Annotated in this window: 53 protein-coding genes and 1 pseudogene (1 of these 54 running past the window's edge); 10 read left to right on the top strand and 44 right to left on the bottom strand. The window is 51.4% G+C overall.

Features of this window, described 5'->3' with window-relative positions:
- Positions 1-569 precede the first annotated feature (569 nt).
- From AC6ROY_RS21660 to AC6ROY_RS21730, 15 genes are all read right to left on the bottom strand, one after another.
- Entirely contained in the window at positions 570-1,511 is a 942-nt protein-coding gene (locus AC6ROY_RS21660) for an SIR2 family protein (protein ID WP_500102677.1), read from the bottom strand.
- Positions 1,502-2,902 carry a hypothetical protein gene (locus AC6ROY_RS21665; RefSeq protein WP_500102678.1) on the bottom strand — a complete coding sequence of 467 codons (1,401 nt, stop codon included), beginning with the start codon at positions 2,900-2,902 and terminating at the stop codon, positions 1,502-1,504. The genes AC6ROY_RS21660 and AC6ROY_RS21665 overlap by 10 nt, the downstream gene beginning before the upstream one ends.
- Positions 2,903-3,028: 126 nt before the next feature.
- Positions 3,029-4,606, bottom strand: coding sequence for an ATP-binding protein (locus tag AC6ROY_RS21670; RefSeq protein WP_500102679.1), 1,578 nt, complete (start codon positions 4,604-4,606; stop codon positions 3,029-3,031).
- A gap of 2 nt (positions 4,607-4,608) precedes the next feature.
- A complete protein-coding gene (locus AC6ROY_RS21675; RefSeq protein ID WP_500102680.1) occupies positions 4,609-6,249 on the bottom strand; it encodes an ATP-binding protein in 1,641 nt (546 codons plus the stop codon).
- 12 nt (positions 6,250-6,261) lie between these two features.
- The gene (locus AC6ROY_RS21680) at positions 6,262-7,344 is read right to left on the bottom strand and encodes a hypothetical protein (RefSeq protein WP_500102681.1); all 1,083 of its coding nucleotides are present in this window, start codon (positions 7,342-7,344) and stop codon (positions 6,262-6,264) included.
- Between the two features lie 122 nt (positions 7,345-7,466).
- The gene (locus AC6ROY_RS21685) at positions 7,467-9,383 is read right to left on the bottom strand and encodes a radical SAM protein (protein ID WP_500102682.1); all 1,917 of its coding nucleotides are present in this window, start codon (positions 9,381-9,383) and stop codon (positions 7,467-7,469) included.
- The gene (locus tag AC6ROY_RS21690; RefSeq protein ID WP_500102683.1) at positions 9,380-10,702 is read right to left on the bottom strand and encodes a hypothetical protein; all 1,323 of its coding nucleotides are present in this window, start codon (positions 10,700-10,702) and stop codon (positions 9,380-9,382) included. Before AC6ROY_RS21690 ends, AC6ROY_RS21685 begins: the two co-directional genes overlap by 4 nt.
- Positions 10,703-10,715: 13 nt before the next feature.
- A complete protein-coding gene (locus AC6ROY_RS21695) occupies positions 10,716-12,668 on the bottom strand; it encodes an ATP-binding protein (RefSeq protein ID WP_500102684.1) in 1,953 nt (650 codons plus the stop codon).
- A gap of 1 nt (position 12,669) precedes the next feature.
- Positions 12,670-13,614, bottom strand: a complete 945-nt coding sequence (locus AC6ROY_RS21700) for a hypothetical protein (protein WP_500102685.1) — start codon at positions 13,612-13,614, stop codon at positions 12,670-12,672.
- The gene (locus AC6ROY_RS21705) at positions 13,611-14,600 is read right to left on the bottom strand and encodes a DGQHR domain-containing protein (RefSeq protein WP_500102686.1); all 990 of its coding nucleotides are present in this window, start codon (positions 14,598-14,600) and stop codon (positions 13,611-13,613) included. The genes AC6ROY_RS21700 and AC6ROY_RS21705 overlap by 4 nt, the downstream gene beginning before the upstream one ends.
- 456 nt (positions 14,601-15,056) lie before the next feature.
- Positions 15,057-15,230 (bottom strand): NlpC/P60 family protein, encoded by a 174-nt coding sequence (locus tag AC6ROY_RS21710; RefSeq protein ID WP_500102687.1) that lies wholly within the window; start codon positions 15,228-15,230, stop codon positions 15,057-15,059.
- A 287-nt stretch (positions 15,231-15,517) separates the two neighbouring features.
- Complete coding sequence (gene rlmD, locus AC6ROY_RS21715) at positions 15,518-17,134, bottom strand: 23S rRNA (uracil(1939)-C(5))-methyltransferase RlmD (protein WP_500102688.1); 1,617 nt, start codon at positions 17,132-17,134, stop codon at positions 15,518-15,520.
- Positions 17,115-18,104, bottom strand: coding sequence for a diacylglycerol kinase (locus AC6ROY_RS21720; RefSeq protein WP_500102689.1), 990 nt, complete (start codon positions 18,102-18,104; stop codon positions 17,115-17,117). Before AC6ROY_RS21720 ends, rlmD begins: the two co-directional genes overlap by 20 nt.
- Positions 18,105-18,762: 658 nt before the next feature.
- Positions 18,763-19,563, bottom strand: coding sequence for a sirohydrochlorin chelatase (locus AC6ROY_RS21725; RefSeq protein WP_500102690.1), 801 nt, complete (start codon positions 19,561-19,563; stop codon positions 18,763-18,765).
- A gap of 592 nt (positions 19,564-20,155) precedes the next feature.
- Entirely contained in the window at positions 20,156-20,446 is a 291-nt protein-coding gene (locus AC6ROY_RS21730; protein ID WP_010494821.1) for a YerC/YecD family TrpR-related protein, read from the bottom strand.
- A gap of 314 nt (positions 20,447-20,760) precedes the next feature.
- On the opposite strand from AC6ROY_RS21730, the gene AC6ROY_RS21735 reads away from it, so the two are divergent.
- Positions 20,761-21,360, top strand: a complete 600-nt coding sequence (locus AC6ROY_RS21735; RefSeq protein ID WP_500102691.1) for a hypothetical protein — start codon at positions 20,761-20,763, stop codon at positions 21,358-21,360.
- A 753-nt stretch (positions 21,361-22,113) separates the two neighbouring features.
- Here AC6ROY_RS21735 and AC6ROY_RS21740 read toward each other — a convergent pair.
- On the bottom strand, positions 22,114-22,851 hold the full coding sequence (locus AC6ROY_RS21740; RefSeq protein ID WP_500102692.1) for a ThuA domain-containing protein: 738 nt from the start codon (positions 22,849-22,851) through the stop codon (positions 22,114-22,116).
- 177 nt (positions 22,852-23,028) lie between these two features.
- Positions 23,029-23,208: pseudogene (locus AC6ROY_RS21745) on the bottom strand (RNA polymerase sigma factor); the annotation flags it as partial.
- A gap of 245 nt (positions 23,209-23,453) precedes the next feature.
- Here AC6ROY_RS21745 and AC6ROY_RS21750 point away from each other — a divergent pair.
- Entirely contained in the window at positions 23,454-23,915 is a 462-nt protein-coding gene (locus AC6ROY_RS21750) for a YtxH domain-containing protein (RefSeq protein ID WP_500102693.1), read from the top strand.
- A 249-nt stretch (positions 23,916-24,164) separates the two neighbouring features.
- On the opposite strand, the gene AC6ROY_RS21755 is transcribed toward AC6ROY_RS21750, so the two are convergent.
- The 4 genes from AC6ROY_RS21755 to AC6ROY_RS21770 form a co-directional block, all read right to left on the bottom strand.
- Positions 24,165-24,953 carry a sigma-70 family RNA polymerase sigma factor gene (locus AC6ROY_RS21755; protein WP_500102694.1) on the bottom strand — a complete coding sequence of 263 codons (789 nt, stop codon included), beginning with the start codon at positions 24,951-24,953 and terminating at the stop codon, positions 24,165-24,167.
- Positions 24,950-25,399, bottom strand: a complete 450-nt coding sequence (gene rsbW / locus AC6ROY_RS21760; protein ID WP_500102695.1) for an anti-sigma B factor RsbW — start codon at positions 25,397-25,399, stop codon at positions 24,950-24,952. Before rsbW ends, AC6ROY_RS21755 begins: the two co-directional genes overlap by 4 nt.
- A 21-nt stretch (positions 25,400-25,420) precedes the next feature.
- Positions 25,421-25,780 carry an STAS domain-containing protein gene (locus AC6ROY_RS21765; RefSeq protein WP_500102735.1) on the bottom strand — a complete coding sequence of 120 codons (360 nt, stop codon included), beginning with the start codon at positions 25,778-25,780 and terminating at the stop codon, positions 25,421-25,423.
- A 165-nt stretch (positions 25,781-25,945) separates the two neighbouring features.
- Positions 25,946-26,416 carry a DUF948 domain-containing protein gene (locus AC6ROY_RS21770; protein ID WP_500102696.1) on the bottom strand — a complete coding sequence of 157 codons (471 nt, stop codon included), beginning with the start codon at positions 26,414-26,416 and terminating at the stop codon, positions 25,946-25,948.
- Between the two features lie 200 nt (positions 26,417-26,616).
- Between AC6ROY_RS21770 and AC6ROY_RS21775 the strand changes: the two genes are divergently transcribed.
- Complete coding sequence (locus AC6ROY_RS21775; protein ID WP_500102697.1) at positions 26,617-27,102, top strand: Dps family protein; 486 nt, start codon at positions 26,617-26,619, stop codon at positions 27,100-27,102.
- A 131-nt stretch (positions 27,103-27,233) separates the two neighbouring features.
- Here AC6ROY_RS21775 and AC6ROY_RS21780 read toward each other — a convergent pair whose 3' ends face one another.
- The gene (locus tag AC6ROY_RS21780) at positions 27,234-27,737 is read right to left on the bottom strand and encodes an ATP-binding protein (RefSeq protein WP_500102698.1); all 504 of its coding nucleotides are present in this window, start codon (positions 27,735-27,737) and stop codon (positions 27,234-27,236) included.
- Complete coding sequence (locus tag AC6ROY_RS21785) at positions 27,734-28,111, bottom strand: STAS domain-containing protein (protein WP_500102699.1); 378 nt, start codon at positions 28,109-28,111, stop codon at positions 27,734-27,736. Before AC6ROY_RS21785 ends, AC6ROY_RS21780 begins: the two co-directional genes overlap by 4 nt.
- Positions 28,112-28,334: 223 nt before the next feature.
- Here AC6ROY_RS21785 and AC6ROY_RS21790 point away from each other — a divergent pair, with 223 nt between their 5' ends.
- The gene (locus tag AC6ROY_RS21790; protein ID WP_500102700.1) at positions 28,335-28,496 is read left to right on the top strand and encodes a hypothetical protein; all 162 of its coding nucleotides are present in this window, start codon (positions 28,335-28,337) and stop codon (positions 28,494-28,496) included.
- A gap of 97 nt (positions 28,497-28,593) precedes the next feature.
- On the opposite strand, the gene AC6ROY_RS21795 is transcribed toward AC6ROY_RS21790, so the two are convergent.
- On the bottom strand, positions 28,594-29,325 hold the full coding sequence (locus AC6ROY_RS21795; RefSeq protein ID WP_500102701.1) for a hypothetical protein: 732 nt from the start codon (positions 29,323-29,325) through the stop codon (positions 28,594-28,596).
- 335 nt (positions 29,326-29,660) lie between these two features.
- On the opposite strand from AC6ROY_RS21795, the gene AC6ROY_RS21800 reads away from it, so the two are divergent.
- Entirely contained in the window at positions 29,661-30,197 is a 537-nt protein-coding gene (locus AC6ROY_RS21800) for an Rpn family recombination-promoting nuclease/putative transposase (RefSeq protein ID WP_500102702.1), read from the top strand.
- A gap of 148 nt (positions 30,198-30,345) precedes the next feature.
- The gene (locus AC6ROY_RS21805) at positions 30,346-30,549 is read left to right on the top strand and encodes an Rpn/YhgA-type helix-turn-helix domain-containing protein (RefSeq protein WP_500102703.1); all 204 of its coding nucleotides are present in this window, start codon (positions 30,346-30,348) and stop codon (positions 30,547-30,549) included.
- A 165-nt stretch (positions 30,550-30,714) separates the two neighbouring features.
- On the opposite strand, the gene AC6ROY_RS21810 is transcribed toward AC6ROY_RS21805, so the two are convergent.
- The 4 genes from AC6ROY_RS21810 to AC6ROY_RS21825 form a co-directional block, all read right to left on the bottom strand.
- A complete protein-coding gene (locus AC6ROY_RS21810; RefSeq protein WP_500102704.1) occupies positions 30,715-31,911 on the bottom strand; it encodes a response regulator in 1,197 nt (398 codons plus the stop codon).
- A gap of 11 nt (positions 31,912-31,922) precedes the next feature.
- Positions 31,923-32,789, bottom strand: a complete 867-nt coding sequence (locus AC6ROY_RS21815) for a CheR family methyltransferase (RefSeq protein WP_500102705.1) — start codon at positions 32,787-32,789, stop codon at positions 31,923-31,925.
- 53 nt (positions 32,790-32,842) lie between these two features.
- A complete protein-coding gene (locus AC6ROY_RS21820; protein ID WP_500102706.1) occupies positions 32,843-36,514 on the bottom strand; it encodes a response regulator in 3,672 nt (1,223 codons plus the stop codon).
- Positions 36,515-36,580: 66 nt separating this feature from the next.
- Positions 36,581-37,738: a PP2C family protein-serine/threonine phosphatase gene (locus AC6ROY_RS21825; protein ID WP_500102707.1), complete on the bottom strand. Its 1,158-nt coding sequence runs from the start codon at positions 37,736-37,738 to the stop codon at positions 36,581-36,583.
- A 283-nt stretch (positions 37,739-38,021) separates the two neighbouring features.
- Between AC6ROY_RS21825 and AC6ROY_RS21830 the strand changes: the two genes are divergently transcribed.
- From AC6ROY_RS21830 to AC6ROY_RS21845, 4 genes are all read left to right on the top strand, one after another.
- Complete coding sequence (locus AC6ROY_RS21830) at positions 38,022-38,441, top strand: YflT domain-containing protein (RefSeq protein WP_500102708.1); 420 nt, start codon at positions 38,022-38,024, stop codon at positions 38,439-38,441.
- A 226-nt stretch (positions 38,442-38,667) separates the two neighbouring features.
- Positions 38,668-39,549 (top strand): polysaccharide deacetylase family protein, encoded by an 882-nt coding sequence (locus AC6ROY_RS21835; protein ID WP_500102709.1) that lies wholly within the window; start codon positions 38,668-38,670, stop codon positions 39,547-39,549.
- A 118-nt stretch (positions 39,550-39,667) separates the two neighbouring features.
- Positions 39,668-40,240, top strand: coding sequence for an RNA polymerase sigma factor (locus tag AC6ROY_RS21840; protein WP_500102710.1), 573 nt, complete (start codon positions 39,668-39,670; stop codon positions 40,238-40,240).
- Complete coding sequence (locus tag AC6ROY_RS21845) at positions 40,221-41,594, top strand: hypothetical protein (RefSeq protein ID WP_500102711.1); 1,374 nt, start codon at positions 40,221-40,223, stop codon at positions 41,592-41,594. Before AC6ROY_RS21840 ends, AC6ROY_RS21845 begins: the two co-directional genes overlap by 20 nt.
- Here the strand turns inward: AC6ROY_RS21845 and AC6ROY_RS21850 are convergent.
- The 16 genes from AC6ROY_RS21850 to purK all read right to left on the bottom strand — a co-directional run.
- Entirely contained in the window at positions 41,588-42,703 is a 1,116-nt protein-coding gene (locus AC6ROY_RS21850) for a DUF3048 domain-containing protein (RefSeq protein WP_500102712.1), read from the bottom strand. The two genes, AC6ROY_RS21845 and AC6ROY_RS21850, sit on opposite strands and share 7 nt — an antisense overlap.
- Positions 42,704-42,770: 67 nt before the next feature.
- Positions 42,771-43,511, bottom strand: coding sequence for a DODA-type extradiol aromatic ring-opening family dioxygenase (locus tag AC6ROY_RS21855; protein WP_500102713.1), 741 nt, complete (start codon positions 43,509-43,511; stop codon positions 42,771-42,773).
- A gap of 173 nt (positions 43,512-43,684) precedes the next feature.
- Positions 43,685-43,999: a thioredoxin gene (trxA, locus tag AC6ROY_RS21860; RefSeq protein WP_500102714.1), complete on the bottom strand. Its 315-nt coding sequence runs from the start codon at positions 43,997-43,999 to the stop codon at positions 43,685-43,687.
- A 118-nt stretch (positions 44,000-44,117) separates the two neighbouring features.
- Positions 44,118-44,549, bottom strand: coding sequence for an RrF2 family transcriptional regulator (locus tag AC6ROY_RS21865; RefSeq protein WP_500102715.1), 432 nt, complete (start codon positions 44,547-44,549; stop codon positions 44,118-44,120).
- Positions 44,550-44,851: 302 nt separating this feature from the next.
- Complete coding sequence (purD, locus tag AC6ROY_RS21870; RefSeq protein ID WP_500102716.1) at positions 44,852-46,114, bottom strand: phosphoribosylamine--glycine ligase; 1,263 nt, start codon at positions 46,112-46,114, stop codon at positions 44,852-44,854.
- A gap of 37 nt (positions 46,115-46,151) precedes the next feature.
- Positions 46,152-46,883, bottom strand: coding sequence for an IMP cyclohydrolase (locus AC6ROY_RS21875; protein WP_500102717.1), 732 nt, complete (start codon positions 46,881-46,883; stop codon positions 46,152-46,154).
- 96 nt (positions 46,884-46,979) lie between these two features.
- A complete protein-coding gene (locus tag AC6ROY_RS21880) occupies positions 46,980-48,167 on the bottom strand; it encodes a phosphoribosylaminoimidazolecarboxamide formyltransferase (RefSeq protein WP_500102718.1) in 1,188 nt (395 codons plus the stop codon).
- Complete coding sequence (purN, locus tag AC6ROY_RS21885) at positions 48,164-48,811, bottom strand: phosphoribosylglycinamide formyltransferase (protein WP_500102719.1); 648 nt, start codon at positions 48,809-48,811, stop codon at positions 48,164-48,166. Before purN ends, AC6ROY_RS21880 begins: the two co-directional genes overlap by 4 nt.
- Positions 48,808-49,848, bottom strand: coding sequence for a phosphoribosylformylglycinamidine cyclo-ligase (gene purM, locus AC6ROY_RS21890; protein WP_500102720.1), 1,041 nt, complete (start codon positions 49,846-49,848; stop codon positions 48,808-48,810). Before purM ends, purN begins: the two co-directional genes overlap by 4 nt.
- Before the next feature lie 190 nt (positions 49,849-50,038).
- Positions 50,039-51,673, bottom strand: a complete 1,635-nt coding sequence (purF, locus tag AC6ROY_RS21895) for an amidophosphoribosyltransferase (protein WP_500102721.1) — start codon at positions 51,671-51,673, stop codon at positions 50,039-50,041.
- Entirely contained in the window at positions 51,658-53,901 is a 2,244-nt protein-coding gene (purL, locus tag AC6ROY_RS21900; protein ID WP_500102722.1) for a phosphoribosylformylglycinamidine synthase subunit PurL, read from the bottom strand. The genes purF and purL overlap by 16 nt, the downstream gene beginning before the upstream one ends.
- The gene (purQ, locus tag AC6ROY_RS21905; protein WP_500102723.1) at positions 53,879-54,574 is read right to left on the bottom strand and encodes a phosphoribosylformylglycinamidine synthase subunit PurQ; all 696 of its coding nucleotides are present in this window, start codon (positions 54,572-54,574) and stop codon (positions 53,879-53,881) included. Before purQ ends, purL begins: the two co-directional genes overlap by 23 nt.
- A gap of 21 nt (positions 54,575-54,595) precedes the next feature.
- Positions 54,596-54,844: a phosphoribosylformylglycinamidine synthase subunit PurS gene (purS, locus tag AC6ROY_RS21910; RefSeq protein ID WP_072335397.1), complete on the bottom strand. Its 249-nt coding sequence runs from the start codon at positions 54,842-54,844 to the stop codon at positions 54,596-54,598.
- 67 nt (positions 54,845-54,911) lie between these two features.
- On the bottom strand, positions 54,912-55,808 hold the full coding sequence (locus AC6ROY_RS21915; RefSeq protein WP_500102724.1) for a phosphoribosylaminoimidazolesuccinocarboxamide synthase: 897 nt from the start codon (positions 55,806-55,808) through the stop codon (positions 54,912-54,914).
- Between the two features lie 57 nt (positions 55,809-55,865).
- Positions 55,866-57,161: an adenylosuccinate lyase gene (purB, locus tag AC6ROY_RS21920; protein ID WP_500102725.1), complete on the bottom strand. Its 1,296-nt coding sequence runs from the start codon at positions 57,159-57,161 to the stop codon at positions 55,866-55,868.
- Between the two features lie 51 nt (positions 57,162-57,212).
- Positions 57,213-57,671, bottom strand: the final stretch of a protein-coding gene (gene purK / locus AC6ROY_RS21925) for a 5-(carboxyamino)imidazole ribonucleotide synthase (RefSeq protein WP_500102726.1). It continues 741 nt past the right edge of the window; 459 of the gene's 1,200 nt are visible here — the last part of the coding sequence; the start codon falls outside the window, past its right edge — the gene reads right to left on this strand; its stop codon occupies positions 57,213-57,215.

Consider the following 57,671-nt stretch of genomic DNA (forward strand, 5'->3'; position numbering starts at 1 on the left):
AGTGGATCGCCGGTTTGCCCAGCTACATCAAGGCTTATTTGCCGATTTCAAGCTGCGAAAGTTGAGTTAATTAATCCTTATTCGGATTAATCCTGGCTAAAACAGCAAAACTCTTGATTTTAATATACAATTGGCATATAGCCTCTGCAGTAAAGTGGTCAAAGCTCCCAATTAGCGACTGGCCTGTTGTCCGACCACCTATCTAAATAACCGACTTCATCCGATGGAAGAATAACTCTTGCCATTCTGGATTTACTCATAATCTCTATTCACCGAAAAGAGCAAATTCTCCATCGGTCATTTTTCAACTGACGCTTCTATCACTTTTCCAATCGGAGGAATCAGTACATCATGTCCCGCCTCCCCCCCCTCGGTACAGAGTCGCTATTAATTTGTGCTGCCATTTCCTCTAAGGCTTCTTTAGATAATCGCATGTTGTGTGCCTTGTTGCTAATATGCCTCTTGTTCTCACCAAAAGCATCCTCTCCTTAAGTCACTCCTGTCTATTGAAGCGTATGTACATCCTCTAACCGAGCGTTTCATATTATCGGCTAACTACTCAGTTGTGCCTAGTACGCTTCACCTTTAAAACCAGACAGATCACTTGTTACGTCACTACCAAAAATTTGTCTATATCTTGCAGGGACAGACTCATTCTTGTAATCAATGACATGAATTATAGGACGCTTCCCCCCTTGATGAATAGCGCGCTTAATCCGTTCGATAATTGCAAAATCTGCTGGCGGAAGTGAGTATCCAATAAATACAATCTTCTCTGCTTCCGAAATATTCTGAAAGGCTTCATTCCAGACCTGCGATAAATCTGGGATGTCATATGACTTCAAAATCGTTGGGGTTACAAGAACCGGCTGAAGATGCGGACTGGAGCATTTAGGGCAGGTAGATATTGGATGTTTGATAACTATGATTTTTTGGCAAAACGAACAGACCTGCCAGTTAAGGGAGCCATGCAATTTGTACAGTCGGATACGCTGTGTAGGCATCGTTTTAGTTAATCCGTAATGTGGCTCTTTTCCTGAAATTTCTTTTATTGCCCGATCAAGCAGCAAATCGTAATTGAGAGAGATAATATTGGCTTCGTACTTTCCCTCTTTCATCTTTATATTTCTAATAAACTTTTCATGAACGCTCTCTTCAATATTAGATAATGATAGTCGTAATGTTTCGCTCATTAACTGGATAAGCAACTTCTGCAATTCAACATTTTTCAATGGGTCGTGGCTCGGTAATAACGTAATCTTATTTGCAATAGCCCAGTCGATAGTACTTATGACCTCATCAATTGCAGGAAAGTCTTCACGAATATTACTTGTTTGACTAAAGTCTCGTGAGTAATATTCTTCAAGAAACGCCCAGAGTTTCTTTAATTGTCCTTCATTCTTTAATAACGAATGTGCGACTTGTAGAAAAACGGGAACTGTCGGCGCTCTGTCGGCGGCCGATGCTCCCGCCCCAAAAACGTATACTGCTTTAATGGATATTACCTCCAAATCATAGCTAGCTGATCACTAATTTCTTTTAATAATTCACTTTGAGTACTTGCATTCCGATCTGCACTATATATACCGAGTAATACTCTAACTCTTTCTTGATTTTTTTGTTTACATATTGACGGATATACTTTATGTTTCTTATTTAGAATAACTTTGCCACTTTGAAAAGAAATCGACACAGGCCATGAATCCACACTTTGATCTTCATGAACTACAGGACAAAATTGATTCCAATAAACACTGCTCATTAACTCATCTTTATTGCCTTTTGAATTATTATCATTAACCTCATCATTTTGCGAACTAGAATCCGCTTCTCGGTCAGTGCCTGAAGTAGTGGTTAAAGAGCTATCTGCAGACTCACCCTCACCAGGATCAGGGTCCATTGTCCCAGTTACAGTGAAATCAGCATTCCCTCCAACTGGGTTACCTGCCTGACTTGCTTTACTTCTCCCAGCATCAGAATCCTCTTCAGCACTGGTGGTGGTCGACTTTTTTTTAAATTCCCCCCAAGTAATTTTTGATTCAGCTAATCCAAAATACGTTTCGTCTGGGTCTGCGCTTTTTAGAACAAGCTCTTCAAAATTACTTCTAAACTCCGATGTTGTAACATTCGCTTGTTTTAAGATTTGTATAAGTTCTGGTAGCTTCTTCAGGCGAAGCTTCTTTTGCTCAGTTGTGTCAGTATCATTAGATGGTAAATGCCACTCAAAATCATAGGATTTGCTAATAAGTCCAAAAAAAGATTTCGTGCGTTCATTTTTCGTAACAGCCTCTATATAGCTATACTCAGAAGGGTTTAACTTACACCCTGATAACAATTCACTTTCAGCGTAAAGTGCATACCGAACAATACTTCGTTTAACGGTGCTGGTTTCATCTCCATAATACTCACCTATCCGTTGGATGATTTCGTCAGGAGTTGTTTCTGGCTTCGATTGCCTTAATTCTCTAAAATAAGTGTAACTAAATTTAGCCTTGGCCACCGCTCTCCACTCTTTAACTGCGCTAACATTAGCAACTCCTTGAACCTTTTTTATTTCCGCTTTATATTCAGCATCGGAGTCACCCTTCTCTCGTACTATTTCAACTACAGGAATTTGAGTATTTTCATCAACTACTGCAATTTGCCCGCTCTTTAGACAAGCTAACCTCCTGTTCCCTTCAATTACGATGTACTTATCTTGATCTTTCAATTTTGTCACAACAAGTCTACTTGCCCATACGAGTCCATTCTTCATTCCTTTTAATAAATTTTGTGTATTGTATTCTTTCATGATATGTTCTTGAATTTCACTTTGACTGTTTCCGACATCCTCTAGTATACGAGGATTCCCTTCATCAAAGTAAATCTCTTTTATTGGCAATAACTTGTCTACATGCTTCATTTCCTCATCTCCAATAATTCGAAGTTGTAAATTACACAGATGGATGGAATTCGATGTTTAAAAGACATCCGATCGAACTATCCGTTTAGATATCTGATAGCAGTAATCATAATAAATAATCGAACCCTATCTACCTTTAGGTTTCTGCTTAAGCTCTTCAATTATTATTTGTTTAAGTTCTTCGGCAGCGTCGTACGTCAGCCGTTTGTCAATGATTTCAAATATTTTAATGATCACACGTTTAACATCTTTTGAATGGTGTGATAGCGCCTTTTCCTTATCTAATGAGTACTCCACCGTTTCAATCTTCTTATTAACGTCATCTACCTTTTTCTTTACTTCTGTAGATTTATTTACAATATTTTCTATTTCTTTTATTTTCGCCGGGTCAAGTTTATCCTTAGATTTGATAAGTGTCTCTGTGCTTTTCTCTAATTTTTCTCTAATCACTTCTTGCTGTTCAATAATTTTTTTTCTTTCTTCCTCAGAAGATACACCCGTTGCTATTTTATTTTCAATATTTTGAAGTTCCAAAGCGCTCTTTTCAATCTTATCTTTTGCTGAATTGTAATTTGAATAATAAGAGGGAAGCTTGGACAAAACACCTCTCGTATACTTTTCAAGTCGTTCCCTAAAACGTGTATATGCTTCATTTGCTTCAAAATTATCTCTTCGCGCGTTTGGAATAATATCATGTTCATACACGTAAATCTCGCCTATGAACCATAGATTAAACCGCTCTTGGGTAAAAAAGCTATCTAACGTCCCTTCATCGCCGATTAAAATATTGTTTTTTCTTACCCTTAACCCTCTCATACCACTTTCTTGGACTTGACCGTAAAAATTGGTGATTGCGTACCAACCCCAAAAAAGCAATTCTCCACTTTCTGTTATTTCTGAAATATGCTCTATTCTTTGAATATCATCTCTTTTGTTTTTAGCAGTGAACCACGTTTTATATGATTTATAAATAGGGTCAGGACTACCATTCAAATAAATATTATACTCCTCAAGTGGCTTGTTTATTTCCATAAGCTTCTTTTTAATTCCCACTTGTGAATCAGTGTAAAATACGAATTTCTGTCCATCGTAAGGTACTGGAGCTACTTCAGAGAGGTAAGTTCCCACTTCATCTTCACTCATTAAATCTGAATGTTTGTAATTAACCCCCTTAAGCAAAACCTTAAAGTAGTGAGATTCCGATGCTTCATCTACAGTATCAATACTTACAACCTCATTAATAACACGTGATAGATCATACTCTTCATGCTTACCTGGCTGCAAAAGCTCCCTTAATCGAATACAATTCCATCTAACGATTGATTTTTTGTTTTCTCCTGCAAATGTAGTAATGAAATAAAGTTCATCCGCATAGCTTAATCCGCCTAATCGACCAATCCCTCTAAAACCTCTATTTTCTTCGTGTCGCTTTTCAGAATTACCAACGTCACAAAGAACATTCCACGCTCTCTTAACAGAAATACCAATACCATTGTCTTCAATTGTAATGATACGTTCCTTCTTATCAAGAGAAATATTTATTTCCCCTTGTTGTCTGCCTAGCAATAATCCCTGTTTTATAGCAGCATCTATTGCATCAGTAGAGTTCTGAATATATTCCCTGAAAATGATTTTCGGTTCGGAATACATTCCCGTGGTTAGCGACTCTAAAGTATGTTTGCCAATTTTAATATCTCTACTCAACTCTAGTCACCTCTTTGATAGTACGAAGGGAACGGAAACGAAACCTTCAGTGGTGTTCCAAATATGGAGTGCTGGACAATCAGCTCTCCTTTTCCCAAACGGGTCATCATATTTGTAAATACTTTTGGTATGTATCTATAGTCGGGCTTTGATACTTCGATTGCATTTGTTCTTCCATATACATGAGTTGAGCAGTTACCCTTAACTCTATCATGAATGGCACTTTTAAATTGTTCAGCGGAAAATAATACGATGCCTTCTGATCTTCCGCGTTCAGTAATGTCCAAAAGATAATTTAAGATAGGGGATTTTTGTGGAGCGTTTGAAGAAGCATACTTGTTTAATTCATCAACAAAAATTATTATTCTTTCTGGTATATCTTCCTGGTCCCGACCTGTCTCCCCATACTTCAAATCATTCACAGCTTTCAATATATCTCCAAATACTAAGTATTGTAATTGTTCATCCAGCTTTGCTATATCAATAACACGAACATCATTCTTTTGAATTTTTTTTATTTCATCAGAAAGATGGCATTGTCGTTTGTTCGAATTTTGTGAAAGTGAACTTTGAAATATAGGGCTATTAATAGATTTATTAACGAGCCTCTTAAATTTTCTCCAAGATTGAACGGTAATCTCGTTACTGTTCTTCTTGGCATTTCCTGCTGCAGTAAAGTTGTCTAGCTTTGACTTGAACTCTTCCCAACTCAGATCAGAAAACACTTCACTTTCTGAAATATAGTTCAGAATTGACTCCATCGTAAAGTTTGGATCATCTATATTACTAAAAAGAAGGTCGAGATTGGTTTTATCGTGTTCATATGTATAAATATAATTTTTAGCAACTCCAACATCGATTTGCTTTTTAATGGAGCTTTTATCAAGTGAAGTGTTAGCGAAATGTACTGAATCGTCGTTTTTATATGGATAGTAGTAATGAACATTATCAAAAGGAAGGCACTCTAGACCTGTTTTCTCCCATGTTTCCTTTTGCTCATTTGTGAGCAGAGGATTATGTTCATCAATGCGTAATAAATCGTCTCCCTTTACATTTAAAATAATAATTGCTGCATTATCAATTTTTTGCTGAATAGCCTGTAATAGAAACATTGCATACGACGTTTTGGTTGCAAGCCCCGAAATACCAGAAATATTGAGATGGGCTCCTTCAGGCCCGATCAGAAAGTCACTATTTAAATGAATAGGGACTGAAACATTGTTTGTCCCCTCAATAAATCCAGCGGGAATTGGATTCTTAATTCTATCTAGTCCTAGAGCAGTCTTAATGTCCTCTTCATCAGCGAACTCGATTATAGTATTATCCCTTAAGGGCATATATACTTCCTTGCTATTACTTATTACTTCAGCAACAGCATATGTTACACCTAATCTTTTAGTTGTAGGTTCCGACTCCAAACTACCAAAATCAGACGAGACATAATTACTTAAGTGACCTGCACTATCTGTAATGTGAAATATGTCTTTGACTATTCCGTATGTTATAGAGCGTTTCCCGTTAATTTCATTAATTGCTTTTATAATATCAAATGGTCTGATTTCTACGTTATCTTCAAGCCAGAAGATAAATTCGTCCGTACTGGTCGGATTTTTTTCCGTAGCTGAAACCTTACCTATTTTCAAATTGTTGTCCTCCTAGAATAAGCTTAAAAAATAAACACTACTTAGAAAGCTTTCTTTCAACATTTTTTCCGTTAAATAAATAGGATAAATATGATTAGCCCATCTTTGATCTTTACCGTGACAAGTTACGTTTCTTTCAAGAAGGATTGAGCTTGAAATATTATCAATTAAACCTGACTCAAATCCATCTTCTATTTCATTACTGGTTACAGCTATTTTTTCAATTTTGACAATACCATCTAGTGGGTTCGAAACCTTATCATGTGGGCGGATTCTCATGTACCATGCTCCAATGACTCTCCCATTGTCTCTCATTGGATACTTATATACAGGAGTTCTCTGTCCGAATCTTAACTCAGTTAAAATTGCTCCAATTTGTCTTGAATTTTTAGAAAGCTGTAAATTGGGATTAAATGACTTTGATAGACCAATAACATTTGAGAAAAGTCTGCTATCTGCTCGTTTATCCATGAACTGTAATGAACCGTCTATAATTAGCATTTCTTCTCTCTTCAGAACACGCGAATTAACCATTTCAGTTAATATATCTATTTCCATGCCCATCATTAATTTTTGAATTTTAGCGATAGCTAAATTTTCAGGTCGAATCTCCTGATCCTTCTGAAATTTGTATCTGTCCAGAATAAAAGGGGCATGATTTATAATAAAAGTTTCCTCTAGACTTTTTTTCATTTCATTAAAGTCTTCATCATTTATTAAATGGTATAGCATTAACACGTTACTTTTCTTTATACTGTATCTACTAATCTTTCCTTGGTCTCTCTGGCATACACCAGTAGCAAGTTGGCCTGCAACTATAGGCATAAACTTCCCGTCGGCAGTTTCCATATCAGCTAATTTATACGTATATCTCGAACCATCTAAAAAGTATTTAAATAACGAATTATTCACGTTGGTCGGAATGTTAATGAATTTCCCATTTTTATTTTCAGTTTCGAAAATAGTATCTTTAGTGAACAGAGTACCCTCGTCTTGATAAGGATCAAAATAGAAATTGTCGAGGTTAACCCGCTCTGATTGGTGACAAGTATAGCCTTTTTCCCTAATAATGCTGAGTATCTTCGTCTTCTTCATAAAGGCTCCATATTTCTGGTATAATATACCTACTCCAAATTAAACTTCGACAGTAAGAGGCAAATTCCTTCAACTAATATAAAAGCTCATCGCCTACTGTTATTTCAGTAGGCGATGAGCTTTTATACCCATTCTTTAATAACTGATTCATATTGACTATACGTCTGTCTAAATGTTGATGCAACTTTCGTATCCGCATAAATATTAACTGATAGCCCATTAATTTTTGAATTAACCCGCTGCATGAAACTTTCTACTCGAACATAATCCGCGACCTCTACCTCATACTCGGGATGCTTCATTTTCATTTGATCCCGCAACATCGGAAAGAACGGGAACAACTTCCCATTCAAGTGGTGCAGGTCGAAATCGTGCTCCTCTATATACGACCTGTACTGTTCATATACATCTGTAGAAGGCACTGGTGTAAATAGCATAGGAATAACCGAGCCTACTCGCTCAGAGGCATAAAGAGTAGTATCATATATTTCTTCGAGATCTTCGCCAGGCAATCCGAACATAACGAAAGCATTGATATTTTGCTTACGAGTATCGAATCCAACTTCCTCAAGAGCAGCCAGCAAGGATTCAAAACGAGACAAGTTACTATTCCAAGAGCGATTCCATCTAGCGTTCGTTTCCTTTTTGATCGTCTCAAGCGGTAAATAAATTTTTTCAAAGCCAGCTAACCGCATTAAATATACGATTTCCGGCACTCCTACTAAGTACAACCCTAATGAACTTTGTTCTTCATTTTCATATATAAGATCGGCGCGGCCATTTTCTTTTATCACTTTTCTTAAAACAACCTTATCGTCATCCCCTACAACTAATACAATGTGATCATCCGTCTGCTCTTTTACGACCACAGCACCGTGTGTTAAATCTTCCTCAAACTTGATAAATGTTCTCTTGGTTAGTCCCTTACTCTCCTTAAAAGCTTCATAAATATCGTTGGCTTTTGATGTATCTTGTGCTTCTAATTCCGTTTCAATCGATAATGTAGCTAAAATACTTTTATCAGAACGCATTTTTAAGAGATATCTTTTCCGATCACTTAGTGCAACACCAATTTCAATACCTTCCGGCGCGTAAATCTTTATGCCTTGTAAAGATTTATCTGCTAATACTGCCTTTAAAATCCGCTTAAACTCTTGCATCTTCATTAGAAGATTATCTTCATAAAAACAAAATACTCGTGTGTTTTTTCTGAATTTATCTTTTATCTCCGCGATCACATCTTCAAATGTACGCGTTCGTACCTTTGTTCCATCGTTTAATACGTTGGAGGCACAATACGAGCAAATATGAGGACAACCCCTAGAAGTAGTCAGAATAGTATATGGCGGCCTCTCTTTATCATCATACAGGTCTGTTGCAAGATCTAGGTTCGACGCGTCCGGCACTTCATTAAAAATTACAATATGTCGATCCATCTGAGCTTCATCGTTTAGGTCAAGTTTGTCCCCTTTCATCAAAAGAGGCTCAATCCCCAGCTTAGTTTCCGCATGCCAAGGCGCCAAGGTAGGATAAATGCCACCCAATCGTATTTTCGCCTCAGGAAATACCCGTAGTACCAACTCAATTACATCTCGTGTGCTTTCCCACCAGTATGTCATAATGGAAGTAATCCAAAACTCCACACTCTTGTATTTTTTTCTTGCAATGCTCTTCTTATAATTCATTAATTGATCTTCTAACTCATATGGAGGCAAACCAAACGTATATTTCCACTTCTCGTTAGGCTTTAATTTATAAGACATCGGTTCTTCTCGTTCCTCAGTTGAAGCCAAAACAACCACACTTTTTTTCTGTTTACGAACGGCATCATAGCTTTCAAAATCTGCTACACGCTCTGGAATCCCGCTTCCCTCACCGTAAGGATTCAAACAGTCGTACAATTTTAAGTCATATCCTTCATTTCGTAACCATGTAGCAATCTTAAGCAAACCATGAGGCATACTCCATCTAGCCCAATATTGTGTATCATAAATTGGCGGGTTGATGAGAATAGCCAACTTGTTTCGACTGATGGTCATATCATCATCCCCTTTTTCCCCAAACTTCTTTTTAAGGCAACTGAGCAGTAATGATTATCAAAAAAATCAAATGACTGCCCTAATCGTTTTTCGTTCAAAAAGCTGGTATGCTGATATAACTCCATGTATTCTTCGCGTGTGATTCCATTATCTACAGCGAGAGGGAAAACATGCGGTGTTAATTTATCTAGGCCTTGCTTTTGTTTTACTTCTAAATACTTCTCACTGTTTATCGTAGGAGTGAAGGGCTTAGGGATTATCGATCCACACATCTCAAGCAAATTCAAGGTGTGCCTGAACAGCCTTTCTAGTTCATCATCAACAGTACCAATCATAATAAAGCCTGCTAAATTCCCAGAGGATATTCGTCCAGTGTTATGTTTAACTAGTTCCAGATAGGCTCTTCGATAGCTATCTATGTTAAGCTCATTATTATCTAAATCATACTCTAGAAAAAATGAACGATAGCCCGCTTGCAGCATCTTAGTGTAGATCCCCTCTGTGGCATTCCTAATTTCCAGTCCACAAAGGCCGTGTAAATTAATAGACAGCTTTTCTTTTTCAAGCGTTGTCAGCATTTCCTGTAGCGGCTTGCAATCTTCTCTGAAAATATTGCTTTCAAAAAAAACGAAGTCTCTTATATTTTGTCTTCTTAATGATTTGATTTGTTCAATGGTATTTGCTGAATTGTTGCTCAATCTCAGTCCGCCAAATAGCAGTGTTCGCCCATTGTGTAAGAACTTTGTGATCTCCCCAGCGTAAACTTCAAAATCAGGATAGTACTCTGCTGTTTCAAAGTAATCGGTAATTAAATAATCCGCATTCATTCGCATCGCGTGATCAGTCTCATGTACAGGATAAGCTCCCATAATACTCACTTGCGCTGAAGGGCAGATCGTTTTCATATATGATATAACTGGGCGAAGCGTTTCAAACCAATAAGTTGTCATGGTCGTAATAACAATATGCGTTGGTGACCAATTTGGAAGTATGGACGTCAATTGTTGCGTTGCTTCCTCTAATGGCAAACCATAAGTTCGTGCTTTATATGTCGTTTTAATGTTTTTAGTACGAACTTCTTTTGCTTTTGCCAAATCACGCATAGGAACTCTGCCCGACTCCGTAGGTAACATAAAGTCGAGCAGCTCTACCTTACATCCTGCCTCATTTTTGAGCTTGGAACTTAATATTAGTAAGTCAGTGGGCTGATTCCAGCGAATCCAAGCATACCGTACCTCTTGAATTGGCGGGTTAATTAGTAACACTTTATCTTCACTTGTAATTTTTTGTAACCATGATTGGGATGAGATACATTCCATTGAAGACACACCTTTATACTTTGCTCGTCATTAAGCTGACGTAAGTATCTAATTGATCTTGCGGTAAATTAGAAGCAATGGTTGCCAAGCAGTGTTTAATAAATTGAGTGTCCCCCATTGAAGATCGAATAGGGTGATCCCAGTTAATATAAATTTTTCGGGTAACAGGATTTACTTGACAAAACATTTTCACATTTTTCTTATTGCCATGCTTCAATTCAATATTAAAATTTTGTCTGCCGATATTAATGTTTCGCTTCCATATATTCGCATTTTTATCTAGAAACAATTGCTTAGTTTCGTAATTAACTTTATACCCCTTCTCCGCATCTTCCAAGTCTTCCTCTTCATAAACGGAGAACGAGGAAAGCTTACCTTCCGCTTTCGGCAGTACAGCAGGACTAAGTTTTAAGTCACTCATATCTGTAGAGTTATAAAACGCATCTTCAATTTCAGGATTATCCATAGCCAAAGTAGCAATAACCTGACTTGCTTCCAAGATTGTATCTCGGTAAGATTGGTACTTCTTGAGAAAATTCGTTAAGCTTGAATTAATCTCACTTCTGGAAATAATTCCGTTTATAACTTCTTTGACAATTCCAGCAGCACGGTCTGAATATTCACCAACTAATTGTTTTTTCATCAAGTTGTAAGTTTTACTCTCTTTATAGAACCCATCCCTGCCTGGATTAATATCTTGAACTGCATCTATTCCTCTAAATATATTGATCTCACCTGATATTTGTGTCAAAGCCATTTTCAACGGACCAGATAGAATTTGGTCTAATCCAAAAAATGTTGGCTCCCCAACAGCGACACCCTTTACTCGTACTAAGATACCTCTTAATTCTGCTGGTAATATAAGAGAAGATTGACCTACTAAAAAACCTCTACCAAATACTTCTCCGTTTTCGTCACGAAGGTCGAACTGTTTAAGAATATCCTTATCTTCATCCATACTAAGCTTCAATGCCGGTTTTATTATTCGTCTCTTAAGCTCTCTCGGTTTCTGACCACTTCCCATCATAATAATTTCAATATGATTATGATCAATTTCATTGCGAATATATTCTTGCATCTCAGTTGGCAAATTCTCATCGCAGTTAGCATGAACTGGGATAATCCTACTTAAGTGCCATTCAAACTGTTCTAACCCGCCTTGACTTCCAATGTTCCGGGCACCTTTCTTACCTTCGTCTTTCAAATCATTTCTAACAAAATCCTTGATATTATTAAGTCTTACTTGCGTGTACGATTCATATTTTTTTTGGTCTGATACAGTATCAATACTTATCTCACAGAAAGATTCTATTTGCTCAAGACTCTTGCTTGTTTCTAATGAAAATAAAGCATCAAAATTTATTTTCGCTGTAAGTTCAAAATTGGAGGCATCATACTCATACCAAACCTCACAGCGATGATATACTGGTTCATGGAAATTTAGAGTCAGCCTTTCTCTATCTACCGACAACTCAATACCTTGTTCATCAGTCACTCCAATTATTTCGATGCAGCTTAGCACCGCCTCATCCTCATGCCCATGCATGAACAATCTCTCTAGATTTATCTTTAACTCACCATTCGGCTCTATAATGATTTTGTCTGAATACACAGCGTTCTTCTTAGTCGTTAGTTCGATCATTTCACAATAACGAGCTGGAGCAAGAAATCCAATTCCTTTTCCTCCTATCCTCGGACGCCCTTTAATTGCTGTAGCTTCATCTTTTCGATGACTTTTCCCGATACGTATATAGTCGCGCACAAATTCAATCGGTCCCATACCGATTCCATCATCTTTAATAGTCAACGACTCAAAATCAGGTCCAAATTCAAGTGTAACCGTTTCTGCATCTGCATCGTAAGAATTTGAAATTATTTCTTTTACTGCCTTTACAAATGGCTGATACACGCCTGATAATTCTCTTAAAACAGCAGGGCTGATTCCACCAAATCTTAATGCCTTCATGCTATTCCTCCATTGTACCGATGACTAAACTTCCGTAATCTTCGTTTTCTATCTCATACATTAACAAATTCTTCTTTTTTATTTGTGTTAAATAGAGTAGGGATGAGTTTGGATTTGAGTAAGATTGAACTGTATCTGTGCCTCTGTATGCTACCTTAACTGCATTGGTGTCATCCATCCATGCGACAACAGATTCGTCCACAAGACAATCAGCAACCGTAGAATTTTCAAACGAATATTCATTGCACAAATCAAAATCCCCTAATACTCGCCGGGTTGTTAAACGGACCTGAGGCAAATCAATCTCGTCAATTTCCTGTCCCGTTCTTTTGTTCAGAATAACTAACTTGTCCTGCGGCATGAAAAAAAACAACTGCTCTCCGATTACTCCATGAAAATAATTACCGAAATATCCTTTGTGTTCCCACAAAGAGGCTCCTTCTTTAACCACGCAAGCCAAAACATCATTTTTTTGAACCAGTGACAGATGTTCATCTACAGGCCAACGGTAATTTATCGTTTGTCTATGATCTGAAAAATGACCATTATTCAAATCAATTTTCTTGCTCCCCAAGATAAACAAGTCACCTGAATAATCGGTTATTGTAGGAAGTTTATATTTTTCAATTAAAATAGCTTCACTTAACTCCCAACGAAAACTCATGCAACTGACATCAAATGAACCAATACGATCAATTTTCAAATGAGATCGTGCATCAGAAACTCGTGCTAAGAAAATAACACTATCTCGCCAACCAATAATACAGTTATATATTGTTTGAAAAGTCACTGTTTCGCCGCTATCAATTTTTATCCTCTCGATCACACGGCGGTTAGTGTATTCATTTCGGCGACAAACCACTACATATTGTTCAAGCAGAATAGCCCATTTAGTTACATCCCAATACTTCGGGAACTCCCCTCTCCAAACTCGTTTAAATTTCATGAGTTTGTTCCAACTTTATAGAATATAATTTCATCTAATTTATTCTTCACTACATCGGCACCTTTTCTTCCGGAGATACCATTAAATTCTCCATCATTCATCCAATTAATATGGCTAGCACGAGATAATAAAGACTTTAACTTAACCAAATCTAGTTTTTTATTATTACGGTCAAGGCATTCAACTATTAAGAAACCACCTAATTTACTTAGCGCAAGGGTTCCCATCGTTTTTTTAATTAGTGAATTTTTAGTAGCTTGCCACGCTTCTGGCCACACCTCAGATACAATACTCCAGTAATCCGTAGCAAGTTCATACTTCTGGTTGAAATCCAGTGCTTTAATTTCACCTGATTGGAACAGCTCAATTAAAGAACCTCTCAGGGAATCTAAGCTTACTGCCCGTTTAGCGCCCCGTACACCGTTTAGATTCACTTTTTGATACCACGGGCTGCCGACTTCCGATTCTAACTTAACAACTAGTTGTGATAACTCATCATTTTTACGATCATTAAACCAGACATGGCTCATATTGACTTTCTTTTGTTCTCTATTAATTGTGATGAACAATTCCTGTTCTGCATCCAGGTCGAGATTTTGGAATAGCATAAATGGAATCGGTATGTTCGTATACTTGCAATCCATCAGACCAAGAACACGGTGTTGTCCGTCAATAATGGACAGGCACGACTTCACAGGCAAGTGGAGTCTTCCATATCCTGAATCGTTATGTGGAATGAAAGAACAGTCGTCTCGTGCATTTAAGAGAATAGGTGTAACAAATCCTGTAGGCTTTTCACTAACATATTTTGCAAAGGCCTTCGCTCGTTTCATGTCAGCGGGACGTTGGTATCCGATTCTGCCTTCCTGAGGTGGAAAATGGTCAGAAAATGTGAGTTGTCGTGCCTGCTCTTTAGTTAAATACCCTATAAATATGGTTTGATCCTTTTGAACATTTTTAACGACTTCGATAAGAACCTCTTTCATCCGATTTGCTCACCGTCTTTCACTTTTAGTACGGTAACGAATAGAACTGTAACTTATGTAACTGCGACATTAGTAACTGCAAAAAATATCGCAACAATAAGTCATTTTTACCATCACGTTTAGTTTACACGCTTTTTTGGGGTACTTTACTTCCCATTTTAGTGCAGAACAATACCTTTTGTTATTGGTAAATTCGACAAACAATCATCTCATCCTTCTCAATTATTACAAAATCAAAAAAACAAGCAATGATTAAGTCAATTAAAAACCTCGAAAGGGACTCCCTTCGAGGTTTACCGATATTTTTGGGCAAGTTAATTTTACAAACTTGTCTACTTCTGTGCAAGTTATTTGATGCTGTACCTCACAATTGAATCGCAGGTCTTCCAAACAACACTTGCTTGTCCGAATCAAACAAACTGCGGTACACCAGTTGTCCCGGACTTGAGGAAGCGTCTACAATTTTCCATTTCCCGCATATATTCCAATGTGGGTAATACGCTTATAGCTCCAAAATGTAAGATCGCCAGGAACCAGGTTTGCCGCGCTTACTGTAAGGCCATTTTCTACGCAAAATCTTGCTTGTTTCGCTGCGGTTCTTGGCAGGTTAAGATTCGGCCACGGCAGCATTACTACAACGATGAATATTTACGGCCACGCGCTCCGGTCCGCCGACCAGGCTGCAGCAGATAAGTTCGATAATCTGTTTCCAATCAAGAGCAAGGCGCAAAATAAAGACGCTCGGGGAAGGTTCTCCTCGGCGTCTTCTTCTCATTATTTATGTCGAATTATATCATTTTCACGTAGCTTATTTTCATTTTTCACATCAAATTCACATCAACTCTTGAAATCCCGCTCTGTACCACAGGAAAGAAGACATCTATTACATACGAAAAATCCTTATATATCAAGGAAATTCAGGACACTGTACCAGTCTTAATGAGAAGCGCGACCGATTCCACATGCACCGTATGCGGAAACATATCCACCGGCTGCACCTCCACCGTCCGATAGCCGCCGTCCTCCAGCACTCTCAAATCCCGCGCCAGCGTCGACGGATTACAGGACACGTACACCACCCGCTCCGGCTGCATCGCGAGGATCGTGTCGAGCAGCGCAGGGTCGCAGCCCTTGCGCGGCGGGTCAACGACAATCACGTCCGGGGCGATGCCCTGGTCGCGCCAGGCCGAGATGACGACCTCGGCGGGGCCGTCCTCGAACTGGACGTTGCGGATGCCGTTCAGCATCGCATTGGCGCGGGCATCGTCGATCGCTTCGCGGACGATCTCGACGCCGTAGACCTGGCGCGCCCGCTGCGCCAGGAACAGCGAAATTGTGCCGATGCCGCAGTAGGCATCAATCACGGTTTCTTCGCCGGTCAGCGCGGCGTAGTCAAGCGCTTTCCGGTACAGCACCTCGGTCTGTACCGGGTTCACTTGATAGAACGAGCGCGCGGAGATCGCAAACCGGATATCGCCGATCGTATCGTAGATGACGTCGCGGCCCCACAGGACAAGCGTCCGGTCGCCGAAGATGACGTTGGTCTGCCGGGTGTTTATATTTTGGCAAATGCTCGTCACGCCTGGCACCGCTTCACGGATCAGGCCAACAAGCTCGTCCCGATGCGGAATAGACTCGCCGTTCGTGACCAGCACGACCATGATCTCACCCGTGTGAAAGCCGTAACGGGCAACGATGTGGCGCAGCAGCCCGCGGCCAGTCTCTTCGTGGTAAGCGCGAATGCCGAGCGATTCGGCGGCCTGCTTGACGGCGCGGACAACGTCGTCGTTTTGCTCGTGCTGGATCATACAGGCGTCCATGTCGATGATCCGATGGCTGCCCTGGGCGTAAAAACCGGCGACAAGGCCGCCTTCGCGCTCCGGTCCGCCGTTGCCGATCGGCACCTGGGCCTTGTTGCGATAGCGCCACGGCTCGCTCATCCCAAGCGTCGGATGAACAACGATGCCCGGAGAGGCATCGGGACCGCTCGCAACGGCCAGCTTGCCGATGCGTTCGAGGTTGTCCACGACAAGCTGCCGCTTCCAGCGCAGTTGGGCATCGTAGCTCAAGTGCTGGAGCTGGCAGCCGCCGCATTGGCTGTAGATCGGACAAGGCGCCTGCACACGATCAGGACTCGCTTCGACAACACGCAGCAGCTTGGCGTAGCCGTACTGCTTCTTGAGCTTCAGCGTCTTGACGCGCACCTTTTCCCCCGGCAGCGCCCCCGGAATAAAAAGGGTATAGCCGTTCACCCGGCCTACCCCTTCTCCTTCATGCCCAAGGCCGACGATGCCCGCGACGTACTCTTCATTTTTCACAACCGGCAGGTCACGCGGCTCCTGTGCCTCCTGCCTCGCCCGCTGGACAGGCTGAGCCGCAGGCTTACGAGCTGTCCGGCCGACAGCAGCCGCCTCAGAACCCTCCTGCACAGGCCGATGCCCATGGGCGCCCTTTCGGCTCGCTCCGCTTGCCGTCGTCGGGTGGCCTGCCACGTTACCGCCGCGGCGTTTACGGTTATTCGTCTTCATGCTCATGATCGTCTCCGGTCTTCGGTTTCAGCAAATTCATCAGATTGAGAGGATTGCTGCTCTTGTAGGTTGTCTGTCCGCTTTCGTCTACGAAGATTTGCAGATGCTGCGGCAGGTTCGTGAAAATACATGGCAACGTTCCGCCAAACTCGCCGTCGAGGTTCAGCTGGACGTAGTCCGGGGAGGTTACCTGAATATGCTTGGTCTGCAAGTAGATCACGTGGGGATCATTTAAATGCTCGCCGCGCAAAGCAAGCGACACGACGCGAATAAATTCGGCAAGATTGCATTTACGCAAAATAATGACATCAAACAAGCCGTCGCTAAGCGAAGCATCCGGCGCCAGCCGCTCGAAGCCGCCGACCGAGTTGCTGTTGGAGATCAGGAACAGCATGACCTCCTCATGCAGCTCGACCTCAGGCGTCCGAATATAGACTTCGATAGGCCGGAGACGCGGCAGCTTCTCCAGACCTTTCATATAGTAGGCCATTTGGCCGATCATCGTTTTCAGCTTGCTGGGCACTTCATAGGTTAGCTCAGTCATCGAGCCGCCCCCGGCGATGTTGATAAAGTAACGTTGGTTCACCTTGCCCACATCAATCGACCGCGTATGCTGGCGCAAAATAACATCGACCGCCCCCTCCCAGTTGCGGGGGATACTGAGCGCACGGGCGAAATCGTTCGTCGTGCCCAGCGGCAAAATGCCAAGCGGCGGCCTGTTTTCTTTTTCGGCCATGCCGTTAATGACTTCGTTCAGCGTGCCGTCCCCGCCCGCAGCGATGACGATGTCGAAGCCACGCTCGACCGCATCGGCTGCAGCCAGCGTCGCATCGCCCTCGCCGATGGTCGCATGGGTGCTTGTTTCCAGCCCGCCGCGCTCCAGCCGCTGCAAAACCTCCGACAGACGCTTCTTCATCTCTTCGCGTCCCGAAGACGGATTATAGATCAACCTTGCCCGTTTGGCCCGTTCTGCCATGTCTGCTCACCCGTTCACCTCAAGTATAACGCCCCGTTGGCGTCCCGACCCTAGACCCCGCTTGCCGTATCGTTTCATTTAAAATATTGCGCCTGACTACATACACGGACGTTCTGCCTGTGCGCACAGGTTCCGCCTAAACCAGCTCGTTCTGGCAGGGGGTGCCCTTCTGCACACCGCTTGCCGCCAGCCCGGAACCGGAAAGCTACGCTGTTCACGGACCATTACCCGCATAGGCTGGTTTTGATAGCTGGACATGGCCGCTTTCTTTGGCATATTTCAGACATTTGGAGCCACAGCCTTCTGCTTCAAAGCGCGCAGCCATACATCCGGTATCTTCCGTGCCCCATTCGAATGTCTGCTATCCGCAGCGCAGCGTAACGTTCACACCGCCTCGCAATCACAATCCTTTGGGGCGTAGGCATACCGCCTAAGGCTTGCTGCGGCCATCGGCTATCCCTGAACAACTCTCTGCCGTATGTTAAATTAGGCCAGCTGCCGAGCTGCCATCGTTGCCTGCAAGGCCGCTGTCGCTTGATTCACATCTGACCCCGTGCTATTGATCCATCATTCTTTCGGCCAACCAAACCGTGCGCGAGACGATAGGCATCCTCGCCCGATGTCGCTCAGAAGCCTTCCGCTAACGCATCTCTGCTCACTACTCGCTCTGTCCCAATCCCTGCTCCTGCCCCTTACAGCGCTCCAGCACCGTTTCGATCTGACGCTCCATCCACCTTGAGACACCGGGGTGCGGCAGCAGCGACTGCCCATTATACCGGTAATCATGCCCTGCGAATCGCTCCGGGATAACTTGGCCGGTAAAATACCCTTCACTTAGAAACAATGGGGCAACCAGCAGCGTACAGCCGGGTTTCTTTTGCTTCAAGACACGCAGCTTCCATGGCACTTGATCCGGCAGCAGCATCGCGCCAGCCGCTCCGGCAAAGCTGCCAATCGCCTGCACACGCGCAGCCAGCTTCTCCAAGCCATCCCGCCAGTTGCGGTGAAAGCCTTTCTCCACGCTGCCATGACCAACCAGCAGCACAACTTCCTGCTCCGGGCAGGTAGACAACGGCTCAAGCTTCTCATATACGATCTGGGCAATCGTCGGATCATCGTCGATCGGCTGGGCAAGATGCAGATTTGCAGTCAGTTGAAACGGCTCCATGTCGGTCGGAAGCAGCGGCTCCGGCTTGACGCCCAGCGCGTAGCTGATCTCGTCGATATGGGTGCTGCCGGAGGAGACAAATAACGGCACGGCAATAATATCCGTCACGCCCTGCTTCTCCAGCTCATAAATACCATCCTGAATGAGCCGTCCTTCTACAATTTCGAGATAAGCTGACATCACAGGCATCCCGGCCGGCACATGAACCGCCTGCACCGCCTCATCGACGAGCCTGACCCATTCCTCGCTGCGGGAGCCGTGGCTGATGACTAACACCCCGTATTTTACCACACCCCATGCCTCCTCTCCAAAATGGCCCTTCCAATCGTGCATCAACACGAAAAATCCTGCTCAGCCCGCGACCGAGAAGGATTCGCCTGTTGCTATGATCAGCACTGCTTTGCCGGCAGGCTGCGCCTTTGCTCTACCTTGTCTGATCCGATCAAAATCGGACCGTCCCCTTGTCTGCCCCTGTCGGCGCCAGGCAATCATTGCCGCAGCCATGTCGGCGCCTGCATCTTACAGCGGCAATCAGCTTACAGCACAGAGACACCGGGAAAGGCTGCAGACAGCTTTGCCCCCTAATCGGAGCCGGATCACTCGCCAAGCCGATCCTTCCGCTCAACGAACAACCGTCCCTGCTCGCCTCTCTCTGGCCAATCCATCGTAACCTCAAGCAACATGTTCGACGAACCCTTTCGCTCCGGTTCATGGCCGACACGGTCATGCCCGGCATCAGCCGTTCAAGCCTGCTCGGCCACTCCTTCGCTCGCCTGCTCGCGGGCCAGCCTGCGAAGGTCTTTACTGGTGTTTTTGGACAAGGACAATGAGGAGCAGCTCACACACCCCATCGTCGCTTGCCCGCACCTGTCGCCGGCATCGCTTAACGGCCGAGACGCTCCAGCGTCATTTTGTAGCCGTCATTGCCGTAGTTCAGGCAGCGCTTGACCCGGGAAATCGTTGCCGTGCTGGCGCCTGTCTCGGCTTCGATCTGGTTATACGTGTTGCCCTTACGCAGCATCCGCGCGACCTCCAGCCGCTGGGACAAGGACTGAATTTCATTTACCGTACACAGGTCATCAAAAAACACATAACATTCCTCTATATCCTTGAGCGTCAATATCGCTTCAAACAGCTGATCTATTGCCTTATCATTCAACTTCTTCAATTGCATGAACGTTCAACCCCTCGATGATCTATCAAACCCTATCTTACTCTGAAATGGGTTCGGTTTACAATGAATTCACATATTAGTCATACCCAATTATTCGACAGCCTGGCGCAAAATCCTGCCTTTAAGCAAGCGGAACGTTACTATTTCTAAGCGTTAGTGCGCTAAATCACAGGTAGGCCAAAATCTAAATAACCGTGACAGGAGTCCATACCATCCATTTGCCCACCACATACAGTATACAAGGAAACCGATGCTGGATGAAAGTCCGACCGCAGCAGGACTGCGAGATTACTTAAATAAAGGGATGAGAAGCTATGACATGGACGAAACAAACAATCGGCAACCGCGGCGTGCCTGCCACCCGGCACCCTGCTCCCCCTGGGCTCACCGGAAAGCCTCCTCATGGCTATGGATATCGGTCAGCCTTGCCGTCACGCAGCTTTGCGCAGGGAAGCTACCCCGAGATCGGAGCAAGCCCGGTCGGCTATGCACAATATCCGGGACTGGGCGGAGAGCTGCCGATCCCGTCTACCGCAATTGCTCCGCAGGCTGGAGCTCCTGCTGCCGGAGGCGGAGGCGGAGGCGTCTTATCGAGCCTCACTTCGATGTTTGGCGGCAGCGGAACTGCCGGAGGGAGCGGCAGCAGCTTCAATATTCAGCAGATCAAGCAGGTTGTCGATCGTATGGGCGGCATTGACGGCATTGTAGATACCTTCGGTAAAATGCAAAAGATGTTCCAAAGCGTCCAGCAGATGGCGCCGATGATCAAGCTATTGATGGGCTCCTTCGTCAAAGGGAAAAAAGCAGCGTCCGGAGGCGACGACCTGGACGGATTGCCGGCTCCGCGCAGAAGCCGCCGCAAGCGTAAAGGCTCAGCAGGCGGCCGCAGCCGCAGACGGAAATCACGGCGGTAAGCTCCGCCGGACAATAGTGCCTGGCGCTGACGCTGCTCAGCGACCGGGCACTTCTCTCTTGCTTAGCAACCAGGCACTTCTCGCTTGCTCTGCAACCAAGCACTTCTCGCTTGCTTGGCAACCAGGCGCTTCTCGCTTACTTAGCAATCAGACACTTCTCGCTTACTTAGCAATCAGACACTTCTCGCTTGCTCAGCGACCAGATGCTTCTCGCTTGCTCAGCGACCGGGCACTTCTCGCTTGCTCAGCGATCAGACGCTTCGTGCTTGCTCAGCCACACGAGGAAGAGGCGCGCTCTCGGCTCATTCGGCAAGGTGCCGGGATGCTCCGGCAGGGCTGTCTCTTCTGGCCGTCCCTTCCCGCTTCCTCAGACAACAAACAGGACCGCCTTCCTTGCCCTCGGTCTGGACAAGCCTTCCTAATCTCCATACATATACAGAACTAACATTTCGTAAGCTACTATACCTTATAATAAGATTCATGACAAATCAAGGTTACGAATGATTAACCCCGTTTATCCTGGATGCTGTTCGGTTATTCGAGCCCTTATTATTTTACATAAATAACGGTTAGCGCTACGAAAGCTTCACGCTGTTTACTTCTTCATTTTATTCACACGTTCAGGTCGTTCTGCTCGCTGTCCCGCCGCAAGAAAAAACGCCGTATCGCTCCTCCAGCAGCAGGATAATACGGCGTTCGTTTAAGCGGCTGCCTATAAGAAGGAGCCAATTTTTCGATAAAAGCTGTCCAGATCTAGCCGTTCCCGTTGCCTTTAATTGGCTCCAGCGGCTTATGGTTGCCGTACTTCGGAATGTCGCGGGTAGACGGTTTGGCCCAAAATACTGCGTTGCGGATGACACGACGAATTTGTTCATTATAATAAGTCGGATACGTCTCATGACCGGGACGGAAATAAAAAATTTTACCCTGTCCTCGGCTGAACGTGCAGCCGCTGCGGAACACCTCGCCGCCCTCGAACCAGCTGACCATCACAAGCTCGTCCGGAGCCGGGATATCGAAATGCTCGCCATACATTTCTTCCTGCGGCAGCTCGATGTATTCACCGATCCCTTCGACAATCGGATGGTTCGGAGCGACGATCCAGATCCGTTCCTTCTCGTCAGCCTCACGCCACTTCAAGTCGCAGCTGGTGCCCATCACTTGCTTGAACAGCTTGGAGAAATGGCCGGAGTGCAGCACAATGAGACCCATGCCCTGCAGCACCCGCTGGTGAACACGGTTCACAATCGCATCCTGTACGTCGCCATGCGCCTTGTGGCCCCACCAGATCAACACATCGGTATTGTTCAGCACTTCCTCGCTCAGTCCATGCTCAGGGTCGTCAAGCGTCGCGTAGGCAACCTGCACGTCTTCGCCCAGTCCTTCACCAATAGCCGTATGAATCCCCTGCGGGTACACTGCGCGGATGTGATCGCTCTCCCGCTCATGACGGAACTCGTTCCATACGGTTACACGTACTTGTTGGCTCATGTTCCAAACCCCTCCATCACTTATTCAATCATTTTCAGTATAGTGATTTAGGCTGGGAAAAGATAGGATAAAAAAACGACACCAAACGCCCCTGCTCCAAGCGCTCTCACTGTCTGCCCTGCCGAAGGCTAAGGCTGCCGAGATTCGGCAACCTGGCTGTCTAACAACCGCTGCGCTTCACGCTGCAGCTCCGGCAACGCCTGTTCCACGGTGCGGCGACCAGCGCACGGTGTTGCGTGTGATCGTCAGCAGCCAGGTTTTGATGCTCGACTCACCCCGGAACGAATAAATACGCTCATACACCTTCACAAACACGTCTTGAGCGATATCGTCAGCTACCGCAGCCGAGTGCGTTAGGCAAAACGCATAGTTCTACACCTCGCTGCCATAAGCGAGCATAAGCTCGGACAAAATTTCATTTCTATCCATGCCGCTTGCCAGCGACTTCAAATACTCGAATGCCACCCGAAATTCACCTCACCACCCATTGGACGGTACACTCCGTGCAAAGGTTCCCTTTGTTTCATACGGAAACGGGTCGGGTAAAAGAAAGTATGCCAGCTTGACATGTCATAAATGATTACAAAAGGAGCTGAACAAACATGAGTACAGTGGAAACCAAACGAGGAAACGTATGGATCGGTACACTTGCAGCCGGCTTGGCCGGAGCAGGAATTGCGCTGCTGACCGCACCGAAGACGGGCCGTCAGCTCAGAGGCGAGCTGAAAACAAAATTCCAGTCTCTGCAAATTCGCAGCACGGAGCTTGTCCATTCCTGCAAAACAAAAGCAGCCGAAACCGTACAGATCATGAAGGACCACAGCGAAGCGATCGCCAATCAAACGCATGACCTCAAGGACCGTATCTCCGATCAGACGCAGCATGCGACAGACAAAGCAGCCCATCTGACAGAACGCGCGGCAGACAAAGCGCATGAGCTGACAGAGCAAGCCGCGGATGCGCTCCACGTTGCGGCGGACAAGGTCGAAGCGGCAACCAAGGCTGCCGTCGACCAAGCTTCGAGCACGGTCAACCGTGTCGTAGAGCAAGCTTCGCGTTCCTGAACTGTTTTTGATGCAGCCTAAAGCACTCAGCCATCAATTCAGCTGAAGCCACAAGCAGCAACATTTGGATAACTTATCCGACACAGGACGACTCTTCCGAGCATGTACCTCAAGCACGAGGTCTTCATTGCCACAACAACCGTGTGGCCTGGAGACCTCTTTTATTTGCTTCGAAAACGGTTCCAACATCATTTGGACTCATCCGCTCAATAAAAAACGCCCCCCTTCCATAACAAAGGAGCGCGTTTTTTAGGGTTCGGCGCCGCGGCGTCCGTCCGTTTGTTGAAAGTACAGCTTCAATTTGTCCAGCGCCCGCTTCTGGATGCGGGAAACGCTCATCTGCGACACGCCGAGCTCCTGGGCAATTGTGCGCTGCGACTGTCCTTCCTCATACGCAAGCTGCAGCACCTTTTGCTCCTCCGGCTTCAAATGAACGAGCGCCTCCTGCAGCGCAAGCTTGTTGTCGACGGTCTGGTACGCATCCCCCGGGCTGCCGATCACATCGCCGATCGTAGATCCGTTATCCTCCGAGGATAGCGGCGTATCCAGCGAGACGTAGTGGTAATAATCGCGGCCGGCCAATATCTCAATCGTTTCCTCGACAGACAGCTCCATCTCGGCGGCAATTTCATCGACGTTCGGAGAACGCTCCAGCCGCATTGTCAGCCGATCGACCACATGCTGGATTTGATTCCCTTTTTCCTTGATACGCCTCGGAACCTGGACATACCAGGATTTGTCCCGCAAATAATTTTTCATATGGCCGATGACGCTTTTCATCATGTATGCCTCGAACTGCACGCCGACAGACAAGTCAAATTGCTTCAACAGCTTCAGCACCGACATTTGGCCGACTTGGTACAAGTCTTCGAAAAGATCCGGGCGGTTACGCGCCATTTTGCCAGCCGCCATCTTCACCATGGGCTCATACTGTCTCAGCAAAATCGTGGCTGTGTCATTGCAGCCCGTTTCCTGGTATTTGATTATAAGCTCATCCGTATTGATCCCTGCATGTGAACGATCTGAGTTGGTTCTCATACCATTTCCTCGCTTCGCACTACCCGTTTGGTCAAGGTCACTTCCGTTCCGATGCCGGTTTTCACCTCAACATCATCCATCAGCGCCTGCATCAAATAAATGCCCAGACCTCCGACGTTAATTTCATTTAATGTTTTGTCATGCAGCGACTCCGCCCGCTCGGACTTGGCCGCATAGTCAAAGCTCGGTCCATGATCCTTCACGGTAATGCGAAGACCATCCTCGATACGCTCGAACCGTACATCCACGATACCCGGGCGGCCCGGCTCATAAGCGTGCACAACCGCATTATTGCATGCTTCAGCGACAGCTACCTTCATATCCTCGATTTCCTCGTAGGAGAAGCCGAGCTTGGAACTGATGCCGTACAGCGTCAACCGAACCAAATCAATATATTCCGGCTCGGCAGGGACAGAGAGACTCACGACATGAGATTCTGGATTCATACGTTGGTTACCGATCCTTTCTTATCCATTTACAATCCTCGCACCGGACGAATCGGTAGGCGGGACCTGCTGCAGAAACGGCGTAATCCCCGTTAAGTCAAAAATCCGCTTAATTTTCGGCGGGATTTCCTCCACCATGAAGGAAGCCTTGAGCACGTCCCTTGCTTTTAACACCGATACAATCACGCCGATGCCGGTACTGTCAATATATTGCAGCTCCCTGAGATTCAAGATCAGGCTGCGCCCGGTGTCCGCGATATAGGAATCAAGCGCCGCGCGAAGCTCCGCTACTTTGGACAAATCAAGCTCACCTTGCAAATACACAGTAATAGCTTGCTCTGTTTTGCTTGTTTGTACTTGAAACAATCTGGACTTTTCCATCATAGACCGATCCTTCCTCCTTGAACATTGCCTGAGATCGTCGAGCATGCCTGAAATCGGACATCCTGCTCATTCTCCGCTTATTACCCGGTACAGCAAGACATGAAACAGCTTCGTCCGGGCCAGGATCAGGCTAAAGCTTGTCCTGTTCGGATTATTCCGTCTTTACCGGGATTGGGCGACAGCCGGGTCCTTCTTGGGCGTCCGCCATGTTTGCCAAATATCAATGATCATCGGAACCGCCTGCAGCATACGGCCAATCGCTTGCCCGGTCGGGCTAACCTGCGGGGCTTCCTGCGGCTGCCGCACGTTCCGGCGAATCGACTCCGCTACAGCAGCCGTTGCTTCCTTCACCGTATCTGTCACTTCCTGGACGGCATCGCCGATATTTTTGACCGAATCCATCATCGGGTCAATCGCGTGCAGCCTATTGCGCACATCAAGCGTTACTTCATTCGTATGCCGCAGCAGCTCTGTCGCCTCGCCGCTGATTCCGTGAATCTGCCCTTGAATCTCCTGCATCGTCACATGGGTTTGCGACAGCAGCGCTGTGACCGACTGCAAGGTTCGGATCAGGTAGATGACCAGAGCGGCAAACGCAATGGCAATGACAGCTACGCTGAGTTCAATAATCATGTTTGATCCCTCCGTCATATGTTGAATGAAGTTGGCCGGCTTGTGAGCCTGCACCGTTTTTACCCGGCTGCGCCACCGTTGAAACGATCATATATATAATCAGCCCCATTCAAGAATGGATCTTGTTTCGTACGGTCATCCTAAGGGTAAGCAAGGACATCGGCAAGCAAATCACGATTCAAATTCGGGAGGTCATTCATATGGCAAAAGTTCTGGAGCAAGAGCTGAAAATGAAGGCAGGCGCAGCGGATAGCAATTTGCTGGAGCTGCTGAACAAGCAGGTCGCCAATTGGGCCGTGCTTCATATGAAGCTGCATCAGCACCATTGGTTCGTGAAGGGCGCCGGATTTTTCGATCTGCACAAAAAATTCGAGGAGCTGTACGATGAAGCCAGTCTGACGATGGACGAGCTCGCCGAGCGCATCCTCGCGCTCAAAGGCGCCCCGCTGTCCACTTTCAAGGAAATCGCAGCCGCTACGACGCTCAAGGAGCATCCTCCGCTTGGCACAGCCAAGGAGATGGTGCAGGATTTGCGCAGCGACTACACCCAGATAATTGGCGAGTTCAAGCAGCTGATGGACGTAGCCGAAAAGCAGGCGGATGACGGAACCCATGATATGCTCAATGCGATGCGCTCAACGCTGCAAAAGCATGTGTGGATGCTCGACGCTTATTTGGAAGATTAACCGAACTGTACTGGCTGACACGTATACATGCTGAAACAGCCAGTCTCCGCTCCGCCGAAACAATAGCGGAAGCGGGGATTGGCTGTTTCCATAATCGTTTTTGACACTGGAGGGTAGCTTTGGCTTGGGCGCTAGTTGCCACCCCGCTCCGTCAAGCGTTTCAGCAGCTCGATTCCTTCCCCTGCTGCCTCCTGACCGAACAGTGCGCACGGGCCGACATTTACAATCCGCACCTCATCGACAAGCGCCTGCATCATGTATAAGCCAAGTCGGCTGCTCTCAAACCACAGCTGCCCGCCAGACGGCTGTTCCGCAGAGCCATCTCCGGTAAAGTCAATCTCCGCCTCAGCAAACGACAGGGTACAGCCTTGTCCCTCAAGGCGAATCAACAGCTCCTGCTCCCGCATGAAAAACGTAAAGCGCAGCGCTGTCCCGGAATCCGGCGTACCAGCCTGCAGCAGCGTATAATTACACGCTTCCGTTAAGGCTACCTTCAAATCCTCGATCGCTTCATAAGAAAAGCCCATCCGGACTGCAATTCCATACAACGTCAGGCGGATCGTATCCAGCTCTTCCCGATCGAAGGGAACGGTCAGAACAATTTCCCGCTCCACCTCGCTCGCGGAACTGCTCATGACTCCCCCTCCCCAGGCTTAGGTAAAACCGTTGTCGCTGTCGGTTCGGCTTCATCTGGCAGGAAGATCAGGAACCGAGTCAAGCCCGTCATATCAAACAAGCGCTTGATTTTGGCCGGCACGCGCTGCACCTGCAGCTGCAGACCGACTCCTTGACGCAGCTTGAGCAGCGAGACAATAATTCCGATGCCTGTACTGTCAATATAGGTCAGCTCGCGCATGTCAAGTGTAAGTGATTTAGTTGCAGCTGCAGCCAGCGGCTCCGTCTGATGACGAAGCAGGTCGGCCGTGCCCAAGTCCAGCTCGCCGGACAAGGCTACGACATGACCGTTTGGTATCGTGTGCGCATTCACTCTAAACTTCACCGCATCCATTGCAATTGCCCCCTTCGTTCGATCTCATTCAGCATCATCAGGCTGCCTTTGTATAGTCCTAGAATACCAGATCAGTCTTTATTTTACACGGCTCCAACGGAAAAGGTTGCTGGCTTCCGGCGGCACTTCCAGCAGATTCAGGCCAAGCCAGACCGGGTAATAGGCATATAAGCGCCCGCCCTAAGGGGCATCACAAATTCATCAGGACAAGGAGTGGTTGGACATGGAAACCGGTAAAAGCGTAGACATCGAAAGAAAAACGGTCGAGAAAAAAATGGATTCGGGCATGGTTGCCGCCACCTTTATCAAATATGCGGCCTACGTGCTGATCTTCTTCGGCTTCTTGTACTTCATGGTCCGGTATGTGTTCCCGATGTTTAACTAACAGGCATTCCGTTGGCCAGCGTCTATGATGGTCATCTCGAACCTGTAAACAAGGCAAAGCAGCCGTCTCCGGAGCGGCTGCTTCTTGTGATGGCGGATCAGGAACGTGCATGGAACAAATGGACCTCAGTCAGCTGGCCGTGCTCATTGTCCAGAAACAGCTTGACGGCCCGCTGCTGACGTTTGTAGACGACCCCGTCCTCGGCCACCCAATCCGGCTTGCCGAGTGCAGCCTGGAGCTGCTTGGCATCCAGCGGAAAGGTTTTGTGGTCAATGGTGATGGTCTTGGCCTTCGCAGGGACAACAACAGCCTGAACCGACAGCTCGTACAAAGTGACCTTGCAGTCCTCATACACCAGTGTCCGCTCCTGCGGAAACAGCGGACTCCGCTCTTCGGCCAGCGGCCGCCCCTTCAGCTCATAGATCGTCTTGAGGTCGTCGGTTACCGCCAGACCGTTTATCCGTTCCAGAGGCAGCTCCGATGCGCTCGGCATATCGGCTGCATGTGAGTCGGAGGAAGATTGGCTGTCGGTCGCGACAGCCGTATCTTCCCGACCCGCACCGGTGGGAGCTGTTTCGGCAGGTAGCGCTGTCTCACTCCCGGCCGAATGTCCCGTACCGGGAACAGCGCCCCCCCCTGCCGGCTTCGGCAAATCCGGAGTCTCATGCCGGTCAAGTCCGGCTTCTGCTGCCTCGAGAGCGCTTTGCGCCTGAGCGACAGCCTTATCAGACAGAGGCAGCCCGGTCTCCGTTGCGCCCAGCGCCCACCAAACGATTCCGCTACCGGCAATGAGAAGGCTGATCAGCCAGCCCTTGCTCCATGTCTTCATGCCATCCCTCTCCTTCCGCTCCGCTGTTAACGGATGGTTTTGATTGGTTGCCAAGCGAACCAAGCTTCTCCCGTAGCTCCATGTTTTTGCAGTTGTGTCGATAATTATGCTTAACCAGTACCCCCTCAAATGAATCAACGGCCGCGAACCGCCAGGCTATAAGCCAGAACACTTGTTTCTTTTTTATAGCCTGTTTTGTATATATAGAAGTGGTACGAAAAGCTTATAACCGCGGCGCTTTCGACGAAGCTGCATTCGCATTTTAGCCGCAGCGTTTCTTGCGATTCGATCCGCTTGAACCATTCGGAAACTTCGTCGCGAGTGAGGTGGAGGTTATGTGGCAGAACAGGACTGGGTCTGAAACCGAGTCCAAAAATGATATTCATCACCCGCATGATAAGGCCTATAAGTTTTTATTGTCCAGCAAACGTGTGTTTGTTGAGCTGCTGCAAAGCTTTGTAGCCAAAGGGTGGGTCGATCATATTGACGAGGATCAATTGATTAAGCTGGACAAGTCTTATATTTTGCACGATTTTCGCGAAAAGGAATCCGATCTCGTGTACCAGCTGGAAATAAAGGAACGCAAAATCATTTTTTATGTGCTAATGGAATTGCAATCCAAGGTCGATTTCCAAATGCCGTATAGATTGCTGCAATATATGATGGAAATCTGGCGAGATGTGCTGCGCAACACCGATCAGACGGAAGCCGCGCGCAAACAATTTCGTTTGCCTGCCATTGTGCCGATGGTGCTTTACAACGGTGAGGCTACCTGGACTGCCGCCCGCAGCTTCAGGGAAACATTGGCCGGGGAGGAATGGTTCGAAAACGAGCTGCTGGATTTCAGGTATATTCTAATTCAACGTTCATGACTACAACAAAGAGCAATTGCAACCCGACTTGTTTCAAACGTTTCAGACGTGGATCAGGCTGGTCACCCGAAATGGCTTATCCGAAGCAAATCGGAAGAAAATGGATGATATCATGGGGCAGCATAATCAACCTAAGGAGGTTCGGACGATGATTTCCAAATTTGAAAAAGAGTTTGAAGGCTTCGAGCGTGGTATAGAACGCGGTATCGAGCAAGGCATTGAGCAAGGCATCGAACAAGGCAAAGCCACCGTCGCCCGCAACCTGCTCCGCAAAGGGGTCGATCTGGACAGCATCGCTGAAGTTACAGAGCTGACACGCGAACAGATCGAAGCGATTCGCAAGAAATTGTAGGCGCGGCGGTGCAGCCGGAAGTCCGCCGCCAGATGCGCCTGCACCGTACACGACACACTTGGCATTGGCACAACACAGGCTCACAAATAAACAGAAATAAACAGGGATGTCCCTCGGGTCCGCTCGGACCCTTGAGGAACATCCCTGTTTGCGAGACATTGCCGTTTATTTGGCGATACCGAGAAAGTCCAGCTCCTCCAGCTCCTTGACCCGGATCGTAAAGGCAAACTCTGCACCCGCCCGGTTGGAGGGCACAAACGCAATTGTACCGCCCATCAGCTGCACAAGGTTTTTGCAGATCGCCAGCCCGAGTCCCGTGCCGCCATATTTCCGCGTCAACGAGGAGTCCACCTGGCTGAACGGCTGGAACAGCAGGCTGCGCTTGTCAGGCGGGATACCGATGCCGGTATCGACGACGCGGAATTCCAGCTCCAGTTGCTCCCCGCTGCTCCCCTTGCCGCTGATGGATACATGGACGCCGCCCCGCTCGGTAAACTTCACCGCATTGCCAATCAAGTTAATTAGCACCTGACGCAACCGGGATTCATCGGCCATCACAACCTCGGGGATGTGGCGGTCAATGTCATAGGAAAGCTCCAGCGACTTGTTTTTGCAATCGGCATGGAACATTTCGAAGGTTTCGATCAAGCAATTCCGCAGGTGCAGCGAGTTTTCCTTCAGCTCCATTTTGCCCGACTCGATTTTCGTCAGATCGAGAATGTCGTTGATAATATACAGCAGCGCGGCGCCGCTGCGGCGGATCGTCTCCGTATATTCCCGCTGCTCCGCCGTCAGGTCGGTTTCATGCAGCAAATCGGCCATCGCGATGACTCCGTTTAAAGGCGTACGGATCTCATGGCTCATCATCGCCAGAAAGCTTGATTTGGCCTGAGCCGCCTGCTCGGCCGCCTCCTTGGCCCGCTCCAGCTCCCGCGTCCGCTCATTGAGCAGCTCCGTCTGCTGCTGCAGCTTCTTCTGCGCGACATACATGCTGACGAAGCCTTCGATCTTGGACTTCAGCGTCCGGGGAACAAACGGCTTCACGATGTAGTCAATCGCCCCTACGGAATAGGCGGTAAATGCCAAATCCTGCTCATCCGGCGCCGCTGTGATAAAAATGATCGGAACCGTCTTCGTCTTCTCTCTGGACTTGATCCACTGCGCTGTCTCAAACCCGTCCATGCCCGGCATCTGAACGTCGAGCACAATGACGGCAAACTCATGCTTGAGCAAGCAGCGGAGCGCCTCCTCCCCGGAGGAGGCCTTCACCAGGTCGTAATGATGGTCCTCCAGCACGGCCTCCAGCGCCAGCAAATTTTCCGGCTGATCGTCAACTAGCAGTATGCGGATCGCCTCGTTCATGCCATGCCACCTCATTTATGCTTCCGATAAATTTTTTCCTGCGGATCAATCGCCTTATAGCCGTCCGCATGTCCGGTGAAGGAAATCGACTCCTTATGGCCCAGCACGAGAATACCGGCGTCGCTCAAGCTTTCGTAAAACAGAGCATGCACCTGATTTTGCAGCGTATTATTGAAGTAAATCAGCACGTTCCGGCAAAAAATAACATGAAACTCATTAAAGGATCGGTCAGTCACCAGATTATGCTGGGCAAATACAATTTTCTCACGCAAAAACGGATGGAACGTCGCCAGCTCGCCTTCAGCGGAATAATACCGGGAGAAAGCGTCCTTGCCTCCCGCATGCATGTAATTTCTCGTATAATCCTGCATCTTCTTCAGCGGGTACGCTCCCCGCTCCCCAATTTGCAGCACCTCTTCATTGATGTCGGTGGCGTAAATACGCACCTTGTCGTACAACCCTTCCTCCATCATCAGGATGGCGGTCGAATACACCTCTTCCCCCGTCGAACAGCCGGCATGCCAGATCCGAATCGCTGGCTGCTGACGGAGCAGCGGGACGACCCGTTCACGGAAGGCGGCGAACAACGTCGGGTCCCGAAACATTTCCGTCACGTGGATGACCAGGTCGCCGAGCAGCCGCTCCATGCAGCTGCGGTCATGCAGCATCCGTTCCTGCAGTGCGGACACCGTCGCCAGCTTCTCGGCATGCACCCGATGCCAGATGCGGCGCCGGACGGACGGGAAGGCATAGTTGCGAAAATCATAGCCATACATCCGGTACAAGCCCTCCAGCAGCAGCTGAATTTCGATCCGCTCCCGTTCGTCAACTTCATCGCTTGGCTGTTCTCCCCGGCTGCGGATATACATGTCGCTCATATGGCGTAAAGAGGCAGCTTCATGGAGGGACGGTTTGCGTTCTCCAGTATCGCTCATTTGCACAACCACACTCTCATCAGCGACAGCAGCTGCTCCGTATGAATCGGCTTCGTCATGTAGTCGGAGGCGCCGGCCTGCAGACATTTCTCCCGGTCTTCCTTCATCGCCTTAGCCGTCAGGGCAATGATCGGCAGCCGGTCAAACCGTCCATCGGCGCGGATCGTCCGCATCGCCTCATAGCCATCCATCTCCGGCATCATAATGTCCATCAGCACTAGGTCGAAGTCCGGCTCGCGTTCGAGCTGAGCCAGCGCCTGCCGCCCGGTTTCGGCAAAGGCCACTTCCATATCAAGACCCTCCAGCAAGTTGGAGAGGGCAAACACATTGCGAATATCGTCATCCACCAGCAGCACCTTTTTACCGGCAAACAGCGTCTCCAGATTATGCAGCTTCTGCAGCATCCGCTGCTTCTCCTCCGGGAGCTTCGTCTCGATCCGGTGCAGGAACAGCGAGGTTTCATCAAGCAGCCGCTCCGGCGTTTTAACATCCTTGACAATAATGGATTCGGCATATTTTTTGAGCCGCAGCTGCTCACGCTTATCGAGTGTTTTGCCGGTGTATATCAGGATCGGAATTCGCCGCAGCGCCTCGTCTGCCTTGATCCGATCCAGCAGTTCATATAAAGCGACATCCGTATGCCCGTAGTCGATGACCATGCAGTCGAAGGACTGCGACCCCAGCAGCTGCAAAGCTTCACCGTCAGTTTCAGCCGAAGTGATGCTGATATCATCATGGCCAAGCAGCTCAATCAGCCCGTTCCCGCTGAGCTCCTCCGCCTGCAGCAGCAGCAGCTTGCGCAAATCGCGGTTCAGAAACGATTGAATATGCGCAAACGCCTCCTCCAGCTGCTCGCGTCCCGACGGCTTGCGTAGCCAGGCGATCGCACCGAGCGCAAGTCCCTGTTGAATGTCATCAAAGACAGAAATCACATGCACCGGAATATGACGGGTCGCGGAGTCTCCCTTCAGCTGCACAAGCACTGACCAGCCGTCCATAACCGGAAGCTGGATATCAAGCAGAATTGCATCCGGAACATGCTTCCTCGCCAGATTCAGCCCTGTATCGCCTTGCAGCGCCACGATCGTTTTGAAGCCCCGGCTGCGGGCCATATCGAGCAAAATCGCCGCGAATTGCACATCGTCTTCAATAATGAGCAGCACACGGTCACCCGGCTCAATCCGGTCACGATCATCTGTCAGTGTGCCGGGCAGCGGATTGTCGGCCAGCTTCGGTGTACCTCCATGAGACAGGCTTGCCGCCTCCTGACTCCGCCGCGTCCGGTATGGCGGAGACCGCAGGTCTGCCGTTGCCGCCGCCTCGGCGAGCATGCTTGCCGCATTCCGCGCAACCGGCATGGTCAGCGTAAAGCGGCTGCCCCGGCCCTCCTCGCTGACCACTCCAATATCGCCGCCAAGCAATGCAGCCAGCTGTCTGCTGATCGACAAGCCCAGCCCCGTGCCGCCATACTTGCGGCTTGTCGTGCCGTCGGCCTGCTGAAACGCCTCAAAAATCAGCTCCTGCTTATCCAGCGCAATTCCGATGCCCGTATCCTCCACGTCAAACGCCAGCTGCGGCTGCAGGCCGGACTGCCGATCTGTCTGCAGACGAATCGTAACCGTCACCCGGCCTTCCTTCGTAAACTTCAACGCATTGGAGAGCAGGTTTTTTAAAATCTGCTGCAGTCGGCTGAAATCCGTCTCGATCCGCTCCGGCATCCCTTCCTGCACCCGCACCTCGAACTCCAGCCCCTTCGTTCGGGCAAGCGGCTTGAAGCCTTTCTCGATGGCATCGACAATATCCCGGACCAGCACATGCTCCTGATGAACATCCATGCGGCCCGCCTCCACCTTCGCCAGATCAAGCACATCGTCAATCAGCTTCAACAGATCACAACCGGACGCATAGATCGTCTCCGCATAGTCCACCTGCTTGTCGCTCAGGTTGCGGTCCTTGTTTTCCTTGAGCAGCTGGGACAAAATCAGCAGACTGTTCAAGGGCGTGCGCAGCTCATGCGACATATTGGCCAAAAACTCCGTTTTGTACCGCGAAGCAAGCGCCAGCTCCAGCGCCTGCTCCTCCAGCGCCTGATTCGCCTGCTCCATCTGGCGGTTCACTTCCTCCGTCGCCGTTACCAGCTCCTCCAGCTCCGCCGATTTGCGCATCAGCGCTTCATTGGCCTGCTCCAGGTCGGACTGCTGACGCTGCAGCAGCTCCTCCGACGCCTGCAGCGCCCTCGTCTGCTCCTCCAGCCGCTCATTGGACGCCTTCAGCTCATCCTGCTGGGAAAACAATTCCTCGGACTGCGTCTGCAGCTCCTCGGTCAATCCCTGATGAATGCGCAGCAGCTCCTCAATCTTCAAACGCCCCTGCAGCATATTCAGCAGCACGCCGACGCGCTCGGCCGCCTCCTCCAGCAGCCGCTGCTCCAGCTCTGTCTGCTCCCGGAAGCCGACCAGTTCGAAGACAGCAATGACCTGCCCTTCATAATGCACCGGCTGCACCACAATATGCATCGGCTCCAGTCCGCCGTAGGCGGAACGGATCGAGCCGTATTCACCGGTATGTCCGACAATACGGATCACCCGGCCGTCGCTTGCGGCTTGGCCCAGCAGTCCTTCGCCCAGCGCCAGCTCCTGAGCCGCCATCGCGCCGCCGGATGCGTAGGTGCCGGCAAGCTCCAGCTTTTTCTCCTGCATCATACTGGGCCGCACGACGTAAAATGCCCCGCTGTATGCCTCCAATACGCGGGAGATGCGCCCCATAAAGCCTGCAGCCAGCTGCTCCACCCGCGTGCTTTCCTGCAGCTCATTGTACAGAATCGTCACCTCGGTGCGCAGCCAGAGCATTTCCTCATTCACGCGGTTCAGCTCCCGCTCTTTCCCCGCCGCTTGCTCCAGGTCGTCAGCCAGCCGGTTAAACATGCTCGCGACCTGGCCGAACTCATCCTGGGAAGTGACCGGAATACGTACCGAGCCTTCCCCCCACGTGCCGCCGGAGAAACCTCTGATCATCGCTGACAGCACACTGACTCCTTGGCTCATACTGTGTACAATCCAGTACATAATACCGACGCCGATCAGCAGTCCCAGCAGCGTCAGCAGCCCTGTCGTCGTGAAGGTCCGCTTATTGTCCGCCAGCGTTGAGCTGACCTGCTCCTCCATGAACTGCTCTTCCAGCTCATTCAGCTCGCTCATCGCCTGCATCAATGCCTCGCGCAGCTTGCCGCCGTTGCCGTTGCGCAGCTCAATCGCTTGCTGCCGCCTCCCGGACTGGTGCATCTGCACGATCTGGCCCACGTACACAAGATACGCCTCGGTTCGCGCCTGCAGGTTATCCACATACGAGCGCTCGATCGTGTCCAGCGGAAGTCCGTCGATTTCATTCAATTTTTTCTTCACTGACGCTCCGAGCGCCCGTACCCGCTCAGCAGTAATCGCGTTGGCCGCTTCGTCGGTTTCGAGCAGCAGGTTGCTTTGCGCTTGCGCGAGCTCGTAAATTTCCTTGCGCATCTGCATGCTCAGCCTAACCTTAGCGTAACGGTTTTCATAAATTTCGGTAATGCTTTCATCCGTGCTGCTGAGACGATTGATGCCGATGCCTGCCAATATAAATAAAATGACAAGCACAACCCCGAAGCCCAGCAGCAGCTTCGACTTTATTTTCATGTCCGGTTCCCCATCCCCATCTGCGTTTCCCGGCGGCCCTGCGCCTCCGCCTCATCCCTATGCGGGTCAGAGCGCCGATATCAGCACAAGACAGATGTCATCCTTGCGCGCTTCCATAATGTCGGCCGGCAGCACCTGCATCACCAAGTGCTCCGGGCAGCGGCCATCCAGCACATGTTCGTGGAGCCGGTCTCGCAGCACGTCAGATTCCGGAGCCTCAGCCGGATAGTCCGGCGGCAGCGGGAGCGCTTCAAGCAGTCCGTCCGTATACAACGCGATCCGGATCGGCCGCTCGTACGTATGCGTCGATTTGACAATATCCATCTGGTCGAAAAAACCGACGGCGCAGCTTCCCTGATCCAGCGCAACCGGCTCCTTCCCTTCCTCAAAGATGAAGCCGGGCGGATGTCCAGCGTTCACATATTCGATGGTACGTTCGCCCGTATCAATCAGCAAATAAATCGCTGTAAAATAGTAGCTGACATTGGCGCTCTTGTGATTCAGCTGATGCATGTACCGGTTCAGCTCGGCCACGACAAACTCCGGCGACACAAACCGCGTAATCGTATCCTGCATGACCGACGAAATAAACATACAGACCAGCGAAGACGAAATGCCGTGGCCCATAATGTCCAAAATGATGACCCCGTACCGCTGGTCGTCGATCCGGTACCAGGCGTAAAAATCGCCGGCAAGCTCAGACGACGGGTAATAGGCCGCGCCGATCGCAATCTGCTCCTTGACCAGCGGCAAACTGAGCACACTGCCCTGCACCTGCCGGGCCAGCTCCAGCTCGCTGCGGATGCGCGCCTCGTTTTCCTTGTGCCAGTCCTTCTCGAACTTCAACCGCAGCGCAACCCGAATTCGTGCAACCAGCTCCACCTTGTTGACAGGCTTCATGACATAGTCAATAGCGCCGGCCTCCAACGCTTCTGCAAGCTTGTTGGAATCGCCTAGCGCCGTCACAATAATTACCGGAATATCCTTCATCCGCTCGTCGCTGTGAATAAGCCGGCAAGCTTCTATTCCATCCATCTCAGGCATCATCATATCCATCAAAATCAGATCGACCGGGATTTTCCCTTCATCCGCATGACTGTTCAACCGCTTGAGCAATTGGATCGCCGATGATTCCTTCCAAAACATACTGTATCCGGCACTTTTCAAAATTTTCTCGATGACGATAATATTAACCGGATTGTCATCTACAATCGCGATGTTCATCTCGCGTCGCCCCTAACCTTGATTCGCTTGCCTCATGCTGCAATTCTTATCATATCAGAATTTAAAGGTTTTCTCCCCTTATGTAACCGCATTGCTCCGTTTTGAAACAGCTGTCCGCCGGTTCAGCCCGGAGCGGCACGGGTAAGTAGGACACAGGTCAGCCAAGCGGCCGACCGGACCGCCGCCGGGCATTGCCACGCAGGTTGTCTCATGACGCATGAAGCAGCGTATTTGGCGAGCAGCTGCGGAAAGCGGCCATTTATATACGCGGGAGGGAGTCATAATGAATACGAAAATCAAGCTGGTTGACGGCACAGATCAAGTACTTCGCGCCATCCGGGAGTTTCGCGAGCAGGGGCATAGGCTTAGCGACATTTACGTATTGGCCCATGAGAACGACCGGACAGAGCAGTTAAGCAAACTGACAGATACCAATACGATCGGCATGATGGAGGAGGGCGTGGCCACTGCCTTCGCCAACTTGTTCCGGTCGCGCGGCAATCAGCTGCGGGCGAAGCTGGAGTCGCTGAACATCGGCAAGCATGAGGCCGCCCGGCTGGAGGCCGAGCTGGATCATGGCAAGGTGCTTGTGCTTGCGCGTGATGACGGACATGCCCGAATCCGAGACGAAGATGAGGCCGCGCTCCGGAGAGGCCGCCGCGAGGAAGCATTTGTACCGCCTTTTGAGCGGATTTATGGATAAGCTGAAGCAGCGGCCGCAGGCCGTGTTTTCGAGGCCGATGCCGCGGGTTGCTCCTGCCCGCGCTCCGGCTTTTTTTCGTGCGGCCGAAAATTCGAAAAACCCGTAAAAATACCGCCGCAGGCTTGAACTAAATTTCGCTACGTTTCGTCAAAATAGGTAATCATCCGACGAATGCTTCACGCCAGTGGGCATACAGCCGATGTAGCTCATGAAAGAGGAAACGGACATGGCTTTACATGCAGCAATTGAAAGAAAATGGATTTGGGGCGGTATCGCCGGGCTCAGTATATCGGCCATGCTGCTTGCCGCATTGATCGGGACAGCACCCGCGGCCCCGATCCCGGCCGTCCTGGAAAGCGCCAAGGAACCGGTGGCCGTCTTCCTTCCGATCGAAGGGCCGCCTGCGCCGCAGTCGCTTTCGCTGGATACCAGACCAGCCGCCGAAGCGTCACATGCGGTCATCCGCCCTTCGTCCAGCGGAGCTGCGGGACAGGGTGAAGCCGGAACAGCCAATGTCCCCCATGCCGCCAAGCGGGTCGCGCTCACCTTCGATGACGGACCGGATGCGAAGTATACGCCGGCTGTCCTCGACATTTTGAAGGAGCATCAGGTGAAGGCGACTTTTTTTGTCGTAGGCACACAGATCAGCCACCATCCGGACGTGCTCAAGCGGATTCAAGAGGAAGGCCATGTGATCGGCAATCATTCCCTGACCCATGCCGATTTGTCCAAGCTGTCGGCTGACCGCATCGACCGGGAGGTTGATGAAACAGACCGGCTCATCCGCCAGACTACAGGACAGTCGGCCACGCTGTTCCGCGCTCCCTACGGCGCTACGTCATCTGTGCTGAAAAAGCATCTGAAGGAGCTGGACCGCGAGCTGGTCGGCTGGACCGTGGATACACGCGACTGGTCCGGCAATACGGCGCAGGATATGCTGGCGATCATCCGCAAGCAAGTGAAGCCAGGCGGCATTATTTTGATGCACAGCTTCGGCGGCAAGAAAGGAAATTTGCACAACATGGTCGAGGCGCTGCCACTGGCGATTGACTATTTACAAGCACAAGGTTACACACTTGTCACCGTTCCCGAGCTGACGGCGCCTTAACAGCCCCTTATGGACGCTGCTAGAAAACCTCTTTGATTAATAGCAGCGATGCAAGTACACTGGTAGGAGACTGAACTTTTGCCAGGAACTGATCGTCATAAGACTAGAGGTGTCCGTAGTGGATTCGGAAGTAAATTTTGAATACTTAAAATACTTGTCCGACAGTACGGACAAAAAAGAAATTTTACATGAGCTGATGACCGCTTACGGCAAGGACGTATGGAATTATGCCTACAGCATCACACGCAAGTGGGATCAGGCTGACGATATTACCCAAGAGGTATTTATCAAAGTATATCGCAACCTGTACACGTTCCGCAGCGAATCGTCGGTCAAAACGTGGCTGCTTGCGATTACACGGAACATGACGCTGGACTACCGCAAATCGGCTTTTCTGCGCAGGGTGACGCTGGTGGACGCCTTTACGGCCAGAGATGAGCAGGCAGCCGCTTCCGCCGAGCAGGATGTGATGGCCCGGATGGCGCTCAATGACGTATGGGAGCTGGTGCTGAAGCTGCCTGCCAAATATCGGGAGGTACTGGTGCTGTTCGCCCATCATCAGCTGTCGATGAAGGAAATCGCCGATGTGCTGGGGGTCAGCGAGGGCACAGTGAAGTCCAGGCTATTTCATGCGCGCGGCAAAATTTCGAGGTTGAAGGAGAGTCTTGACCATGGACCCGATCGACAATAAGTGGAAACAACAATTGGTTAACGGCCCGTTCGATCAAGATGGATTCACGGAAGCCTTGCGCCAGCGCATCGAAGCACGTCTGGACCAAGCGGTAGCGGCTCCGGCCTCCCCGGTATGGAGACGCCCCTGGATTGCGGCGGCCACTGCGGCCGCTGTCATCGGTCTCGTCCTGTTCGGGATCGGTCAGCGGCAGCCGGTCCCCGCGCCGCCGCTAGCCATCGTGGAGCAGGAGCCTGCGCCGCGCTCCGCGTCGCAAGCGATCATAAACGATTACGAATCGACCGTACGCTCTGCGCTGCTTCTCGGTTTGCGGACCGATCTGAGCGCCGACAACGGCTCAGCCAGCCGAAGCGAATACCGTACGCTGCTCATCGCCCCGGAGGCGAAGCGTCTGCAGATCATGGCCGCCAACCGCGGCATCGTGATGCCCTACAAGCTTGATTTCTGGCGCCTGTCGGAAGCTCGCACAGCAGCCTCCGGCGGCGGTTTGGCGAATCGCTTGACGGCGACGCTGGCGAGTGAAGCCCGGCCTGGAACGGCTTTGCCTGCGCCAGCAAACGAGCTCGGCAAGCAGCCGGGAACGAAGTCCGTTACCCATTCGGAAAAGCTGCTGTTTGTCGGCAACCGGTACATTGCGATGGAGCAGCAGGTTACAAAACAGCAAGCAAACGACCAGGCGGCTGCAGACTTGACCACAACAAATGTATGGGTGAAGGAAGTGCGTCAGCTAGCCGCCGCAAACAGCAGCGGCTCGCCGGATTCGGCTGCCCAACCGCATATCAAGCTGCAGGACATTTACGGGGCCCGGGTTGAGCCCGTGCTGCAGGAACTGGCTGCTGCTGCTCCGTCACCGTCAACAGCTGTCTCCGCAACCGGCGTCTCCGCCCTCTCGCTGCCTGTGACGGCGCTGGACGGAGATAACTGGACGATTTCGCGTCGGCAGGGACGCTGGGTTGCCCAGGTCGCAACGGCTGCGTCCACTGCAGCCGCCTCAACATCCGGATCGGCCGCCGCCGAAGCTGCGGCAGCTTCAGGCTCCAAGCTCCGGCTGCAGGAGCTGCCGCTGCCTTTGCCTGCGGAAGTCGTCTCGCACGACAAGCTCGTCACCGACTGGCTGGAAATCAAGCGCGTGCAGCCAGCCGCCCTGGACGCTTTTTCGTCACCGAACAAAGATATCGTAGCTGTCGTGACCGAACGGCATCTGATCATTTACCCGTATCAGAACGGTTTGATTTCAAGCCCGCTGCTGACCGTCGAGCTGCAGCCGCATGAATCGGTGATCATGACTCATTGGGCGCTGGACCCTTACATCGACTTGTGGAAGAAAAAAATGTCGGCTCTGCTCGCTCAATAAACGATATGCTCCTCGAAGGTCGGGGCGTCCGGCACCACCATCACATGCGTTTGCCCCGGCAGCAAGGACACTTCACGGCCCTGTTCGAACCAGCGGACAGGGTCTTCTTCACGTGCCCGGCGCCATTCCACGGAGCGGACGGTCCCTTGCTGAAACAGCAGTGCAGCGCCGGAGCCTGTCAGCTTGACGTCCCGCCTGCCTTCGTTATCCAGCACTTTATGCGATGCGCCCATTACAATCACATTTGCCGCGCTTAGCGGCTGTCCGCCATTCAGATCCTCGTGCGGCTTGCCGTTGATCGAACGAACATACACATAGTCCGCCGGGTCATACGCATACGAAACCTGATAAGACTTTACGAGAAACGTAACGTCCAGCCTGAGCGCTTCTCTGCTGCCCGCACTGCTTGTCTCAAGCGCGGCCGGGCTTGTTCCATCCGATTTCGGCGCAAGGAAGGCGTATACAGGCAGCGCCGGACCTGGCTCATCCAGTCCGCGTTTGATGGCTCCCTGCCTGACCTGATCAATCGTTGTATACAAATTATGCGGCGCCTTGCGCGACTTATCCCGCTGGAAATACGGTCCGGAGTTCGTGATTTCATCCATATTGGCGACCCGCTGTCGGCGGATCATCTCGTACCCGTCCGGGCTGCCGCCTGCATGCACCTGAATTGCATCGTAGCTTTTGCCAAGGCTGATGAAATAAGGCCGGATACTGCGTACCGGTCCCACCGGCACGTCCGAGGATTGACTTTGATAAAAAGCAAGCAGCCGGGTAATCTCCCCTTCCGCAAGCACCTCAAACAGCAGGTCGGCCTCTGCAAGACCGCTTTGAGGACGGGCTTGCGGCGCGTTATTGATCACGACCATCACCGGGCGCGCCTCCTGCTTGTCAGCGACCCTCACGCCGGTCAACGGAGCAACATGCGCCGGTGCCGGAGCGGGCGCAGGCGGCTGCTCCGGACGAACAACTGTCTCAGCAGACTCCTGGGGTACGAGGGCAATCACGGGCGGCTGCTCAGGAGAGCAACCGGTCACCGTCCAGCTCAGCGTACCGATCAGCAGCCCCCGGATGACCCGGCCAATCCAGATTTTATTCGTTTGTTTCACTAGCGATCACCTCATTCCCAACGATGTAACCATGAGCGTTTATCGGCGCCTATGGGCCTAAAATAAACTAAGCAAACATCCAACAGCTGAGCGATAAGGAGCCATATTGATATTCGCGATGCAGCAGCTTCGCCCTCCGGCCCCGCTCGGCCGCGCCCATCGCGATCAGCAGCGGAGCCAGATGCTCCGAGCGCGGGACAGCAGCCTCGGCAAAAGGAGCCTCCAGCTCATAGCGGAACAGACGGTCCGTGTCCCACGTCTCCAGACAGCCGGCCAGCCACTGGTCGAATGCAATCGCCCAGCTCTCAGCCTCATGCTCCTGCCACGTCAGGCGGTGCAGATTATGGACAGTTCCGCCGCTGCCAATAATCAGCACCTGCTGCTCGCGCAGCTCGGCCAGCGCACGGCCGATCCGGTATTGCTCCTCCGGTACTAATCCGGCATGCACTGACATCGTCACAACCGGCACATCCGCGCCGGCATACATCAGCTTCAGCACAACCCAGGCTCCGTGATCGAGTCCGCGCCGATCATCCAGCTCACAGGCAATCCCTCGCTGCTCCAGCAGCTGCTTCATGTGCAGTGCCAGGGCTATATCGCCTCGGGCCGGGTAACAGATTTCATACAGTTCATCCTGATATCCGAAAAAATCATGCATCGTCTCCGGCAGCACCGCAGAACCGATCTGCTGTGGCACCGCTTCCCAATGTGCGCTGAACACCACCACCGCGCGCGGCTTCGGCAATCTCGCAGACAGCAGCCCCAGAAACCGGCTGTACCGGTGCGGCTCGGCAGCCAATGTCGGCAAGCCATGGGCAACAAACAGTGAAGGAAAAATGAAGCAACAACTCCTTCCTTTGAAGGTAATTATACATCACAACCTCGACATCGCTCCACTAACTTCTGCCAAATCAAGCAAAAACAAAGAGACGGAAGCGCCTCAGCCGGCTGCTTCCGTCTCCAATCAACCTTTGTACCGCCTTATTGGGCGGCTTGTACCCAATCTTCCAGCTCCTGCAGCGACTTGAACCCGACACGTGTGCCAACTTCAACGCCGTCCTTAAACAGCTTCAGCGTCGGAATGCTCATCACGCCGTATTGTCCGGCGGTCTCCGGATTATCGTCCACGTTGACTTTGGCAATTTTGACAGAGTCGCCTACTTTGCCGTTCAAATCTTCCAGCACCGGCGCGAGCATTTTGCAAGGACCGCACCACGGAGCCCAGAAATCGACCAATACGACACCTTCCTTAACGTTTTCTGCAAAGTTGCTGTCCTGTACATTCACAATAGCCATAATCAGTCTCCCCTTCGTCATTAAAAATGTGTTCAAAACTGATACTTTTTTAGTAACAGTTTATATATTGAAATTTGGCTGCCGGTTGAATGGCCTCCAGCTTGACACCTTGCCGTCCTTACAGCTTGGATGCCTGTGCAGCTCTCAGCCGCTGCAGCACATCAGCTACCTTGACCTGCTCCAGATAAGTAAGCATCCGGCTTTCGGCTTCCGAGAAAATGCCCTCCATCACGTCCGCCATATTACATGCGATCAGACAGTCCACTTCCTCGTCCCCGGAGCACCAGGCCGGCTTAATCGAGCCGATCGAAGTCACCCGATACACTTCGGCCAGCGTTACCGCTTGAGGGTCGCATGCCAGCTTATAGCCGCCGCCGCTGCCTTCTCTTGTCGCAACGTAGCCGGTTTTTTTCAAGCAGCTCAGCACCTTGCGCACACGAGCAGGATGCGTGCAGACATTGGCTGCGATCATTTCACTCGTAGCCGTGCGGTCGGGACGGTAGGCGAGCAGCACAAGACTATGCACCGCAATGGTGAATTCGCTGTTCATCCCAATCATCCTTCCCGGCAGTTGATGTCTTACTGTTATTATAAATGTTACAGATACAATTGTCAATGACGGCCATTGACGCTCAAGCTCGAAGAAAAAACCGGATTGTCGCTCATCGCGAGACAGCAACAGACCGCCTTCCCTGCGGGAAAAGACGGCCTGTCTTATCTCTTATGTCGTCAAGCTTTCGGACCGTTAAGCATTTCATGGGTTAAGCATGTTGTCCGTTAAGCTTTCATGTCGTAAATGTTGTCCAGCTGATTTTATTTCGAAGCTGCATAGCGGGAAAGTCGCACGACTATCTATACGAGCGCCCGCTTCGCAATGTCCGTCCGGACATGCTTGCCTTCAAACGTAATGCGGTCTGCCGCCGCATACGCCTTCTGGCGCGCTTCCGCGATATTTGCGCCCAATCCGGTTACGCCGATGACACGTCCGCCGCTGGTAACCAGCCCGCCGTCAGCGTCGACCGCCGTACCAGCGTGGAATACAAGCGCATCCTCCACCTGGTCGATGCCCGAGATCGGCAAGCCCTTCGGATACGAAGCCGGGTAACCGGGCGAAGCGAGAATAACGCACACAGCCGCTTCGTCGCTCCATTCGATATCCATTTGGCCGAGACGGCCGTTCAGGCTAGCCAGGAAAATATCAAGCAAATCCGTCTTCAGGCGCGGCAGCACGACTTGCGTCTCGGGATCGCCGAAGCGCGCGTTAAATTCAATCGTCTTGGGGCCGTCCGGGGTCAGCATCAGACCGGCGAACAGTACGCCGCGGAACGGACGTCCTTCGGCCACCATCGCACGCGCCGTTGGCTTCACGATCGTTTCGATCGCTTCGTCGATGACCGCTTGCGGGATGTGCGGCAGCGGCGAATACGTCCCCATACCGCCGGTATTCGGCCCTTGATCGCCGTCATACACCGCTTTGTGATCCTGTGCCGGAGACATCGGGCGAACAACCTCGCCGTCCACAAACGCCAGAATCGACATTTCCTGACCGGTCAGAAACTCCTCGATGACAACCTGGTTGCCGGACTCGCCGAACACTTTGGCAACCATAATGTCCTGCAGCGCTTTTTCCGCTTCCTCGCGCGATTGCGCGATAATAACACCTTTGCCTGCCGCCAGACCGTCCGCCTTGATCACATAAGGCGCACGGAGTTGGTCGAGGTAGGCCAGCGCAGGCTCATAGGTATCAAACGACTCGTATGCAGCTGTCGGGATGTTGTATTTTTTGAGCAGCTGCTTCGTAAACACCTTGCTGCCCTCGATAATCGCAGCGTTTTGCCGCGGACCGTATACAGTCAGCCCCTTGGCCTCCAGATGATCCACGATGCCTGCAGCGAGCGGATCATCCGGCCCGATCACAACGAGATCCATGGATTGATCCAGCGCAAATTGAGCGATTTCCTCAAATTGATCAACTGCAATCGGCACACACTCCGCCACTTGCGCAATTCCGCCATTACCCGGCGCACAATACAGCTCGCTTACCTTCGGGCTTTTTTTCAGCGCCCAGCAAATCGCATGCTCGCGGCCGCCGCCGCCTACCACTAATACTCGCACCCTGCATGCCTCCATTCCTTATCGACGGTCAACTTTGTTAGTTTTTGTTGCGTACCAGCAGCTCGCTTGCGCCGTCCGACAAGCGGATCGTTTTGACGAGCAAAGAAATTTTATTGTCTTCATTCAACGTATTCCAGTAGAAGTCGGCGATCTCCGACGCTTCGTTCGCAAGCGGCACAAGCGCAGGCTCGCCCTGGAACGAAGGAAGCGGGTTGCCGTCGCCCGCATACGTATGGATGCAATGACCGAAGCCCGGCAGCGCCTGCTCATACGAATACGTATGACGCAGTGTTTGCTCCTCGCTGTTGCCTGCCGACTTCAATATCGACAGCTTATAGGCGAACTGCTTGTCGTTCAAATCGACGATCCCGCTGATGCGCGGCGTAAAATTCGGCGCATCCGGCTCATACGTCCGTGTCGCAAGCGCCGATTCAAACGAACCGCCGGCGAGCAGCGCGTCATAAACCGTATCCGTCTGATCGCCGTTTGTGACAATATGTGCGCCGTTCGTATGCTTCACCGGATAATAAATGATCAGCGACGGATCTGTCAGCTTGGCCGGGTCCTTCGCTTCCGTACGCAGGAAGCCGTTTGCTTCCTCGATAAAGACACGGTTGCGGCTGTTTTCGCTGCGCCCCATAATCCAGTACACCTGTACCAGACGAGTGCCGTCCGGCGTCAAGCCGATCACGATGCCGCGTCCCGGGTATTCATTCTGCTGCAGCCCTGCTGCATAGGCCTCCGCTTGCGCGGCTCTAGTCGTTGTCACGGTTATCCTTGCCTCCTGTAACGTGCGTTGGCTGTGCTTCCAGCCCCTGTACCAATGATCATCTTAAGAAACGGCGGCCAGACGGCCGCTTGCCATCTAATGGTGGAACAAACGAACACCGGAATACGCCATCACCATGCCGTAGTCATTGGCCGCTTGCACAACTTCCTCGTCGCGCATCGAGCTGCCTGCCTGAACAACGTACTTCACGCCGCTGCGGCTGGCGCGGTCCAGGTTGTCGCGGAACGGCAGAAACGCATCCGAGCCGTACGAAACGCCTTGCAGCTTCGACAGCCAGTCCCGTTTCTCATCGCGTGTCAGCCGCGCCGGAACCTCGTCAAAGGCCGCTTCCCAAGCTGCCTGCTCGACCGTTGTCAGCTCTTCTTCCAGCCACAGGTCGATGGCGTTGTTTTGCTCCGCGCGCGACAGCCCTTGACGGAACTTCATGCCCAGCGCCGTCGGATGCTGACGCAGGAACCAGCGGTCGGCCTTGTCGCCGGCCAGACGGGTACAGTGAATACGCGATTGCTGGCCTGCGCCGATGCCGATCGTCTGACCGTCCAGCGTGTAGCAGATCGAGTTGGACTGCGTATATTTGAGCGTAACCAGCGCGATCAGCATGTCCCGCTTCGCATTGTCCGGCAGCTCCTTGTTAGCCGTTACGATATGCTCCAGGGCGCTTGCGTCAATCGCCGCATTGTTGCGCTCCTGCTGCAGCTTCAAGCCAAACAGCGTGCGCAGCTCAACCGGGTCTGGCACATAGTCCGGGTCGATTTCGATGATCAAATATTTGCCGCCTTTTTTCGCCTTCAAAATGTCCAGCGCTTCCTCGGTATACCCTGGCGCTACGACCAGGTCGGACACCTCACGCTTGAGCAGCTGCGCCGTGGATGCATCCACAATATCGCTAAGCGCCGCCGCATCGCCGAACGACGACATCCGGTCCGCGCCGCGCGCGCGCGCATAAGCAGTCGCCAGCGGCGACAGCTCCAGCCCTTCAACGAAATACGCCTTCGCCAGCTCCGGCGAAAGCGGAGCCGCTACCGCAGCCCCAGCCGGGCTGACGTGCTTGAATGAAGCCGCCGCCGGCAGGCCGGTCGCGCTGCGCAGCTCGCGAGCGAGCTGGAAGCCATTCAGCGCATCCAGCAAATTGATAAAGCCCGGATCGCCGCTCAAAATGCGGATCGGCAGCTGGCCGTCCGTAAACAGCTTCGCTTGCTTCTGATGCGGGTTCATGCCGTAACGCAGTTCGAGCGTATTGCCCGTGTTCACTGTCTGACTCATTGGTTACCCTTCCCATCGTTCGTAGATTGATCCGCCTGCGGCCGGACGATCCGGTCCAGGTCGATCTCGCCTTGCACTATTGCTTGCAGCACCTGCGGGTACAACGCATGCTCAATTGGATGAATGCGCGACTCCACCGCTTCCTCTGTATCGCCGTCCTCAATCGTCAGCGCGCGCTGCGCCAAAATCGGACCGCTATCCAAGCCCCCGTCCACAAGATGCACCGTCACGCCGGTCACCTTCACGCCGTGCGCCAGCGCTTGACGAACCGCGTGAAGCCCCGGAAACGACGGCAGCAGCGAAGGATGAATATTCAGCATTCTGCCCCAGTACGCCTCAACAAGCACTTCAGTCAGGATGCGCATATAACCGGCCAGCACGACAAGCTGCACCCCGCGCTGTCGCAGCTGCGCCAAAATGTCCCGCTCGTACGCCTGACGCGAGTCATACGCCTTCGGCTTGAACGTGTAGACGGGAATACCCGCCGCCTCCGCCCGCTCCACAACCTTGGCCTGCGGCCGGTCGCAGACCAAAAGCTCGATGGTAACATCGAGCCGGCCTTCCTTCACCGCATCTGCGATCGCTTGAAAATTGCTTCCGCTCCCCGATGCAAATACGGCGATGCGTTTTGGTGCTTCACTCATACTTCGGCACCGGTAAAGGTGACAACTTTTTCGCCCGCCGTCACGCGACCGAGCGTGTACGCCTTCTCGCCCTGCTGCTCAAACAGCGCTGCTGCCTGGGCCGCATGCTCCGCCGCGACGATGACGACCATCCCGATCCCCATGTTGAAGGTACGGAACATATCGTTATTGCTGATTCCGCCTTCGCGCTGCATCAGCTCGAAAATCGGCAAAATCGGCCATGAGCCGTAATCAATTTCAACGTTGACGCCTTCCGGAAGCACACGCGGGATGTTTTCCAGGAAGCCGCCGCCCGTAATATGGGCCATTCCCTTAATCGGCACTTCTTCCAGCGCGGCCAATACCGGCTTCACGTAAATTTTAGTCGGTGCAAGCAGCACATGGCCCAGCTTGTCGCCCAGCTCGTCAATCGTATCGTGCAGGCTGTAGCCTTTTTGCTCAAGCAGCAGTCGGCGAACGAGCGAGAAGCCGTTGCTATGGACGCCGCTGGAGGCGAGACCAAGCACAACATCGCCCGGCTGAATCGTGCTGCCGTCGATGATCTTTTTCTTATCGACAATACCGACCGTAAAGCCGGCAATATCGTATTCGCCTTCGCTGTACATCCCCGGCATCTCTGCCGTCTCGCCGCCGATCAGCGCTGCGCCCGATTGCACGCAGCCGTCGCTGATGCCCTTGACGATCGCTTCGATTTTCTCAGGAATCACCTTGTCGCATGCGAGGTAGTCGAGGAAAAACAACGGCTCCGCGCCTTGTACGATAATGTCGTTAACGCACATAGCCACGGCGTCGATGCCGATCGTATCGTGCTTGTCCATCGCAAATGCGATTTTGAGCTTCGTGCCGACGCCGTCCGTACCGGACACAAGCACAGGCTCGTCGTACTTATCCTTGTTCAAGCCGAACAGTCCGCCGAAGCCGCCAAGCTCCGTCAGCACTTCCGGGCGGAATGTCGTTTTGACGTGCTTCTTCATGCGCTCTACTGCTTCATTACCGGCGGCGATATCCACCCCGGCTTGTTTGTATGCATCGGACACGAGAATGTTCCTCCTCAGAATCGGGAAAGCCGCCCCGGCCGGACCGCTGAGGCTCAAGCTGTCAGCCTTGTCAGCTCCGCCGGGCACGTTCCCGTATAAATAGCTATGCGCTCGCGTGCAGCGCTACATCCAAGCAGCGCGCCCCTGCGGAGCAAGCGTAGATCCGCTCTCCGTCAGGGAAGCGAAGCGATTAATCGCAGCCGCAGCCCATCGCCGCAGCTGTCTCGTCCGGCACCGGCGTCGGATACTGGTTATCGAAGCAAGCGGTGCAGTGCCCGCGGTTGTATTCCCCGCTCGGACGGCCGATCGCGGTCAGCAAGCCATCCTTGGTCAGGAAGTGCAGCGAGTCCGCATTGATCGCCTGGCGAATTTCCTCGACCGACTTCACCGCAGCGATCAGTTCTTCACGGCTTGGCGTGTCGATCCCATAGAAACAAGGATTTGCAAATGGCGGCGAGCTGATCCGCACATGCACCTCGGACGCGCCGGCCTCGCGCAGCAGGTTGACGATGCGCAAGCTGGTCGTGCCGCGTACAATCGAGTCGTCGATCATGACGACCCGTTTGCCTTCCACGATGCTGCGCACCGCGGACAGCTTCATCTTCACGCCTTGCTCGCGCAGCTCCTGGCTCGGCTGAATGAACGTGCGGCCCGTATAGCGGTTTTTGATCAGACCAAGCTCATACGGGATACCCGTCTGCTCCGCGTAGCCGATAGCCGCAGAGATTGAGGAATCCGGCACCCCGGTCACAATATCCGCGTCCACAAACGATTCAATCGCTAGCTGACGGCCCATCCGCTTGCGCGCGGAATGAATGTTTGTCGAGTCGATATCGCTGTCCGGCCGGGCAAAATAAATATATTCCATCGCGCAGATCGCACGCTGCTTGATCGGCGCAAACCGGTCATGCGTAACGCCGCCCGTCTTCAGATCAAGCACAAGCAGCTCGCCCGGCTCGACATCGCGCTCATATTTGGCGCCGACGGCGTCGAACGCACAGGACTCCGACGCAAACAGCCGCGCCGTGCCAAGCCGTCCGATCACGAACGGACGCAAGCCGTGCGGATCACGCGCTACGACGAGCTTGTCGCGCGTCAGGAACATGAAGGCAAACGCGCCCTCCAACTGCAGCAGCGCGTCCTTGACCGCCAGCACAATATCATCATGCTTGGAGCGGGCAATCAGATGCGCAACAACCTCGGTATCGCTTGTCGTCTGGAAAATCGAGCCTTCGCGCTCCAGCCGCTTCTTGATTTCAGGTGCGTTGGTCAGGTTGCCGTTGGTTGCAATCGCCAGATCGCCCTCGCGATACTTGAACACAAGCGGCTGGGCATTGGCAAGCTTGCTTTCGCCGGAGGTCGAGTACCGTACATGCGAGATCGAGCAATTGCCGACGAGCGTAGCCAGCGTGTCGTTATCAAATACTTCCTTGACGAGCCCCATTCCCCGGTGGTAGTTAAACGTCTCGCCGTTGGTCGTACAGACGCCGGAGCTTTCCTGACCGCGGTGCTGGAGCGCATGCAAGCCGTAATAAGACAACGACGCCGCATCGACATGGCCGAATACGCCGAACACGCCGCACTCCTCGCGCAGCTTGTCCATAAACCCGTCGTGGGCATGTACGCCCTCGTTATAATATTCGCCGGTCCAAAGACGCGCCTCTGCCGCGCCTTCGGTCTCCGTACGCTGGACAGGCACGAAGCCGGGCTGTGCCGCCCGCCCTGCTCCCGCTTGTCCTTGTTGGTTCAGTTGTACCTGCAGCGCTTGTCCGGGCGCTGGCTGTAACCCAAGTCCTTGTCCGCCGACGATCAGTTCATCAGACATGGAATCGCATCCTTCCAAACCTTCTCTAGTTGTGTGACAGATGCATCAATTGCAGACACCGCATTCACCGACACTTGCAGGTTCTCGCCGCCTACCGTACCGAGCGCTTGCACCGGCACGCCGCGGGAGGTGAGGAATTGCTCCAGGTCCGCCGCTTTCTCCGGCGATGCGCTGAGCAAAATACGCGATTGGCTTTCGCTGAACAAAGCCAGATCGGCGCGCAGCCCGGTCGCAAAGTTGACCTTCGCGCCAATACCGCCGCTGATGCAGCTCTCGGCCAGCGCGACAGCCAGACCGCCGTCCGACAAGTCATGCGCGGACGCGACCAGACCGTTTTGAATCGCCGCCAGCACCGCATCCAGCAATACTTTTTCGACGTCGAGGTCAATCGCCGGAGGACGGCCTTCCGTCACGCCATGGATGACGTATTGGAACTCGCTGCCGCCCAGCTCCGCCTTCGTATCGCCCAGCAGCAGAACAACATCGCCTTCGTTCTTGAAGCCTTGTGTTGTAATATGGTCAAGATCATGCACAAGACCGACCATGCCGACAACCGGCGTCGGGTAAATCGCGCCTTTGGCGTTTTCGTTGTACAAGCTGACGTTGCCGCCGATTACCGGCGCATTCAGCTTGCGGCAAGCTTCCGCCATACCGTCCGTTGCCTTTTCCAGCTGCCAGAAAATTTCCGGCTTCTCCGGGCTGCCGAAGTTCAGGTTGTCCGTAATCGCCAACGGCTCGGCGCCAGTACACACGTTGTTGCGCGCAGCCTCGGCTACCGCAATCCGTCCGCCGACTTCCGGGTCCAGATAAACGAAACGTCCGTTGCAATCCGTAGACATGGACAGCGCCTTGCGCGAGCCGCGAATCGTAACAACCGCCGCATCCGAGCCAGGCTGAACCGCCGTGCTGGTCCGTACCATGTAATCATATTGGTTATATACCCATTCCTTGCTTGCAACGGTAGGCGATGCGAGCACGCGGGAGAGGGCATCGTTCAGATCAGTTACTTCCGGGTACGCCGCTGTGTCCACCGACGCATTCGCCTCGTAATAAGCCGGAACCGCCGAAGGCTTGTGGTACATCGGGCATTCGTCAACAAGCGCCGTAACCGGCATATCCGCGACCAGCTCGCCCTTGTGGAACAGCTTGAGGTTGCCGTCATCGGTTACTTTACCGACCTTCGGGCAATCCAGTCCCCAACGGGCGAAAATCGCGCGAGCCTGCTCTTCATGCTCAGGCTTGACGACAAACAGCATCCGCTCCTGCGACTCGGACAGCATCATCTCATAAGGCGTCATGCCTTCCTCGCGCTGCGGCACCTCATCCAGGTAAAGCTCCATTCCGTTGCCTGCCTTGCTCGCCATCTCCGAGCTGGAGCACGTCAAGCCGGCTGCGCCCATATCCTGAATCCCGACCACGATGCCGGAATTAATCAGGTCGAGACAAGCTTCCAGCACAAGCTTCTCCATAAACGGATCGCCCACCTGCACCGCCGAACGCTTGGACTCGGATTCAGCCGTCAAGTCCTCGGAAGCAAATGTAGCGCCGTGAATCCCATCGCGGCCTGTCGCCGGACCTACGTAAAACACCGGGTTGCCAACGCCCTTGGCCACACCCTTCTGAATCTTGTCGTGGTCGATCAGACCGACGCACATCGCGTTGACAAGCGGGTTGCCTTCATAGCTTTCGTCAAACATCACTTCGCCGCCGACCGTCGGGATTCCGATACAGTTGCCGTAGCCTGCGATCCCGGATACAACATGCTCGAACAAATATTTCACACGCTCGTTGGTCAACCGGCCGAAGCGCAAGGAGTTCAGCACCGCTACCGGACGTGCGCCCATCGAGAAAATGTCACGGATAATACCGCCTACGCCTGTCGCCGCGCCTTGGTAAGGCTCGACAGCCGATGGATGGTTGTGGCTTTCGATTTTGAAAACAACAGCCTGGTTGTCGCCGATATCCACGATCCCCGCGCCTTCGCCTGGACCCATCAGTACGCGCGGCCCGGTTACCGGAAACTTTTTCAGCACGACCTTGGAGTTTTTATAGGAGCAATGCTCGGACCACATGACGCTGAATACGCCGATCTCGACGTAGTTCGGCTTGCGGCCGAGAAATCCGCAAATTTTTTCATATTCGGAATCGGACACGCCGAATTGCTTGTAAATTTTTTGTTCTTCGATTTGCTGAGCCGTTGGCTCCTTAGCCGATAGCTGCTGCGCCATGCTTTTCCCTCCAAGTGCTCAAAATCGACGTAAACATGCGAAGACCGTCCGCCGAACCGAGAATATCGTCAATCGCGCGCTCCGGATGCGGCATCATGCCGACCACGTTGCCCGCCTTGTTGCTGATGCCCGCGATATCGTCCACCGAACCGTTCGGGTTGTTGCCCGCCTGGTAGCGGAACACAATCTGGTTGTTCGCTTTCAGCTCAGCAAGCGTTGCTTCGTCGCAGTAATAGTTGCCTTCGCCGTGTGCAATCGGGATGTCGATCAGCTCGCCCTGCGCATATTCGCGCGTGAACGGGTTGTCGTTGTTCTCGACCGACAGCAGCGTCTGGTGACAGCGGAATTTCATGGAATTATTACGCAGCAGCGCGCCTGGCAGCAGACCCGCTTCCGTCAAAATTTGAAACCCGTTGCAGATGCCCAGCACATATTTGCCTTGAGCAGCCGCCTCGACAAGCGCGTTCATGACCGGGGCGAAGCGGGCAATTGCGCCGCAGCGCAAGTAATCGCCGTACGAAAACCCTCCGGGCACCAAAATCGCATCATACTTGGACAAATCGCTTTCCGTATGCCATACATAGTCAACAGGCTGTCCGATCGTGTCCTCGACCGCTTTGAAGCAGTCGATATCACAGTTGGAGCCGGGAAATACCAATACCGCGAAATTCATCGCTTTCGCTCCTCCTTTATGTTAAGCCTGAACCAGCTCGAAGCGGTAGTCCTCGATCACAGTGTTCGCCAGCAGCTTCTCACACATCGCCTTCACACGCTCTTCGGCCGCCGCGCGGTCCGCCGTGTTCAGATCAACCTCCAAATACTTGCCGATCCGCACCTTCCCGACTTCATCGAAGCCCATCGAATGAAGCGCGCCTTGCACAGCCGTTCCTTGAACATCCAATACGCTTTGCTTAATCGTTACATACACGGTTGCTTTGAACATGGAAAAAATTCCTCCCGCAAAATGGTTAATTGGCCTCCAGGCCGGCAATGCCCGTTCCAGCAAAGGCTCAGTTCGCTGTCAGACGGTTGTAAATGTCGCGATAACGGCGGCTTGTCTCTTCGACAACCTGGGCAGGCAGCGGCGCCGGCTCGCTGTTTTTATCCCAGTCAGTGGAAGCCAGATACGTCCGTACCGGCTCCTTGTCCATGCTGTCGATTTCAATATCCAGCTCGTAGTTGTTTTTGTCCCAGAAACGGGAGGAATCCGGCGTAAAAATTTCATCAATCAAGATAATTTCGCCGTCAATCAGACCGAATTCAAACTTCGTATCCGCCAAAATAATGCCGCGCTGCTCGCACAGCTCGCGGGCGAACTCGTATAGCCGGATGCTTTTCTCCTGCAGCTGCTCTGTCAGCTCCGCGCCGACGAGCTCCTTCATCCGCTCGATCGAGATGTCTTCATCGTGGCCGACGTCATTTTTCGCCGCCGGCGTGAAAATCGGCTCAGGGAACCGCTCGTTTTTGCGCAAGCCTGTCGGCAGCTTATGTCCGTTCACTTCGCCGGTCGCCTGGTATTGACGCCAGCCGCCGCCGGTAATATAGCCGCGCACGACACATTCGATGTCGATACGCTCGGCTTTTTTGGTCACCATAAAGCGGTCCTTCATCACGTCCTTGTCCGTGACCAGCTCCGCAATCCGCTCAATATCGCCATGGACGACATGATTGGGCTGAATCGCCGCCGTCTGCTCGAACCAGAACTTGCTGAGCGAGTTCAGCACGTCGCCCTTGTAAGGCACTGCCGGGCCGAGCACCCAGTCGAATGCCGAGATCCGGTCCGTGACCGCGATCAAATAATGCTCGCCGAGATCGTAAAGCTCCCGAACCTTGCCTTTATACAGCAGCGGCGCCTTTACATACTCCTGCGCGCTGGATATCGCCTTAACCTGCTTTTCTTCTCCCATGACCGCGTTGGCCTCCTGTTCCGCCTGGATGGATGTTCGGACCTCTGAACGTTGTGTCTAGTTCAAGCCCAGACGTTGGAAAATCGTATCGACATGCTTCAAATGCCAGCTCGGATTAAACGCATCGTCGATCTCCTCGGCGCTAAGCACATCCGTAATCGCCGACGTCTCCAATACGATGGAGCGGAAAGAACGCTGCTCCTCCCATGCCTGCATCGCGCGCGGCTGCACGGTATCGTAAGCCTGCTCGCGGCTGAAGCCTTTGTCAATCAGCTTCGTCATCACGCGGCCGGAGAACGGCACGCCATACGTGCTTTGCATGTTGCGTTTCATATTTTCCGGGAACACGGTCAAATTTTTCACGATGTTGCCCAGACGGTTCAGCATATAGTTCAGCAAAATCGTCGCATCCGGCAAAATAATCCGTTCGACCGAGGAGTGCGAAATATCGCGCTCGTGCCACAGCGTCACGTTCTCATAAGCGGACACCATATGGCCGCGAATGACGCGGGCCAGGCCGGAGATGCTCTCGCAGCCGATCGGGTTACGCTTATGCGGCATTGCGGACGAGCCCTTCTGTCCCTTCGCAAACGGCTCCTCAACCTCGCGGAACTCACTCTTTTGCAGGGCGCGGATTTCAGTTGCAAATTTGTCCAGCGACGTCGCGACGAGCGCCAGCGTTGCCATATATTCGGCGTGGCGGTCACGCTGCAGCGTCTGCGTCGAGATTGGCGCAGGCTTCGTGCCCAGCTTGCCGCATACATATTCTTCAACGAAAGGATCAATATTCGCATAAGTGCCGACCGCACCGGAAATTTTGCCGTATTGCACGCCGTCAGCAGCAAACCGGAACCGCTCCAGGTTGCGCTTCATTTCCTCGTACCAGAGCGCCATCTTCAAGCCAAACGTTGTCGGCTCCGCATGCACGCCATGCGTCCGGCCCATCATCGGAGTGTCCTTGTAGGCGATCGCCTGGTTGCGCACGATTTCGATAAAGTTAACCAAATCGCGCTCCAGAATATCGTTCGCCTGCTTGAGCAGATAACCAAGCGCCGTGTCTACGACGTCGGTTGAGGTCAGCCCGTAGTGAACCCATTTGCGCTCCGGGCCAACCTTCTCGGATACGGCGCGTGTGAAGGCGATCACGTCATGACGTGTCTCCTGCTCGATTTCATAAATGCGTTCAATATCGAAGTCGGCGTTTTTGCGCAGCTCCGCCACTTCGTCCTTCGGAATAACGCCCAGCTCGGCCCAAGCCTCACAGGATAAAATCTCCACTTCCAGCCACGCCTTGAATTTGTTTTCTTCCGTCCAAATCGCGCCCATCTCGGGTCTTGTATACCGTTCGATCATTTTGTTCTCTGCCTCCGTCTGCTTTGGTACGTTCCTATTCTGCTTCCCCGGTTACTCCTTAGACTCCCAAACCCCGGAAGCCTCTATCCAGCGAAATGCCTCCTCCGGCGTTGCCGCCAGCACATTCACATGTCCCATCTTGCGCCCGCGCTTCGCTTCCGCCTTGCCGTACAGATGCAGCTTGGCCGTCACGCCCGGCGCAATCCGCTCGGATTCCGGCTTCACGATCCAGTCCAGCAGCGGCTGCACATGCTCGCCCAGCACATTTACCATCACGACCGGCTGCATCAGGCCCGGATCACCGAGCGGCAAATTGCAAATCGCCCGCACATGCTGTTCGAACTGCGACGTCCGGCATGCTTCCATCGTGTAATGGCCTGAGTTATGCGGACGCGGCGCCAGCTCGTTGACAAACAGCTCTCCGTCCGCCGTTAGAAACAGCTCCACCGCAATCAGTCCGACGACATCCAGCCCTTCGGCGATCGCCGCCGCCATCTGCTCCGCACGCTG

The organism is Paenibacillus sp. sg306046 (assembly GCF_059821225.1).

Excerpts from the sequence above, each read along its gene's own strand:
- AC6ROY_RS21665 (WP_500102678.1), bottom strand. The coding sequence starts at position 2,902 with ATGAAGCATGTAGACAAGTTATTGCCAATAAAAGAGATTTACTTTGAT.
- AC6ROY_RS21680 (WP_500102681.1), bottom strand. The coding sequence starts at position 7,344 with ATGAAGAAGACGAAGATACTCAGCATTATTAGGGAAAAAGGCTATACT.
- AC6ROY_RS21685 (WP_500102682.1), bottom strand. The coding sequence starts at position 9,383 with ATGACCATCAGTCGAAACAAGTTGGCTATTCTCATCAACCCGCCAATT.
- AC6ROY_RS21690 (WP_500102683.1), bottom strand. The coding sequence starts at position 10,702 with ATGGAATGTATCTCATCCCAATCATGGTTACAAAAAATTACAAGTGAA.
- AC6ROY_RS21695 (WP_500102684.1), bottom strand. The coding sequence starts at position 12,668 with ATGAAGGCATTAAGATTTGGTGGAATCAGCCCTGCTGTTTTAAGAGAA.
- AC6ROY_RS21700 (WP_500102685.1), bottom strand. The coding sequence starts at position 13,614 with ATGAAATTTAAACGAGTTTGGAGAGGGGAGTTCCCGAAGTATTGGGAT.
- AC6ROY_RS21705 (WP_500102686.1), bottom strand. The coding sequence starts at position 14,600 with ATGAAAGAGGTTCTTATCGAAGTCGTTAAAAATGTTCAAAAGGATCAA.
- AC6ROY_RS21710 (WP_500102687.1), bottom strand. The coding sequence starts at position 15,230 with ATGCTGCCGTGGCCGAATCTTAACCTGCCAAGAACCGCAGCGAAACAA.
- rlmD (WP_500102688.1), bottom strand. The coding sequence starts at position 17,134 with ATGAGCATGAAGACGAATAACCGTAAACGCCGCGGCGGTAACGTGGCA.
- AC6ROY_RS21720 (WP_500102689.1), bottom strand. The coding sequence starts at position 18,104 with ATGGCAGAACGGGCCAAACGGGCAAGGTTGATCTATAATCCGTCTTCG.
- AC6ROY_RS21730 (WP_010494821.1), bottom strand. The coding sequence starts at position 20,446 with ATGCAATTGAAGAAGTTGAATGATAAGGCAATAGATCAGCTGTTTGAA.
- AC6ROY_RS21735 (WP_500102691.1), top strand. The coding sequence starts at position 20,761 with ATGACATGGACGAAACAAACAATCGGCAACCGCGGCGTGCCTGCCACC.
- AC6ROY_RS21740 (WP_500102692.1), bottom strand. The coding sequence starts at position 22,851 with ATGAGCCAACAAGTACGTGTAACCGTATGGAACGAGTTCCGTCATGAG.
- AC6ROY_RS21750 (WP_500102693.1), top strand. The coding sequence starts at position 23,454 with ATGAGTACAGTGGAAACCAAACGAGGAAACGTATGGATCGGTACACTT.
- AC6ROY_RS21755 (WP_500102694.1), bottom strand. The coding sequence starts at position 24,953 with ATGAGAACCAACTCAGATCGTTCACATGCAGGGATCAATACGGATGAG.
- rsbW (WP_500102695.1), bottom strand. The coding sequence starts at position 25,399 with ATGAATCCAGAATCTCATGTCGTGAGTCTCTCTGTCCCTGCCGAGCCG.
- AC6ROY_RS21765 (WP_500102735.1), bottom strand. The coding sequence starts at position 25,780 with ATGGAAAAGTCCAGATTGTTTCAAGTACAAACAAGCAAAACAGAGCAA.
- AC6ROY_RS21770 (WP_500102696.1), bottom strand. The coding sequence starts at position 26,416 with ATGATTATTGAACTCAGCGTAGCTGTCATTGCCATTGCGTTTGCCGCT.
- AC6ROY_RS21775 (WP_500102697.1), top strand. The coding sequence starts at position 26,617 with ATGGCAAAAGTTCTGGAGCAAGAGCTGAAAATGAAGGCAGGCGCAGCG.
- AC6ROY_RS21780 (WP_500102698.1), bottom strand. The coding sequence starts at position 27,737 with ATGAGCAGTTCCGCGAGCGAGGTGGAGCGGGAAATTGTTCTGACCGTT.
- AC6ROY_RS21785 (WP_500102699.1), bottom strand. The coding sequence starts at position 28,111 with ATGGATGCGGTGAAGTTTAGAGTGAATGCGCACACGATACCAAACGGT.
- AC6ROY_RS21790 (WP_500102700.1), top strand. The coding sequence starts at position 28,335 with ATGGAAACCGGTAAAAGCGTAGACATCGAAAGAAAAACGGTCGAGAAA.
- AC6ROY_RS21795 (WP_500102701.1), bottom strand. The coding sequence starts at position 29,325 with ATGAAGACATGGAGCAAGGGCTGGCTGATCAGCCTTCTCATTGCCGGT.
- AC6ROY_RS21800 (WP_500102702.1), top strand. The coding sequence starts at position 29,661 with ATGTGGCAGAACAGGACTGGGTCTGAAACCGAGTCCAAAAATGATATT.
- AC6ROY_RS21805 (WP_500102703.1), top strand. The coding sequence starts at position 30,346 with ATGATTTCCAAATTTGAAAAAGAGTTTGAAGGCTTCGAGCGTGGTATA.
- AC6ROY_RS21810 (WP_500102704.1), bottom strand. The coding sequence starts at position 31,911 with ATGAACGAGGCGATCCGCATACTGCTAGTTGACGATCAGCCGGAAAAT.
- AC6ROY_RS21815 (WP_500102705.1), bottom strand. The coding sequence starts at position 32,789 with ATGAGCGACATGTATATCCGCAGCCGGGGAGAACAGCCAAGCGATGAA.
- AC6ROY_RS21820 (WP_500102706.1), bottom strand. The coding sequence starts at position 36,514 with ATGAAAATAAAGTCGAAGCTGCTGCTGGGCTTCGGGGTTGTGCTTGTC.
- AC6ROY_RS21825 (WP_500102707.1), bottom strand. The coding sequence starts at position 37,738 with ATGAACATCGCGATTGTAGATGACAATCCGGTTAATATTATCGTCATC.
- AC6ROY_RS21830 (WP_500102708.1), top strand. The coding sequence starts at position 38,022 with ATGAATACGAAAATCAAGCTGGTTGACGGCACAGATCAAGTACTTCGC.
- AC6ROY_RS21835 (WP_500102709.1), top strand. The coding sequence starts at position 38,668 with ATGGCTTTACATGCAGCAATTGAAAGAAAATGGATTTGGGGCGGTATC.
- AC6ROY_RS21845 (WP_500102711.1), top strand. The coding sequence starts at position 40,221 with ATGGACCCGATCGACAATAAGTGGAAACAACAATTGGTTAACGGCCCG.
- trxA (WP_500102714.1), bottom strand. The coding sequence starts at position 43,999 with ATGGCTATTGTGAATGTACAGGACAGCAACTTTGCAGAAAACGTTAAG.
- AC6ROY_RS21865 (WP_500102715.1), bottom strand. The coding sequence starts at position 44,549 with ATGAACAGCGAATTCACCATTGCGGTGCATAGTCTTGTGCTGCTCGCC.
- AC6ROY_RS21880 (WP_500102718.1), bottom strand. The coding sequence starts at position 48,167 with ATGAGTCAGACAGTGAACACGGGCAATACGCTCGAACTGCGTTACGGC.
- purN (WP_500102719.1), bottom strand. The coding sequence starts at position 48,811 with ATGAGTGAAGCACCAAAACGCATCGCCGTATTTGCATCGGGGAGCGGA.
- purF (WP_500102721.1), bottom strand. The coding sequence starts at position 51,673 with ATGTCTGATGAACTGATCGTCGGCGGACAAGGACTTGGGTTACAGCCA.
- purL (WP_500102722.1), bottom strand. The coding sequence starts at position 53,901 with ATGGCGCAGCAGCTATCGGCTAAGGAGCCAACGGCTCAGCAAATCGAA.
- purQ (WP_500102723.1), bottom strand. The coding sequence starts at position 54,574 with ATGAATTTCGCGGTATTGGTATTTCCCGGCTCCAACTGTGATATCGAC.
- purS (WP_072335397.1), bottom strand. The coding sequence starts at position 54,844 with ATGTTCAAAGCAACCGTGTATGTAACGATTAAGCAAAGCGTATTGGAT.
- AC6ROY_RS21915 (WP_500102724.1), bottom strand. The coding sequence starts at position 55,808 with ATGGGAGAAGAAAAGCAGGTTAAGGCGATATCCAGCGCGCAGGAGTAT.
- purB (WP_500102725.1), bottom strand. The coding sequence starts at position 57,161 with ATGATCGAACGGTATACAAGACCCGAGATGGGCGCGATTTGGACGGAA.